This is a genomic window from Marinobacterium halophilum (genome assembly GCF_003014615.1).
GTDB lineage: Bacteria > Pseudomonadota > Gammaproteobacteria > Pseudomonadales > Balneatricaceae > Marinobacterium > Marinobacterium halophilum.
On record NZ_PYGI01000001.1, the window covers coordinates 230,687 to 280,933 of the forward strand.

Genomic DNA, 50,247 nt, shown 5'->3' on the forward strand with positions numbered 1-50,247 from the left:
TGCTGCCGCGTTGCTGGAAAATCTCGCGCAGAGCGTCGCGTGGCAGCACCTGATTGCGATAGGCGCGTGGCCGAATCATGGCCGAGTAGCAATCGGTAATTGCCAGCAGACGTGCGTCGCGGCTGATCGCCTCGCCGACCAGTCCGGCGGGGTAGCCGCTGCCATCAAGACGTTCATGGTGTTGCAATACCGGTGTGAGCCAGCGTGCTTCCGTCACCCCCTGTTGCCGCAGCAGGTCGTGGGAGCGTTGAGTGTGAGTGTCGATGATATGGCGTTGCTTTTCGGTAAGCGGGCTGGACTGTTCAAACAGTGCCTGCTGGATATCGTACATGCCCAGATCGTGCGTCAGCGCGGCAGCGATCAAGGGGAATCGTTCGAGCGGGCCCTGGCCCATACGGCAGCACGCCACTTCACACATCAGGGCGTCATGCAGTGGGTGAACCAGGCCATGAGGCGCTTCCACGATCAGTTGCATGGTGCCAAGCATACCGTCCGGGTTTTCTTCGCAGGTTCCTTGAATATCAAACACCAGCTGCATGATTTTGCGAATGAAGGCGTTGCCGTTGTGCTGCGTCTTTAGCAGCTTGAACGCATCTTCCAATCGCTCCAGCAAGGTATGAATGATGACGAAGCTGCTGACTTTGCTGCTGCCACTTTTGTTCGATGTCTGTGGTGCGTAGGTGCCCAAATGTGGCGTCAGGAAATAATGTGCCTTGATGCCGAGCAGGCTCTCTATCTGCTTTTCAGTGCGAATCAGGGAACCTTGGGTCAGCAGCAGGGTGCCCTGAGGGCTGTACAAGGACCAGGGCAGGCGTGTACCAACCTGGAGTTCCAGTCCGGTCAGGCTGCGTTGCAGGGTGTTCGGTGTGATGGCGTTCATTCAGCGTCCGTGTTGCTGACAGGCGTCATTTCGAGTTGAGACATACATAATGACGTAACCTGAACCTGTTTGCATTGTGCTACATCATACCGGACAGGTGCCAAAAGGCAGTCTATCGTGAAGTAACGAATTAAATGAATGCCGGTTTAATTTACATCCATACATGTATGAATGTAAAATTTGCCTTTGCTTTTCAAACACCAGGATTCTTGTGATGAAGACATCTCTTTCCAAAGGCCGTGTCCTGATTTTAGCCCTCATGACACTGTTGTTGAGTGCCTGCGGTGATGATACTGCGCAACCGGCAGATGGAGCCCGGTCGCTACCGCCGGTTGAAGCCGAAGTTGTGACACTGAGTCGACAGGATATTGCCCTCGACAAAACCTATTCCTCCCTGCTGCGCAGTGACAACGAAGTAACACTGGTTGCGCGTGTCACCGGTACGCTGGAAACGCGCCAATTTGAGCAGGGGGACCAGATCAGCAAGGGGCAGGTACTCTATACCATCGAGCCTGAGCAGTATCAGGCCCACGTGCAGGAGCGGGAGGCCGACCTGCAGAGCGCCAAGGCCGAGCTGGCTCGTGCCGGACGTGATGCCGTGCGCTATGAGTCTTTGCTCAAGCGTAATTCGGTCAGTCGTCAGCAGTACGATCAGGCACTGGCAGAGCAGCAGGTTGCACGGGCACGTGTTGCGCAGGCTGAAGCGGCACTGGCCAGCGCACGTATTGATCTCAATTATACCCAGGTGACCGCGCCGGTCAGCGGACGTGCGGGGTTGAGTCGGGTCAACTTGGGTAACCTGGTACGTGAAGGCACCGAGTTGGTCACGATTACGCCGCTTGACCCGCTGGAAGTCCGTTTCCAGATGCCGTTGAAGGATGCGCTGGAGCTGCGTAACCAGTTGCAGCTGGATGACATCAACCGCATTCATGCCAGTCTGGCGCTGGGTGAAACCGCTGATGACACGGCGACCCGTTTGCAGGGGTCACTGGATTTTCTCGATGTTCGTGTCGATCAGCGCACCAGCACCGTGCAGGCCTCAGCCACGTTTGCCAACCCGAATGCCAAAGTGCTGCCGGGTCAGTTTGTGCGGGTGAGCATTGAAGGGCTCAAGCGCTACAACGTGATAGCCGTGCCGGAAATTGCCGTAACTCAGGGACTTATGGGACCGCAGGTGTTTGTGATCGATGCTGACAGCAAGGCCCGTGCACGCACCGTTAAACTGGGTGAAGTGGCGGGCGAGCTGCAGATCATTCTGGACGGGCTGGAGCCCGGTGAGTCTGTCATTACAGGTGACCCTGCAGGGATCAAACCGGGTACACCGATCAAGCCTCGTGCGGCCGTTGACGCGGTTGAGCAGGAAGGTGACAGCGCATGAATTTCGCCAACTTCTTCATTAAACGGCCAATCTTCGCCACGGTGATTGCGATCATCCTGACGTTGATCGGGGTGGTGAGTCTGCGCGTGTTGCCGATCGAGCAGTACCCCAACGTGGTGCCGCCGACTGTCTCGGTGCGGGCGGTGTTCCCGGGAGCCAACGCGGAAACGGTTGCGCAGACCGTGGCTGCACCATTGGCCGAGGCGATTAACGGGGTCGAGAACATGCTCTACATGACCTCGACCAGTGCCGATAATGGCTCGATGAGCTTGAGTATCGCATTCGACATCGGTACGGATGGCGATACCAACACCATCAACGTCAACAACCGTGTCCAGGGAGCCCTGTCGCAGTTGCCGGAAGAGGTACAGGCACAGGGCGTCACCGTAAAGTTGCGTTCAAGCTCGATTCTGATGTTGCTGGCGCTGGTTGCGCCGGAAGATGACTACGACAACATCTATATGCAGAACTATGCGACGCTGAATATCCTTGATGAACTGCGCCAGATACCCGGTGTGGGGGAGGCGGATGTTCTCGGCGGCGGCAAGTTTGCCATGCGGATCTGGATGGATCCGGAAAAGCTGTCCCAGTACGATCTGACGCCCACCGAAGTCGCGCGGGCGATCCGGGCTCAGAATACCGAAGTGCCTGCCGGCAGTTTGGCCGGTACGCCGCAGAGCGATCCGCGTGCCTACACCTACACGGTAACGGCGGGTGGACGTCTGTCCAGTGCGGATGATTTCCGTAATATCTTCCTGCGCACCAATGCCGACGGTTCGGCGCTGCTGCTCAAGGATGTGGCTCGTATTGAGTTGGGTGCGTCGTTCTACGGTGTTGATGCCCGTTTGGACAGCGCCGGCATGACTCCGATCGTGATCAACCAGCAGCCGGGAGCCAATGCACTGGAAACCTCGCTGGCGGTCAAGGCCAAGGTGGAAGAACTGTCGGGTCGATTCCCGCCGGGGCTGGACTACGTGGTTCCATATGACACCACCCTGTTTATCAGTGCCTCGGTGGATACGGTGGTTACAACCTTCATCGAAGCCTTCCTGATTGTTGGGGTCATTCTGTATGTCTTCCTGCAGAACTGGCGCTTTACCGTTATCGCCATGTCGGTGGTGCCGGTGTCGGTGGTGGCGACCTTTGCCGGTTTCTACCTGTTCGACTTCTCGCTTAACCTGTTGACGCTGTTCGCGCTGGTGCTGGCGATCGGGATCGTGGTGGATGATGCCATTCTGGTGGTGGAAAACGTCGAGCGTGTACTGAGCGAAGATGAAAATATAAGTGTGCGTCAGGCGACCATTCAGGCGATGAAAGAGGTCGGTGGACCGGTGATTGCAACCTCGCTGATCATGGCCGCGGTGTTCGTGCCGGTAGCCTTTCTGGGCGGTTTCACCGGTCAGATCTATCAGCAGTTCGCCCTGACGATCGCGATCTCGGTCGGCTTCTCGGCACTGATGGCACTTACGTTCACACCGGCACTGTCGGCGGTTTTCATCAAGCACAACCTGCATCAACAGCAGGAATCCGGCCTGTTGCGGGCGCTGCATGCGCTGCATGCGCCGTTGCACCTGTTCAACCGAGGGTTTGATGCCGTTACCGCGCTATATGTACGTTGTGTGGATCTGCTGGTGCGCCGTTGGGTGCTGGCGTTGCTGCTTACGTTCGGCATGAGTGCCGGCTCCTGGTGGATGTTCCAGGAAGCACCGACCACATTGGTACCGCAGACGGACCAAGGCATTATTCTGGCCAGTATTTCGCTGCCGGATGCGGCTTCGCTGGACCGTACCAGTCGTTACATGGATAACGTCAGTCAGCAGGTTCAGGAGATTCCTGGGGTTGCTCATGTGGCAGCGGTGGCGGGCTACGATATCCTGTCCAGCGCGGTCAACAGCGCCCGTGGGGTCATGTTCATCAGCATGCTGCCGTGGGAAGAACGTGAGCTGAGCGCCGATCAGTTGATTGGGCAGGTGATGCAGATCGGTACACAGACGCCGGGCGGTAGCGCAGTGGCGTTCAATATGCCACCGATCAGCGGCCTGTCCACGACGGGTGGTTTCACCGGTTACCTGCAGTCCTATTCGGGGGCCTCTTCACAGGAGCTGTATCAGGCGTCGGTAAAGGTGATGCAGGCTGCCAGCCAGCATCCGGCACTGAACCGTGTATTCACTACGTTCAACGTCAATGTTCCATCCTATCGGGCGGATGTCGACCGACAGAAAACCCTGAGTTATGGGGTCGCACTGGAAGACCTGAATGCAACCCTGTCCAATACGTTGGGTAACGGTTTCGTTAACTACTTCAGTTACCAGAACCGCAACTTCCAGGTCTACCTGCAAAACGAAGATGAATACCGTCAGAAGCCAGACGATTTGAACAACATCTTTGTGCGCAGCAGCAGTGGCGAGCGCATCCCGTTGTCGGAGTTTGTCACGCTGGAGCGCCAGACCGGTCCAGCCGCCGTCTCCCGTTTCGGGGTGTATCTGGGGGCTCAGTTCCAGGGTGGTCCGGCTAACGGCTACAGCTCGGGCCAAGCGATTTCGGCGATGGAAGAGATCGTGCAGGAGACCTTGGGTAGTGATTGGGGTATGGGCTGGACCGGTACTGCATACCAGGAAACGACGTTGGGCAATACGGCCTCGCTGGCGATCGGTTTCGGCATTTTGATGATGTTCCTGATTCTGGCGGCACAGTATGAAAGCTGGTCATTGCCATTAGCGGTCATGACGGCGACACCGTTCGCCTTCTTCGGTGCAGTGGGTGGCATTGTACTGCGCGGTTTAGAGGTCAGCGTCTATGTCGAAATCGGCTTGCTGGTGGTCGTCGGGTTGGCCGCCAAGAACGCGATTCTGATCGTCGAGTTTGCCGAGTTGCAGCGCAAGGAATTCGGCAAATCGATCCGCGAAGCGGCCGTTACTGCAGCGGAACTGCGCTTCCGTCCGATCATAATGACATCGTTCGCCTTTATCCTCGGTACTCTACCGTTGGCATTGGCGACCGGTGCCAGTGATACCAGCAGTCACCATATCGGTACAGCTGTATCGGTGGGGATGGGCTCGGTGGCGATCATCGGCAGCTGTTTCGTGCCGACGTTTTACGCCATGATCGCGTCGATTTCGGATTGGCTTGCGCGTAAACGTGGCGTGAGCGAAGCGCACTGAGGCGCGGAGGATATCGTGGGAAAGGGCTGGTCAGACGACCGGCCCTTTTTTGTGGGGGAATCAGAAGCTGAAGTTGATGCCGACGTTCAGCTGATTGGCATCTTCAACACCATACAGGCTGCCGTCCCAGGCCATGAACTCGGCCCACGCTACGACGTGTTGATGCAGGGTGCGCTGGTAGGCGAGAATCGCGGCGGTAAAATCGCCATCGCTGTTCTCTGCCGAGAAGTCGGACAGGCCCAGCGTGTACAGGTTCTTGCCTGCCGGGATGCCGACAATGGCATCGATACCGGCACCGCTGTTTTCCTGGTCGATATAGGCACCGTTGATATAGAAGCCTTCACCGGCGTAGTACGCCGACAGGCCGTAACGGTCATTGCCGCCTTCGGTGCCGGTAAAGGCGGTGCCCAAAGTCAGATTGCCGAGGCTGTAGGTCGCGCCGATCTGCGTCTGTTCCTGGCCGGTATTGTCTTCGTCATCTACCTGATACAGTGCCTTCACTTTCAGACCACCCAGATCAGGGCTGCTGTAGTAGGCGGATTCGCTCACCCGCAGTCCACCATCCAATGTGTAGTAGACCGGTGCAGAGTTCCACCACATGTAGTCAGCGGCAACACCTACGGTTTCATAAAAAGGCGAGTCCACCTTACCCAGAGCCAGGGTGCCGTATGTGGTATCGGTCAGGCCGATATGGCCATAACGCATATCGCCGACGGTATCGCCGTCGTTGCCAAGGTCGAGCCCCACTTCATATTTGGCAAAGGCGCTCAGGCGTTCATCCAGTGCATAAGAGCCCTTGATGCCGACCCGTGATAACGCGTCCTTGTATTCGGTGTCATCATTGTCTTTTTTCTGCTCCAGCATGATGCGCAGGCTGCCATATACCTCGATTCCGGTGTCGGCGATTTCGACGGCGCAGGCAGGCGCGGCTGTGGCGAGCAGAGTGCACAGAGTAAGTAGTTTTTTCATCGGGGTTGATCCGTATTGTTGTTATATTGTGATGAGATTACGGCGGGCACAACCGGACCGGTGCGCCCGCGGGGTGTATCAGGACGCCTGGATAGCGTCGACAATTGCCTGGCCCAGTTCCTGGGTGCTGGCGTTGCCACTCATGTCGCGGGTCAGTGCAGTCTGATCGCGGATCACGGTTTCGATGGCGGTCATGATGGTGTCGTGCATAGCATTGCAGCCCAGGTGCTGCATCATCATGGCAGCCGCCCAAACAGTGCCGATCGGGTTGGCAATGTTCTGGCCGGCGATGTCCGGAGCCGAGCCGTGTACCGGTTCAAACATGGAAGGGAAGGTTTTTTCCGGGTTGATGTTGGCCGACGGTGCAATGGCGATGGTGCCGGTGCAGGCCGGGCCAAGATCCGACAGGATGTCGCCGAACAGGTTGGAACCGACAATCACATCATAGAACTCCGGCATCCGCACCAGGTTGGCGGTGAAAATGTCGATATGGAACTGGTCCACCTTGACCTCGGGGTACTGCTCCGCCATCGCTTCAACACGGCCATCCCAGTAGGGCATGGAGTGGAACAGACCGTTGGACTTGGTGGCCGAGCTAAGGTGTTTCTTGTCGCGGGACTGGGCCAGGTCGAACGCATATTTCAGGATACGGTCGGTACCCTTGCGGGTGAAAATGCTCTGCTGAGAGACGACTTCATCTTCGGTGCCTTCATATTGAATGCCGCCGATGTTGGAGTATTCGCCTTCGACGTTTTCACGCACGACATAGAAATCGATATCGCCCGGTTTCTTGTTGGCCAGCGGTGACTGCAGGCCTTCAAACAGGCGGACCGGTCGCAAATTCACGTACTGGTTGAAGGCGCGACGAATCGGCAACAGCAGCCCCCAGAGTGAAATGTGATCAGGTACGCCGGGGAAGCCAACGGCTCCAAGGAAGATGGCATCGAACCGGCTCAGCTGTTCCAGGCCATCTTCCGGCATCATGCGGCCGGTTTTGTGGTAGGTCTCGCATGACCAGTCGAAGTGGGTGAAGTTCAGCTCGATGCCTTGTTGTGCGGCCGCAGCCTGCAACGCCTTGATGCCTTCGGGGATGACTTCAGTACCGATGCCGTCTCCGGGAATGACGGCGATATTGAACTGTGACATGGGTGACTCCTTTTATTGTCATATTGAGCACGTCTGGTCTCCAGTTTAGGGATTGGTCTGATAAGATGTAGGCCTGAACTGTAATCTGTGAGTTTACATATCGTGGACAAGCTGCCTGCTCTGGACGACATCAGAGTCTTTGTGACTGCAGCTCGCTTGACGAGCTTTGCCCGGGCGGCCGAGCAGCTGATGGTATCGCCAGCCTATATTTCCAAGCGGATAAAACTGCTTGAAGAAAACCTCGGGTTGACGCTCTTCTACCGCTCGGCGCGGGCCATCAGTCTGACGCTGGAAGGCGAAACCGTGCTGCGTACCGGCGTGCAGATGCTGCAGGATCTGGATACGATGAAAAACGAGCTGATGGCGTGTCGCGACGAGACGCGTGGTCTGTTGCGGATCAGCTGCAGCACCGGTTTTGGCACCGAGTATCTGAATCCTTTCATCCTGTCGTTGCGTGAACGTTATCCGCTGCTGGATATCGACCTGACATTGGTGGATCGCGCCATTGATATTGTCACCGAGAACGTGGATCTGGATATCTGTCTCGGCGGCAGCATCCCCGAACAGTATATTGCCCGTCGCATCGCCGCCAACGTGCGGGTGTTCTGTGCCGCACCGGCCTACCTTGAGCGGCGCGGTTGTCCCGTCCATCCGCAGGATCTGGAGCAGGCGCACGATTGCATCTCCATCCGCGAGCGTAACCAGCATCCGGCCTCATGGAAGGTGGAGTGCGAGGGTGAAAGCCTGGCGATTACGCCCAATAGCCAGCTGAGCGTGAATAACGGCAATGTGGCCAAACAATGGTGTTTGGGTGGGCAGGGGATTTTGCTGCGCTCGATCTGGAGCGTGCGTCAGGAGCTGGAGCAGGGGACGCTGGTACGTGTGTTGCCGCAGTGGCAGCAGACCGCTGATGTCTACGCCGTGTATTCCAGAACAACCCAAAGCAGTGCCAAGCTACGTGTGTTTATCGAGAACCTTGAACAGTACCTGCGGGATCAGCTTGCGCTGGATGCGCCGGTGTAAACCGACACTGATAATGATGGAGAACATATGAGTGCAGACGGATTCGGCAAGCGCCTGCTGGCCCTGCTAAAGGAGCGCAAGACCAGTCAGATCAAGGTCGCTCAAGGGCTTGAAGTTTCGCGAACCGCTGTCAACAAGTGGACCAAGGGCGGCATGATCGATGATGGCAACCTGGACAAGCTGGCGGCTTTTCTCGGGGTTGATAAAATCTGGCTCAAATATGGTGATTACGGCAATGGTGCTCAAGACAGTGGCCAGGACGGACGCAATATCAATGAAGTCCACCTGCAGGAAACCGCTGAAATCGTGACCTGGGAATGGGATTTGTTGACCGGTGCGGTGAGCTATTCCGACAATGTGGAAGCCGTGTACGGCGTCCGTCTGACCAGTAATGAAGATTTCTGGAACTTGATGAGCGGACCTTCGAAGGACAAGCTGGTCAAGGGGTATGAAAAAATCATGCGTGAGGGTGGTGCGCATGAGATGGATTTCAAGATCAACAAGGATGGGCAACACCGCTGGATCACGTCACGGGCGACTGGAGTGAAGGGGCCGAATGGCAAGGTCACCAAGCTGATCGGCATCAGTCTGGACAATACCGAGCGCAAGACGGTTGAGCTGCGCTTGAGCCGCATTAACCGGTTTTTCAACACATTGCTGGCGCACATGGACCACTTGGTTGTGTTTACCGATACCGCCGGTGAAATTTTGGCAACCAACCATGAGACGCGCCCGGAAAAGATCAGCTACATGGAGCTGCAGGCGCTGTTGTACCAGTTCATGCTGAAGCAGGCGGATCAGGTGGCCATGCTACGTGAGCAGGGGCCGTGCCGGATAACCTTTCAGCATAAAAAAATGGTTGTGTCCCATCATGCCGATGACGAAACACAACCCTTTTTGATGTTTCATTTCAAGTAATGCGAGTCCGGCTGGATTACAGATCCAGCACCAGTCGGGTGCCCTTGGCGCGCGACACGCAGATCATCATCGTTTCCTGAGCGTTCTGCTCGTCATCATCGAGATAGTTGTCGCGATGGTCTGCTTCCCCTTCCAGAATGGTGGTTTCACAGGTGCCACACACCCCGTTGCGGCACAGGCATTCGATATTGATGCGCTTGTCGGCTTCGATGGCCTGCAGGATCGACATGTCCTCGCCAATTTCCAGGCTGAAGCCCGAGCGCTGGAAATGCACCTCAAAGGCATCGCCATCGCTGGCGACTTCGCCGAAATTCTCGAAGTGGGTCCGCTCTTCGCCGAGAATACGGTTGCCCTGCTCAATCACGGCATCAATCAGCGGCTGAGGGCCGCAGACGTAGACATGACTCTGTGCCGATTGCTGTTCCAGCAGAGTGGCAACATCCAGGCGCTGATCCCTGGCGTTGTCATAAATGAACAGACGCTCACCGACGCGCTCGCGCAATTCTTCGACAAACGCCGCATTGGCCCCGTCACGGAAACAGTAGTGCAGCTCAAACGCCAGCCCTTCGCGCTCCAGTTCGTGAAGATAGGGCAGGAACGGCGTAATGCCGATACCGCCGGCAATCAGTATGTGCTTGCTGTTATGGTCATGAACCAGAGGGAAAAAATTCTCAGCCGGTGACAGGTGTAGAGTGTCACCTTCCGCAACCTGGGTATGCATGTAGGCCGAGCCGCCTTTGGAATTTTCATCCAGCAGCACGGCAATGCGGTAGCGGTCGGGCTGTTGCGGGTCACTGGTCAGCGAGTAGGCGCGGCGGATGCCGGCGGCGTCCATATGCACGGTGACATGGCTACCGGCGCTGAAGGTCGCCAGCGTACCCTGCGGTGCGACAAACTCGAATGCTTTGATGGTCGGGCTCAGTGACTCGACCCGGCTGACGTTGACTGCAATTTTATTCTGATTCATGACACATACTCACTCGTGGGAACTCAGGCGATGTCGACGCAGAGGTATTTCACCTTCAGATAGTCTTCAATCCCGTACTTGGAGCCTTCCTTGCCGAGGCCGGACTGCTTGACGCCACCGAAGGGCGCAACCTCATTGGAGATGATGCCGGTATTGATACCGATCATGCCGCTTTCCAGTGCTTCACCGACCCGGTAGACACGACGGACATCGTTGGTGAAGAAGTAGGCGGCCAGGCCGTAGATGGTGTCATTGGCGTACTGCAGCACTTCGGCTTCGCTGTCGAAGCGGATCAGCGTGGCGATCGGGCCAAAGATTTCGTCATTGGCGATATCCATGGAGTGATCGACGCCGGTGAGGATTTTCGGGTTGATGTACTGACCCTGTTCCTCGATTTCGCTGCCCAGGGTCACCAGTTCAGCACCCTTGGCCAGTGCATCGTCCAGCAATACCTGCATGCCGTCGATGGCACGGGTGGTGATCATCGGGCCGATATCGGTGCCGTTTTCCAATCCGTTACCCACGCGCAGCTTGGCGACTTCGGCGGTGAACTTGGCCAGAAACTCGTCATAGACGGCGCTGTGAATATAGAAGCGGTTGACGCAGACGCAGGTCTGGCCACCGTTGCGGAATTTGGCCACGACGCCACTGGCGACTGCCTTATCGATGTCCGCATCCTCGAACACGATGAACGGCGCGTTGCCGCCCAGTTCCAGCGAGGTCTTCTTGATGGTCGATGCACACTGGCCATACAGGGTGCGTCCCACCGGGGTTGAACCGGTAAAAGAGAACTTGCTGATCAGCGGGTGCTGAGTCAGTGCGCCGCCCAGCGTACGGGACTCACCGGTCACGATATTGAAGATACCAGCCGGAATACCGGCGCGGTCCGCCAGTTCGGCCAGCGCCAACGCGGTAAACGGGGTTTCCGAGGCCGGCTTGATCACGATGCTGCAGCCCGCGGCCAGTGCCGGTGCTGCCTTGCGGGTGATCATGGCGGCAGGAAAATTCCACGGCGTGATCGCACTGCATACACCTACCGGCTGCTTGATGGTGGTGATGCGGTTGCTGCTCACGGTCTGCGGAATGGTTTCGCCGTAGACGCGTTTGCCTTCTTCGGCAAACCACTCAATAAAGGAAGCGGCGTAGCGAATCTCGCCCTTGGCTTCATGCAAAGGTTTGCCTTGCTCAAGGGTCATGATGCGGGCCAGGTCGTCGACGTTGGCTTCGATCAGATCAAACCAGCGGCGCAGGATTTGGGCACGTTCCTTGGCGGTGCGTGCGCTCCAGGCGGGCATGGCTGCGTGAGCGTGAACAATAGCGTCTTCAACCTGTTCCAGTGACAGACTCGGGACGCTGCCCAGAGACTCTTGTGAAGCGGGGTTGTTGACGTTGATGGTGTTGGCAGCGTCGACCCATTGGCCGTTGATGTAGCAGGACTGCCGGAACAGTGTGGGAGATGTCAGTGTTTTCATGGTATACAGCGTCTCTGCGGGGTGCCTGGGCACCCCGTGATGAATGAGGTTCAGCTCAGGTGGGACTTGGCAATTATCTGGTGGAAATGCGCCACGCCGTGCTCACTGATGCCGCTGCGCTGACGGTCAGCCATGATGCGGCCCTGGCCACGGTAGCCGCGTGATTTCAGGCCGCGCTGCACGCTTTCCACGAGACGCAGGTCTTCCGGGCGGAAAACGGTGCGGTACCACTCAACCAGCTCTTTCTGGTACTCGGTCAATTCCTCGTTGAGAAAATAGATGTCGTAGTACTGCAGGGTTTCGCCGGCGCTGACCGGGAATTCATAAATAGCGGTCATGAAATCGCCCCCCGGCGGCATGTTGAACATGGTGCTGGGCCAGATCCAGAAGCCGGAGAATTTGGGGTCGGTCACGGAGCTGTCGAACTGGAACGAATTTTCCGATGATGTTGCTTCACCGATCTGGACCGTCCAGTTGTTGTGCAGCTGGTGCTCGTATACATCGACATTCACGGAGCTGGCGAAGCTGACGTGGTTGGTCGGGCAGTGGTAGCACTCGATGTAGTTATCGACGATGGTTTTCCAGTTGGCCGGGGTATGGCTGATGAAGCGGGCCGCAAGCTTGAGATCCTTGATCACGGCGCAGGCTTCGTTCATTTTCTCGGCCAGACCGGGCAGCTGTTCTTCAATCGGCTGGGGCTCGCCTTCGGTCAGGTTGATGTAGATAAAACCGGCGTGCTCGGTGACGTGGAACGGCACCAAACCCAGTGCGTCGCCTTCAAAATTATTCACGTTTTCGCAATTGGTGGCGTGTGCCAGTTTGCCATCCAGTTTGAATGCCCAGGCGTGATACGGGCAAGTGATCACGTTCTTGGCTTTGCCCGCGGACTCGCTCATCAACTGATGGCCACGGTGCGGACAGACATTATAGAAGCCGCGCAGCACGCTATCCCGTCCGCGCACGATCACCAGGCTCTCGCCGATGATTTCGCGGGTGATGTAAGCGTTTTTCTCTGCCACTTCGCTGCCATGTGCCACGCACACCCATGAATTGGCGAAGATGGTTTCTTTCTCAGTTTCGAAGATCTCGGCTGAGGTGTAGTACTGCGCAGGGATGGTCCACGCGTTATCGATGTCGATATGGTCATCCAGAGAAAGTGTTTGCTTGGCGCTCATGGCAGGCTCCGCTTATTGTTTTTTGTAAACCCATAGTTAACAAGATGTGGATGCTATCGAGCTTTAAATTCCGGGTCAAGCCACTTGTGAGCAGTTTTCTCAAAATTCAGTAAATACCAGCGTTAATGCACCACTTTAGTTGCATATCCAACAGGCATGGATCAATTTAAGGAGGATTTTACTACTTGATTCGGCGGTGAATTTTTTGTTGACACGGCCACGTACGACTCATTAGATTGTAAACCGCAAGTTTATTTACTCCACGGCTGGCAGCGATGTCGAGGGAGGCTGGAGTCAATAGGCGTGCGGGGCCTGGCAAGGGCTGTTCGGGTGCGGGTCCGCCCGGTCGGCGGCCGTCTGTCGGGCGCAGAGGATCGCTAGCGTTGCTGGTCCCCCGCTGGTAGCCGGCGTTCTAATAATAAAATAAACGATAGGTATCTCGAATGAGTACAGAGCAAAACAATAATAAAATGGCGATTGACCCCGCCATTCTATGGCCTGCGGTGTTGGTAATTCTGGCAGCCAGTATCCCGCTGGCGATCAACCCTGTCGCTGGTAAGGTCATCATCGGCCAGCTGCTTGGCTGGTTTACTGGTCAATTCGGGTGGCTGTACCTGTTGTCCGGTGTCGGCAGTTTCTTTTTCATGTGTTGGCTTGCTTTCGGGCCGGTTGGCAGGATCAAGCTGGGTACTCCTGAAGACAAGCCCGAGTTCAAGAAGGCGTCATGGATTGCGATGCTGTTCTGTGCAGGGATTGGCATCTCGATCTGTAACTGGGCGTTTGTTGAGCCGCTCTATTTCATGACCACGCCGCCTTTGGGGGTTGAAGCCAATACCCATGCCGCAGCTGAATGGGCGGCGATGTACCCGATGTTTCATTGGGGTGTTGTGCCCTGGGCGTTGTATCTGATGCCCGCGCTGCCGATTGGTTATGCACTGTATGTACGTAAGGTACACGTACTGCGCTTGAGTGAAGCCTGTCGTGGTGTGTTGGGTGATCTGGTGGATGGCCCGGTCGGCAAATTGATCGATGTAATCGTGATCTTTTCCATTGTTGGCGGTGTGGGTACGTCATTGGGGCTGTCGGTACCGCTGGTGTCGGAACTGTTTCAGACCATGTTTGGCCTGGAAGACTCTTTTGGGTTGCAGATGATGATTCTGGCGGCCTGGATCGCGATGATCGCCTGGAGTGTTTACAACGGTCTTAATAAGGGTATTCAAACCCTGTCCAATATCAACGCGGTGTTGGCCGTCGTGTTGCTGGCGTTCATCCTGCTGGCGGGTTCAACCGTGTTCCTGCTGAACCTCTGGTCCAACAGTTTCGGTCTGTTCATGGATAACTTCTTCCGTATCAATTTCTGGACCGATCCGATCGACAAAGGTGGCTTCCCTGAAGGCTGGACCATGTTCTACTGGGCCTGGTGGATCGCGTATGCACCGATGATGGGGCTGTTTGTGGCGCGTGTATCCCGTGGCCGTACCATCAAGGAGTTGATCGTCAACGGTGTTGTCTGGGGCAGCATTGGTTGCTGGGCCTTCTTTGCCATCTGGGGTGGCTATGCGATCGACCTGAGCGTGAACGGTGGTGTCGACCTGCAGTCGATCCTGAGTGAGCAGGGCATTCCGGCGACAGTGGTTGCGGTGCTGCAAACGCTGCCGGCAGCTGACCTGGTGATCCCGGTCTTTACATTGCTGTGCTTCGTATTTCTGGCAACGACAGTGGATTCATCGGCCTACATGCTGGCTGCCATCTGCACCAAGGAGATTACCGGCTATCAGGAGCCTGCGCGCTGGAACCGTATTCTCTGGACTCTGGTGTTGGCGATGGTCGGTGTGGGTCTGCTGTCGGCAGGTGGCCTCAAGGCGGTGCAGTCTTCAACCGTACTGGTGGCACTGCCAATGATCCCAGTGTTGTTCATTATGGCGGCTTCGCTGCTGCGCTGGGTGTATCAGGACTTTGGTTCAGATTTGGCTCCGCATGCGCTAGCCCGCTGCCAGTATAAAGGTGAAAATGTGAAAGTGTGTACGTACAGCGGTGAGCAAACCAGCCTCAAACGTGCATGACAGGGAGTATTGGGTGGCGTGCTGAAGCGCGCCTCCGATTTGGCTCCAAATGACCCCGGCCTGGTGCCGGGGTTTTTCGTTGGTGCAGGGCGGGTCAGGCGACGCGGATAAGACGGAGCAGGTTTTCGATCATGACCGTGCCCTTGGCTTCAATCGAGTAACGCTCGGTGTGGCGGAGCCAGCCATAAAACAGTCCCGAAAGAGTGGCATGTAGCAAGTCGGTGGCAGCTTCAGCAGGAAGGCTCAACTGGCCGCGATCGTGGGCCAGTTGAAAATACTTCAGCAGCACGGCGTACGTATCATGAGAGATTTCCTCCTGCATGGCCTGCGGGTCAATGTCACTGAAAAATTCGCAGCGGTACATCAGAATGGAATGGACACGCTTGTGGCGTGGTTGTTCCAGGCGCGCCAACCCCTTGATACAGGCCAGACGGATCGCTTCCAGTGGGCATTGGTCGGCCGTTGGAGCGTCCACCTGATCAACCAGGTCCTGAAACGGCATGCGCACCCGATCCAGCATGGCATGGAACAGGTCTGCCTTGTTTTTGAAGTGCCAGTAGACGGCACCGCGTGTCATGCCGGCGTGGCGCGCAATCTGTTCAAGGGAGGAGCGGGAGACGCCGTGTTCCATGAACATCTCTTCAGCCGCGTCGATCAATGCCTCGCGCGTGGCGGCGGCTTCGGCTTTGGTGCGTCGTGCCATAACGGTATGCCTTATTAAAACGGGTACAAAAAACGAGCTTATTTTAGCGTATAGAGGGTAAAAACATCTATACATCTTTGTTTGTATGTATAGCGGTACCTATCCATCTTTACAGATCTTTACGCACAATTAACCCTTGTTTAAGTAACGTTGAAATACAATTCAACCATCGCTAAATCAGAGCCGTGACCGGCTAAGGATGGTTCAATGAGGGCATGTTTACTGACGCTGCATCGCTGGCTGGCGCTGCTGCTGACGCCACTGTTTTTGCTGATTACGCTGACTGGCATGGTATTGGCGTTCAAGCCGGTGCTGAGTGACTTGTCGGCACCGCCCTATGCGGGGGCTGTCGATACTGTGCAGTTGATCAAATTGCTTGAAAAGCAGTCGGGGCAGGGGAATATCAACATGGTGCAGAGGAGCGTCATGTCGGGTCAGTGGATGATCCCGGATATGGGAGAGTTTCAGCTGGATACGGCTGAACAAGTGGGTAACGGTGTAGATCGTACTGCCGATTTTTTTGCATGGGTGAAAGAGCTGCACAAAGATCTGCTGCTTGATGCCGGCGATCTGGTGGAGTGGGTAACCTATGCCATGCTGGCGATCATGGTGGTCGGTGTGTTGTTGGGGTGGCCCAAGTTCAGCCAATCCCTTATCGGTTGGCATCAATGGTTGGGTGTCTGGTTGCTGCCGCTGGCATTGCTGCTGCCGTTAACTGCCATTCTCATGACACTGCATATTGGCCGCCCTGATTACGGACTGCAACAGAATGTCGAGCAGACGTCATTGGTGCAGGGTATTCGTCAGGCAGCCGTTGAACATGATCTGTCGAATATGACAGCTGTACGCCGCTTTAAGGCAGGATCAGTGATGATTCAGCTGCCGGAGCAGCTGTTGGTCGTCAGTGGCGACAAGGTGACGTCAGTAGAGTCGGGTGCCAACCTGCCCAAGCAGCTGCATGAAGGTCTGTGGGCGGGCTGGTTCTCAGGCATTTTCAATGCGCTGGTTGCAGGGCTGGTCGGTGGCTTGACGCTGACCGGCGGGCTTAGTTGGTTACGTCGTCAGCGTGCGGCTGGCGTTAGCCAGGTACAGGATGGGGCGCAGGTGCTCGTGGTGTTTGCCAGTCAGACGGGGACGGCGCAAGGTCTTGCTACGGCGACGGCTGGTATGCTGGAGCAGGCGGGCATCCCGGCTGATCAGGGTTCTATTGCTGCGTTCAAGCCAGCGGACTGGAAGTGCTATCAACAGGTGCTGGTGATCGCCTCTACGACGGGGGATGGTGAGCTGCCCGAGATGGCGCGTAGCTGGGTCAAAGCATTGCCGGCGGGGAGTTTGAAGGGAGTACATTTTAGCTTATTGGCCCTGGGTGATCGTCGTTATGAGCACTTCTGTGCCGGGGGTCATCAGCTACAGCAGGCGCTGTTTGGTGCAGGTGCAACTGAACAGGTGCCGCTGCATGAGGTTGATGCTGACCCGGCCATGGAGTGGGCAAGCTGGTTGAAGCAATTGGGGCAGCAGCATGGTTGGGCCTTACGAACCGGTCATATAGCTACTCAGCGCCAGACCTGTACTGCACGGCTGATCGAACGAGTACGTTTGGATACACCATTGGGTGATGATGCACCGCACAGTTACAGCTTGATCTTTGAAGTGCCTGAAACGCTGGCGTTCGCCCCGGGTGATCTATTCCAGTTTCAGCCGCAGACGGCTGCTGCTCCACGTACCTACTCCATCGGTTCGGCGTCCGCAACCAGTCCGGGGCATGTTCGGCTGACAGTCGGTCTGTTGCGTTACAAGGATGATGCCGGGAAGGAAGTGCTGGGTCTGGGCAGCAGTGAATTGTGTCTTAACTGGCCGGTGGGTGAAACTCGAGAAATTGAATTGGTAGCGCACCCGGGGTTCCATCCGCCTAAAGACCTGGAGCTGCCGCTAATCATGGTGGCAACGGGTTGTGGTATCGCGCCTTTTATCGGCTTTCTTGAGGAGCGTGCGCATGCCGGAAAGCAGGGGCCGGTCTGGTTACTGTTTGGTAACCGCCATCTTGAGGGTGATTACCTCTATCGCGACCAGATCGAAGCGATGGTTGAGCAACAGGTCATCACGGATCTGGATACTGTTTTCTCGCGTGATGGTGGTGGTCAGCGCTACATTAGCGAGCGATTGGAACAGCATGGTGACAAGCTGCTGGACTGGATTGGTCGTGGTGCCGCGTTGTATGTCTGTGGCCGAGCGTCCACGCTGGGGAAAAGCGTAGATGAGGCCTTGATCAAGGTATTGTGCAAGCGTGGCATGTCTGATGCGTCAGCCCATGCCGAGCTTGAACGTTGGCGTGACGAGGGTGTAATGCACTGCGACCTGTTTGACTGAGAGGGCGCTTGATGATCGGGGCTGCAACGGCCCCGACTTTGCACTTGATCAAATATTGATGATAAAACCCGCTTAACAGCAGTATTTCTTGTCCTGCAGTCCTAAAATGGCCGGTAATTGTCCCGCAAACGGATTTGAGAGTCTGTCAGCTGCCATGAATCGAGTCATTCCTGTTTTTTTCGGTGCCCTTGTTCTGTTGTCTACCCTTCAGGCTACAGCCGACGTGCGTAAAATCGTTCACCCTGACGGTCGGGTGGAATACACCAATGTAGCGCCGGCGCAAAAAGCCTCGGTGGTGAGTACCTACTACAAATACCGTACTGCCGACGGCACATTGGCGTTCAGTGATGAAAAACCCAGTGGTGTCGACTACGAGAGCATCCGTTTTGACTGTTACGCCTGCAAGATCGATTCCAGCGTTAATTGGGAAACCACGCCGCTGTTCGTCGACCGTTACGGTCCGATCATTGATCGCATCGCGGCCCTGCATGCTGTGGATGCGGCGCTGGTGAGGGCTGTTATTCATGCCGAGTCCGCGTTCAACCCCAAGGCCCGTTCGCGGGTCGGTGCGCAGGGACTGATGCAGCTGATGCCGCAAACAGCGGCGGAGCTGGGTGTCGGTAACCCCTTTGATGCCGAGCAGAATATCGATGGTGGGGTGCGTTATTTGGCCGGGCTGTTAAAACGTTATGACCGCGATGTGCGCTTGGCTACAGCGGCCTACAATGCCGGTCCGGGGGCCGTGAAAGAGTACGGTGGTGTGCCGCCCTACGCGGAAACCCAAGCCTATGTGAAACGAATTGCGATATTGCAACGGCGTTATCAGTCGGCCGACTGAAGCAACAGGAGGCATTGAAGTGTGCAGTAGGATAAGTAGTGCCGCTTCTTCGTCATAATCTTCTTTGCTTATCTGTAGTTGAGAACACCGGCAGGGCCCTCTATAGTCGTGGCCGCAATATTCTAATCACATCGACCATCGCCGTATCATCACTACTCTGCAGGGAGAATAACCGTGTCCGACCAGCCTTCATTGTTTGATGATGAAACGTCCCCTCTGCGCGTGCTGCACAGCTCTGATTGGCATTTGGGGCGGCTGCTTTACGGCCAGAAGCGTTACGACGAGTTTCAGGCGTTTCTCGACTGGATGCTGACGCAGATACATGAGCAGGCGGTGGATGTACTGCTGATTGCCGGTGACCTGTTTGATACCACAACCCCGAGTAACCGTGCCCAATCGCTGTACTACCGTTTCCTCAACGGCGTGGCGGCATCGACCTGTCGTCATGTGGTGATTATCGGTGGCAACCATGATTCCCCCAGCTTTCTCGATGCCCCGGCGCAGCTGCTCAAGGCGCTGGATGTACACGTAGTAGGCGCTGCCTGTGATGATCCGGCTGATGAGGTGGTTGTGTTGCGTGCGGCCGATGGTCAGCCGGAAGCGATCATCTGCGCCGTACCGTATCTGCGCGACCGTGATATCCGCCGTGCCGAAGCGGGTGAAAGTCTGGACGACAAGGACCGCAAACTGGTCGCCGGTATCCGTGAACACTATGCCCGTGTGTGTGATGCCGCCGAACAACAACGTACGGCACTGGCAGCCGATATCCCGATGATCGGCATGGGCCACCTGTTTGCCGCCGGTGGTCGCACGCAGGAGGGCGATGGCGTGCGCGATCTGTATGTGGGCTCACTGGCACAGGTGGGCGTGGATGCCTTTCCGGATAGTCTAGACTACGTGGCGCTGGGTCATCTGCATGTGCCTCAGGCCGTCGCCGGGTGTGAACAGATTCGTTACAGCGGCTCACCGCTGGCGATGGGGTTTGGTGAATCGAAACAGCAGAAAAGCCTCTGTCTGATCGACTTTGATGGTCGCACCCCGGCACTGACGTTACTCGATATTCCCCGCTTTCAGCGCATGGAGCGGATCAAGGGCGACCAGGCGGCGCTGGAAGCGTCCCTGGCAACACTGGCGGCTGACGACGAATCGATCTGGCTGGAGGTGCTGTATGAAGGTGACCAGATCGCTGCCGACCTGCGCCAGTGGCTGGAGCAGCGCGTTGAAGGTACCCGTCTGAGCTTGCTGCGGGTGCGCAACAACCGGGTGGTGGATCGTATCCTGGCGCGCACGGGCGAGGAAGAAACGCTGGACGACCTGCAGCCCGTTGAAGTGTTCGAGCGCGCACTGAATGCACATCAGGTGCCGGACGCTCAGCAGGCCGAACTGAAGCAGTTGTTCAGCAGCCTGCTGCAATCCATGGCCGAGCAGGATACACGCGCCGAGTGATCAGCGCGTGTCGATACCGGCCGCAGCCAGACGCTGGCGGGTACGGCGCTCACGCTGGAACAGGTACAGGCCTGAGCCCAGAATAATCGCGGTGCCCAACCAGGTGATCGCATCGGGGTAGTCACCGAACAGCAGGTAGCCCAACGCGGTGGCACTGATAATCTCCAAATACTGGAACGGTGCGAGCAGGCTGGCCGGCGCCCGTTTGAACGCCGCGTTGATCAGGCCGAACGCCAATGCCGACAGCACACCCATCAACAGCAGAATGGCCCAATGTTCGCTGACGTTACTGTGCCATTGCAGCTGTTCGATGTTCCAGTGCTCGCCAAACAGCATCGCCAGTGCCAGAAACAGACAGGCGAATACACCGCTCCAGAACTGCGATGCCAGCCCGTCGATGTGGCCGGAAAGGTGCCGCAACGTCGCCATATGGGCGGCATAAAAGAAGGCCGCCAGCAATGGCAGTACCGTTACCCAGCCATAGGCTTCCCAGTTGGGACGGATCACGATCAACGCCCCGATCAAGCCGACGATGACGGCTCCGTACTGGTGGCGGCCGACCTTCTCGCCCAGAAACCAGGCCGACATCAGCATCAGCAATAATGGTTCGACAAAGAAGATGGCGATATTGTTGGCCAGCGGCAGATAACTCAGCCCCCAGAACAGGAACGTAAGGGCGGCGGCGATCCACAGCCCTGACAGCATCAGTTGTCCCAGTACCCTGCATACGCCGGCACTGGTGCCGGAACCACCCCGCGCCATAAAGGCGGCCAGCAGCAACGTTTGCATGGCAAAACGGATACAGCCAATCTGTGCCGGTGACAGCGATGTCGACAGCAATTTGGCGATGGCATCCATGCCGGGAATCAGTAACATGGCCAAGGCCATGATGCCCATACCTTTTTCGGTGGGCGACAGGGCATGGGTATGATGTTGCAACCGTTGTAACATAAGCCCTCACAGGCGATTATCAGACAAACCGAATATAGTACCAGACCAACCGACAGCAACCGAATCCGGGCCCTCATGCGCATACTCCAGATCCGCTTCAACAATCTCAACTCGCTGGCCGGTGAATGGCAGATCGATCTGACCGATCCCGCCTACACTGCCGACGGCATCTTCGCCATTACCGGTCCGACCGGCGCGGGCAAGTCGACCCTGCTCGACGCTGTCTGTCTGGCGTTATATGGCCGTACCCCGCGCCAGAGCCGGGTTAACGCCAGCCAGAATGAAGTGATGTCACGCCAGACCGGCGAGTGTTTTGCCGAAGTGGTGTTCGAGACTCCGCAGGGGCGCTGGTGCTGTCACTGGAGCCAGCACCGCAGCCGCAAGAAAGCGGATGGCGCGCTGCAGCAACCCAAACATGAAGTGTCCGAAGTCGCCAGTGGCAAGGTATTGGTAACGAAGCTCAAGGACGTGGCCGAAACGGTCGAACGCCTCACCGGCATGGACTTCGACCGTTTCACCCGCTCCATGCTGCTGGCACAGGGCGGTTTTGCGGCCTTTTTGCAGGCGGATGCCGATGCCCGCGCACCGATTCTGGAACAGATTACCGGTACCTCCATCTACTCCGATATCTCCAAGGCAGTACACCAGCGTCGGGGTGAAGAGAAGCAGGCGCTGGAACAGTTGAAGGCCGCCCAGTCGGGCCTGCAGTTGTTGGAACCTGAGGCCGAAGCCGAGATCGGCCGTGAACTGGCCGAACTCAACGAGCGGGTGCATGAACACCAGACGCAGGTAGACCAGCAGCAGGCATTGCTCAACTGGCGACAACAGCTGGACGCTGAAACAGCACAGTTGCAACGCTTACAGCAGGACCAACAGCAGCTTGAACAGGCACAGCACGCATTTGCGCCGCAACAGCAGGCACTGCAGCAGGCGCAACACGCTGAAGCGTTACGTTCCGAGTTCGAACTGTTACGCCAGCGGCGCAGGGATTTGAGCGCTGCGGCAGAAGAGCTGACGCAGTTACAGGTCGGTGTACCTGCACTGGCACAGGCACAACAAACAGCCGCTGAAGCGTTACACGCGGCTCGGCAACAGTTGGCACATACCGAAACCGAGCGTGAACGTCAGCAGCCGCTGTTGACCCAGCTGCGTGAACAGGACTGGGCGATTCAGGCGCAGCAGAACCGGTTACAACAATTGCAGGCGCAATTACCGGCTGAACTGTTGCAAGGGCCAGCGCCCGACCCGACCCTATTGCAACAGGCCATGCAGCAGACGCAAACGGCGTTGGCCAATGTGCTGGGTAGCAGCAACCGATCTGAGCTTAAACAGCAGCAAGAGCAGGTGCGTGCCCGTGGCGAGCAGCTGCGTGATCTGCTCGGTCTGGTGCGTCAGGCGGATGAACTGCAGCAGGAAGAGGCCGGTCTGACCGCTACACGGACGGCACTGGACAAACAGCAAGCGGCGGCGCAGCAGCAGGGCGAGCAGTTGCTGGCCCGCTTGGAACCGTTGCAGCGCGAGCAGCAGGACCTGTTGAAACTGCAACGGCTGGCGGAGCGGATTGCTGATCTGGAACAGCAGCGTCATGAACTGGAGCCGGGCAAACCCTGCCCGCTGTGCGGCTCTGAAGAGCACCCCTGGCGTACGGCTCAGCCACCGAGCCTGAGTGAAGAGGCGGTTCGTCTGCAGCGCCTGGAACAAGAGCTGGCCGAGCTGCAGCGGGCGCAGCAACAGCAGGCGATTCAGCAGGCCCAGCTGGAGCGCGATGCCAGTCATCAGTACCAGCAGTTGCAGACCCTGCAGCAGAAGCGGGCGGCACTGGATGCGCCCATACACGCATGCCTGCTGCAGCTGGGCTGGACGGAATGCCCCGCGCAGGACGTGTTGAACGAGGCATATCGCAACGCCGGTGAGCAGTGGAAACAGTTGCAACAGCAGCTGGACCGCATCGACGCGCTTGAAGCGGAGCAGAAGCAGCAAGAGCAGCAACAGGTGCGTCAGCAGCAGCGACTGGAGGTTGATACGGCGGCAGCCGAGTTGGCGCGTTTGCAGCAGCAGCGCACGGCGCTGTCGCCCGAGCCGAATACTGACGCCTGGGATGCTCGCTTGAAGGCGGCGGTAGATCAGGCGCGCAAGGCTCAGGAACAGGCGCAAACAACGGCGAGCGAGAGTGAACAGGCGCTCAAGCGGTGTCAGGACCAAATTGCTGACCGCGAAGCTGCACGTCAGCGTCTGACGCAAGATACCGAACACCTGCAAACCGCCTTCAATGCAGTGCTGGTACAAAGCGTCTTTGCCGATGAAACCGCACTACAGGCCGCACTGTTGCCACGCGAGCAGCTGCAAGCCTTGCAGCGGGAAGCCGACGCACTCAGCGCCCGTGCTACTGAACTGAAAGCCCTGCTCGGCCGCAGTGAGCAATCGTTGGCTACCTTGCAGCAGCAGGCGCTGACCGAACAGAGCGCCACTCAGCTGAATGAAACCCTGCAGCAGTTGAAACGGCAGCAGGGCACGTTGCTGGAACAGCGCGGCAGCCTGCAGCAGACGCTCACCCTCAATGCCGAGCGTAAAGCACAGTTCGGTGCCCAACAGCATGCCATTGATGCTCAGCAGCGTGAATTGAGTCGTTGGGAGCAGTTGCACGAACTGATCGGCTCGGCCGATGGCAAGAAATTCCGCAACTTCGCCCAGGGGCTGACATTCGAGTTGATGGTCGGCCACGCCAACCGTCAGCTGCAAAAAATGTCGGACCGCTACCTGCTGGTACGTGATATCGAGCAACCGCTGGAGTTGAACGTGATCGACAACTATCAGGCCGGAGAAGTGCGCTCGACCAAAAACCTGTCCGGCGGTGAAAGCTTCCTGATCAGTCTGGCCTTGGCGCTGGGGTTGTCCGGCATGGCCAGCCGTAATGTGCGCGTGGACTCGCTGTTCCTTGATGAAGGCTTCGGTACGTTGGATGAAGAAGCACTGGAAACGGCGTTGGACACCCTGTCCGGCTTGCAGCAGGAAGGCAAACTGATCGGCGTGATCTCCCATGTACAGGCGCTCAAGGACCGCATCGCCACCCGCGTCGAAGTGCAACCAGCCAGTGGTGGCCGCAGTCGCATATCCGGACCGGGGTGCCGTGCCCTGAACTGAAACAGGACTTAGGTCGGCTGGACTTGCCCTGCGTCCCCTCTATGCTGAAAGGTATATCCGACAGGGAGAGGGATGATGCAATCGACATGGCGGCAGCTGTTTTCCGATGGGGCGAACACTGCCCAGACCGACACACTGTTGGCACCGCTGCAGCAAGCATTGGGGCCGCTGGATCAGCCTCTGCCTGCGGCCCGTGCCCGCCAGCCTGAACTGGCACGGGCGCTGCTGGCATTGGAATTGCCCCCGTGGCTGGTGTGTGAGTTGATCAGTGACCATAACGACTGGCTCTACCGCCGCGCCATCGAACAGGCGCTGGCCAGCATGCAGGAGCAGGGCTGGGGCGAGCCACCGGTGCGGTTCTGCGTGCTGGTCATGGGGTCGGGCGGGCGTCACGAAAGCCTGCTGCACCCTGACCAGGACAACGCACTGATCCTCGATGATTACCCCCCTGAACGTCATGCCGAAATCGACACCTGGTTTCTGACCCTGGCCGAGCGTTTCACTGCCACGCTGGATGCGGCGGGCATTCCGTTCTGTCGCGGGCATGTGATGGCATCACAGCCGCTTTGGCGCAAGCCAATCAGCGAATGGTGCGAGCAGATGCGCCTGTGGATGAGCATGCGACGGGTCAAACTGGTGCAGCAGTGCAATATCCTGTTCGATTTTGTGCCGGTGTATGGTGACGCTGAGCTGGCGGAACGCTTGCGCAGCCGCGTTCTGCAGCAGGTGCCGGAGGCGGGGCTGTTCTTGCATGAAATGGCTGAACTGTTCGACGAATCCCCCGTGGCACTGGACCGCTTCGACCGTTTGCAGGGTGATGGCCGTGAAGCACCGCACCCCAACGCGATCAACCTCAAACGCCAGGGCTTGCTTCCGTTGACGGCCGCGCTGCGTCTGTTGGCGTTAAAGCGTGACTGCCCGGCAGTGGGCTCGCGTGAGCGCATTACCGCATTACACCAGCACGGACAGCTGGGGGATGACCTTGCCTGGCGGCTAAGCCGTGCGTTTGAAAATCTGATGGCGCTGCTGTTGCGGGCACAGTTGAGTACCGAGGCGGCGGGCGGCAGGCCCGACAACTGGCTGGATATTCGCACCCTGTGTGATGGCGAGTTGCGTCTGTTGCAGTGGGACTTACTGCAGGTGCGGTCGTTCCAGCGTCATGTACGTCATCTGAAATAAAACAGGCAAACGAGCCAAATCAGACTTGTAATGAGAATGTGTTTTATTTATATTTATGTAGTAAATAATATGCATTCTCATATGTAGGAGTGTGTGCGGCGATGATAGTCTGTATCTGTAAACGCGTCAGTGACCGTGAAATCCGGCGTCTGGTAGACGAAGGAGCCAGCTCTCTGGCCGACATTCGCCATGCCACCGAACTGGGCACGCAGTGTGGCAAGTGCGCGTGCGAAGCGCGCCGCATCGTACGCGAACTCAATGACAATCAGGGCGTGTTTGCACGCTTTGCCAACCTTGCCTACGAATTGACCTGAGCGGCCGCTGGCAGCTCCATCGCCAGGCAGGCGCCCTGCAACTGTTCCGGTGCATCGACCCATAGCCGCCCACCCAAGTGGCTCACAATCCCCCGGCTGATCGGCAGTCCCAGCCCGGTTCCGCGCGGCCGGTGACTACTGTCGGTGTTGTCGCTGTCCAGCTCGATCTGATGAAACTTCTCGAACACCTTTTCCCGTTCCGCCTCGGTAATGCCGACGCCGTTGTCTTCCACGGTTACGCGAAAATGCCGAGGCTTGATCTGTAGCGTCAGCAGGACGCGGGGCTGATCGTGGTCGGCAAATTTGCTGGCGTTATCGAGCAGATTGATCAACACCTGCAGCAGCCGGTCAGGGTCAGCCATCACTGGGCAGAGCGTGTCGGGCAGCTGCAGTTCCAGAGTTATGTGACGCTGCTGAAACAGTTGAGTGACGGCATCGCCTGCCTGATGAATCAGCTCGATTAGATCACAACGTTCAGGATGCAGAGTCATGCGGCCGGACTCCAGGCGGGCCAGATCCAGAATCTCTTCGATCAACCGCGACAGGCGCTCGCTTTCGCGCACAATGATCTGCAGAAAATGCTGTTGCTGCTCCGCCGGCATCGCCTCGGTATCGTTGAGAATTTCGGCAAACGCACGGATCGACGTCAACGGGGTGCGCAGTTCATGGCTGACCATCGCCACAAACTCATCCTTGAGCCGGTCCAGCTCGCGCAGCCGGTCGTTGGCGCTGCGCAGTTCGCTGCCGATTTTTTCCAGCTCGGTGGATTTCTGTTCCAGCCGCCGGTTGTATTCCAGCGTTTGCGAAGTGGTATCGAGGATGCTGAGAATCGACGCCATATCCAGGCCTTCACCGCGCACCACTGAATTGATCAGAATACGGGCGGTGGCGCTGCCCAACGCACCGGTCAGGCCCTGTTCGGCGCGCGCAATCAGTGCGGGGGTGGCCGGACTGTCGTCATCCGGTAGCGGGGTAACACCACCGAACTGACGCAGTGTGGCGGCCTTGCCCAAATAACGGTTGAGTAAACGGTAGAGTTCATAGCGGCTGGCCTGGCCCTGCCAGATCGCCGCCAGCTCCGCTTCCGGGCGCAGGGCGTTGGTGAACAGCGCAGCCTGAGTCTGTTCCATATGGCTCTGACGGCTGAACAGGGAAACCCCAACCAGCAGGCCAATATTGACCAGCATGCTCCAGAACAGCGAATGGGTGTAGATATCCCATCCTTCCAGCCCGAGCAGGGCATAGGGCCGCAGCCACATCCAGCCAAACGGCCCTTGCTCAATGAAATCGGTCGCCATCCAGCCAGACAGCGCAAAGCCCGGAATCAGCAGCGTCCATGCCCATACCATTGTACCGGCCAGCAAGCCAGCCGCTGCGCCGTTGCGGCTGGCACCGCGCCAGTACAGGCCCAGCAGCAGCGGGGGCGCAAACTGGGCCGCCGCCGCGAATGAAACCAGCCCGATGGTGACCAGGCTGTAGGCTTCACCGATCAGCGCGTGATACAGGTAGCCCAAAATCAGGATCAGCACGATGGCGATACGGCGAATGCCCAACAGCCAGCCGGACAGGTCGCGGGAGCGTTCCAGATGCAGGTGTCGCCAACGCAGCAGCAGCGGCATTACCAGCTGGTTGCTAACCATGGTGGACAGGGCGATGGTCTCGACGATCATCATGCTGGTCGCCGCCGACAGACCACCGATAAACACCAGCATGGGCAACCATTCCAGTCCGGCCGACAAGGGCAGGGTGAGCACGTAATCATCCGAATCACCGGTAGCACTGCCGCCCATCAACCCGGCCAGCGCAATCGGGATCACAAACAGATTGATCAGTAAAAGGTAAAGCGGAAACATCCAGCAGGCGCGGCGCAGGTGTTGCTCATTGACGTTCTCCACCACCAGCACCTGAAACTGGCGTGGCAGGGTGATGAATGCCAGCGTTGCCAGCACCAGCGTGCCGACCCAGCCCAGCGCCCCGCCGGGAACCTGCTCCAGTCCGAAATACTGTCCCAGCTCGGGCAGGCGAGTACTGGCTTCGGCCAGCAGCGTTGTCGGTCCCGGATACAGAATAAAGCAGACAAACAGACCGACACCGACGAAGGCGAACAGCTTGACCAGCGACTCGAACGCGATGGCCGTCACCATACCTTCGTGACGCTCACTGGCATCCAGATGACGTGTACCAAACAGGATGATGAACACCGCCAGCACCAGCGCCACCCAGAACGCCTTGTCGTTCCAGAAATCACTCAGAGACAGTGCCGTCGGGGTGACATTCGGGTACTCGGTGAGGATGCCGTAACTGACCGTAATTGCTTTAAGCTGCAGCGCGATGTAGGGCATGATCGCGACCACGGCGATCAGCGCCACCAACATGCCGAGGCCGCCACTCTTGCCATAGCGGGCACTAATGAAATCGGCGATGGAGGTGATGCGCTGGGCGCGGGCGATGCGGATCATCTTGCGCAGCACCAGCCAGCCGCACAGCATCGCCAGTGTGGGGCCGAGGTAGATCAGCAGAAAGCTCAGGCCGGTGGTGGCGGCGCGGCCGACGCTGCCGTAAAAGGTCCAGGCGGTGCAGTACACCGCGATCGACAACGAATAAATTGTCGGTGAGTTGACCACTGAACGGCCCTGCTCGGCGCGGCGGTCGCCCCAGGCGGCGATCACGAACAGCAGCGCCAAATAAGTGAAGGCGATGACCAGCGCCAGCAGATTAGTCTGCATCGGGACGCTCCAGAATCAGAGCCGCCAGCAGAATCAGCAACGCCCACAGCAGATAGATCACCAGCGGCAGGGTGGAAAAGCCCCAAGCAGTCGGGCGGTCGAACAGTAGTAACAGTGGCGGCGTAAACAGCACCAGTGCCAGTATGCTAACCGCGACCAGACGGCTGGTCAGAGCCTGTTTCATGGTGTGTGCCCCTGTTCGATCTGTTGTTGCAGCGCCAGGGCATCACCCAGCGTATGCACGCCACGAGCGGCCAGACGGGGCAGCAGGTTCAGCAACAGCTCGGCGGTAACACGGGCATCACCAAGGGCGGTGTGGCGAGTGCCGGGCGGGAAGGTAAGCTCGAAGCGTTCGGCCAGTGCATCCAGCCCGTGGCCCTCCAGCGTCGGGTCGATGGCGCGAGACAGCAGCAAAGTATCCAGCACCGCATTATTGAGTGCCGGTTCAGGGCTGTTATCCGCCAAGCGCAGAGCCAACATATCGAAGGCGGCATTGTGCGCCACCAGCACGCAGCCGCCGATATAGTGCCGGAACTGCGGCAACACCACTTCAATCGGCGGTGACCCGGCTACATCGGCGTCGTGCAGGCCATGAATCGCGCTGCTCTCAGTCGGAATAGGGCGTTGCGGATTGACCAGCTGATCAAAACTGTCATCGGCTAACAGACGGCCATTGACGATGCGACACCCCGCCAAGCTGATGATCTTGTCGCCCCGACGCAGGTCCAGTCCGGTGGTTTCGGTATCAAACACCACCATCTCCAGTTGCTGCAAAGGCAGGCTCGCCTGATCGGCATCGGGCGGCGGCAGGTCGGCAATACTGAAATCGTGAAACTCCGGTCGCGGTGCCGGGCGCGGCAACGGCTGGATGCCTCGACTTGAAGCCGGTAATGGCAGGCGCAGGCGGTGCCAACTATCGCTGTTCTCGGCCGGTAATGACCAGAGGTCACCGCCGTGCTGTTCCAGCACATCGTCAATGCGTGGCGACAGCGGTTCATCGAACAGGGGCAACGCGCGCCACTGTTGCAGTTGCTGCTCGGTCAGGGGCGTGCCCTGCCAGCCGATGTCCAGATACACGCGGCGATTGCCCAGCAGCACTTCAAGGGTGACATCATCAATGGGCTGTTGGCTGTGCAGTTGCTGAATCAACAGCTGCAACAACGCCAGAATTGCAGGGCCATCCACACGTAACCAGGCAGGAATGCCGATTGGGGTGAGTGTCACCTGTTGTTGTGTTAGCTGGGCTTTAAGCGCTGTACACAGATCATTCGACCAGGTTTCTTCCAGTGTGGACTGGCTCAGTTGCTGTGCTTCCACCAGTCGGGTCAGCTGCTCCACCTGCTCGGCCAGTGCCTGGCTATCCTGTTCAATGGCGGCTTCCAGACGTTGTTGTAGATCGGCATTGTCCTGTACCTGCAGTAACGCATCGGTGGCGCTGTTCAGGCTGCCGCAGTGGCCGCGCAGTTTTGGCAGCAGCTGGGCCAGTGTGCGCCGCCAGCGTTGGTCATGCTCCAGCGCAGCGGTGGTGTCTTGCAGAGTGATCAGCGCACCGCCGTGATGGCTGCCCAAACGGCGCAGCTGGCAACGTAGCCAGTGATGCTCGCCGGGCAGCAACAGCTGGTGCAGGGTGCCGTCTTGCGGCAGATGTTGCAAGGCATCATGCAGGCTGGGGTGGGGTAACAGCTGTGACAGCGGACGGCCCAGACCCAGCCCCGGCCGACCTTCAAACATGGCGCTGGCAGCTGGATTGAACAGTAATAAACGTTGATGCCGGTCGCAGATCAGCAGCGGCATATCCAGCACCTGCAGCAGTGCCTCCAATTCCTGTTTGATGCGCTCGGCTTCCTGTGCGCCCTGCGTATGCGCTTCACGTATACGGGCACGGTCGGCCCGCCAGCCGTCACGAATGTGGTCCATATCCGGCTGCAGCGGTTGCAGCCAACCATCCAGCGGATAATCGCTGTGGGCATCGGGGCTGGCTACCAGCCGTGCCAGTAAAATCTGGAACTGACGCAACGGGCGCAGCAAACGGCGTTCCAGCAGCCAGCCAATGCTCAGGCTCAGCAGGGCAGGCGCAAGCCCCAGTGCCCACAGCACCGGGCGTACATCAGCACTGGGTTGCAGCACGCTTTCCAGCCAGAGCAACAACCCCAGCCCCAGCACCAGACAGATGCCGGTCAGCAGCAACCAGAGCCCGAGCAGGGTCTGCCGTGTCGGCATGGCTCATTCTCCGTCCGGGGCGGCAGGCAGCAACGCCTGCACGTGGCTGACCAGATCACGGGTGGAGAACGGCTTGGTGATGTAATCACTGGCCCCAAGAGCCATGCCTTTCTCCTTTTCCACCTCGCGCCCGTGGGCAGTCAGCATGATCACCGGCAATGCCTGCGTTGCTTCTGCCGCGCGCAGCCGCTCCAGCAGATCAAACCCGCTCATGCCCGGCAGGCTGATATCCAGCAACACCAGGTCAGGACACTGCTGCTCAATCTGCACCAGTGCCTGTTCGGCATCGGGAGCCGTAGCCACCGAGAAGCCGGCCTGCTGCATCAGGAATTCAAGTGATAGGAGAATGTTGGGCTCATCGTCCACCACCAGCACATGGGGCATGGGCAGGTCCTCGTTCCGTCGAATATGGTTTGAGTCTAGTGTGCCCGAGTCAAAAGGGAAACGGCAGGGGGGTAGCCAAGTTATTAAAAGCTGCCGACTTTGGGTCGGCAGCATGCAATTTAATACTTAATTCAGTTTGAACCGCTGCACGCTATTCTGCAACATGCTTGAAAGGCGGGCCAGCTCCTGGCTTGCGGTTGTAACCTGAGTTGCTGCAGTTGCTGTTTCTTCAATTGCCTGTGAAATAGTAATGATATTTCGATTTATTTCCTCTGCAACAGATGACTGCTCTTCTGCAGCAGTTGCAATTTGAGCATTCATATCATTAATGGCCGAGACCGATGAACTGATCGTTTGCAGGGCATCGCCTGCCTGTGAGGCATGCTCAACGGTCTTTATACTGCTTGCCTTGCCATGCTCCATTTGTGCAGCAGTAGTTGTTGAGCTGTGCTGCACCTTTCTAATACGCTTCTGAATATCCTCGGTAGATGCCTGAGTACGACTAGCCAGCAAGCGTACTTCATCAGCAACAACAGAAAACCCTCGCCCATGATCACCGGCGCGCGCAGCTTCAATTGCCGCATTCAGAGCTAACAGGTTGGTTTGTTCAGCAATATCCTTGATGACATCCAATACAGTCCCGATTTCCTGACTGTCTTGCACCAGTGACATGACATTACTAGTTGATTTCTCGATGTCAGATGCCAAGTGATGGATAGTTTCAATGACTTCGTTGACAACTCTATGCCCATTTTCGGTTTCGCTATGTGCAACCTGGGCGGCATCTGCGGCAGAAGAGGCGTTTTTTGCGACATCGGTGACGGTGGCCGCCATTTCGTTCATGGCTGTTGCGACTTGAGTAATCTCAGCCTGCTGGAGTGTGACCTGTGTATTGGTTTGTGTGCTTGAGGCGGATAGCTCTTCGGCTGCCGCGGAAACTTGTACGGAAGCCTCAGCGATCTGCTTCATCATCGAACGCATGGTAACGACCATATCGGCAAAGCTTGCCAGCAAGCTGCCTGAATCTCCATCACGTAAATGAATATGGGCAGTGAAATCACCTTGAGCAATTGTATTTACAATTTCTTTAACATAAACCGGTTCGCCGCCAAGCTGACTCAGTACGGTTCTCGTAATGTAAATGCCAGCCCCTAGGGCCAACGCAAAACCTAATATGACTGCAATGATCGTATTTAGTACAGAAGCATCTGCTTCCAAGCTGGCATCTGCTACCACATCACTGGTTAGCTGCTTATTCCGTTCAACTAACGTCAGAAGTTGTGCCGCCATCACTTCAGATGACTCTCGCATATTCTGAAACTGCTTTTTGTACTGAGTGAAAAGCTCATTATAATGATCGACGGTCTGAGCCTGGCTCAGGGCTTTTATCAATTCATCCAGTGGTGTTGTCTGTAGGCGCCACCTGCCGATTGACGCTTTCAGCTCTTGATACATCGCTTCACCTTGTTCCGTTCTCGGTATTGCATTGTACTGTGCTAACAGTTGATCAAGTGTTAGCCAGGATGCTATACGCTCCTGGTAGGTGGCACGGTGTACATTGATCGCTTGATTGGATAAATCAGGGTACAAAGTAACCAGAAGAGACTGGCCGCGAATAACCAGTCTTTCAGTATTGATTTGACTCAAGAGATCAACGGCATCAATTCGTTCATGACCAATTTCCTCTACATCTTCCTTCATGTTGATAACTGCTTTGAGGCTCATAGAGCCAACCAGTAAAAGAATAAAGGCGATGGAAGCAAAGCCGCCTGTTAACATTGCTTTTAAACTGAGATTGTGCACAAGAGATTTCTCCATTCTATTTGGGTGTCACTATTCTGTCGTATACAGACATGCTCACACTCAATACCGCAGGCATGGCTAGAACCTGAGGTACACATCCTGAAATGTGTGCCCTCTTGACCTCTTATTATTATCAGGCGTTAAGTTACACTATTATTTTGTTCTGCAGTAAAAATTCTATGTGGGTATGTTTCATGGCAGGTAAAAGAATATTTCTATTGACTAACATCAAAACTTTCAGTAAGTGGTGACTCGATTATATTAATGCATAATAAAGTTTCAGTTGAAATCATATCTGAAACGTTAATTTTTGTTGATGTTACTTTCAAACGGGACTTCATCGAGGCTGTATGACAAAATGACGTGTTTCAATAAACGTCGGATGAGGCTATTGAATGTTGCTCGGACAAGAGATATACCGTGGGCATGATGAGTTTGGCTGTGTGCGCGTACTGGACGATGGCGACAAACGTTATCTGGCGTTTGGCAGCGATGACGAACAGAGCTGCTGCCTGAAGAACGAGCCGTTGATCCCCGAGCATGAATATGTCCGCGTGATGCTGCTGGGCCTGCTGTTTGTTGAACCCAAACAGGTGATCAGCCTGGGGTTGGGCGCGGGCGCATTGAACACCTGCCTGCATGGCCGCTTCCCGTCACTGAAGCAGCAGATTGCCGAACTGCGCCCGGAAGTGGTTGAAGTGGCGCGCCGCTTCTTCCAGCTGCCACACGGCAAACGCATGCAGGTACACACCATTGATGCCCTGAGCTTCCTGCGCAATGTGGACACGCGCAAGGCTGACATTATCTTCAGTGATATTTACAGCGCCGAAGGGTTGAGCGAACAGCAGCTGGGCGAAGAGTATCTTGAACTCTGCGCCAGTCGTCTGAAGCCGGGTGGCTGGCTGGTGATGAACCTGTGGCGTGAACATCAGGGGCCACAAACCCTGGAGCTGTTACTGCAACAGTTCAGCACTATTTACGGCTGCCACACCCAAAGCGGCAACTGGGTGGTCTTCGCCGCTGAAGACGACCACGACCTGAGCCAGAGCCAACTCGATAAACGTGCCCGCCAACTCGGCCAGCAACTGGGCTTCTCACTGTCACCACACCTGAAACGCCTGCGCAGCTTTCCCTGACAACATCCGCGAACCCCCGCCTCAGGCTAATGTATTGTTGCCAATAGCACACAGCCTGAGGCATTCTTGAACCATCTGCCAGCAGGAAGTCGGCAGCCACACAAACAGGGAAAGGAATACGTCGATGACAGGGATGGTTTGCAGTTCTTCGTGTACGGGTGTTATCAGCCGATCTCTTCTTGTTTGCTTTCTGTTGGTTAGTGGGCTTGGTCATGCCTGCTTAAGTGGGCGTGGGAGCAGGCATGCCTTTTTTGCGATTAGTTCGATTGTTAGGTTCAACCCAATCAGTGGCTTAATGGCTTGATGAGGCCGTTGCCAAGAATTTAAAAGTATACCTGCTAATAATTATTAAGAGGTATTCATACCCTTTTAATTGGGCTGCTCGGTGAATTTCTAACTGAGTACTGTATAAATACTCAACTGATTACTTGTGGTTGAATGAGGTATCATGCATACCAGTATGTTATTTAAGAGTAAGAAAATGTCTGGATTACATCGGAAAGAAAGCGAGCTTTGCATCAAGATTGATTTTGAAAGAAATTCACAAAATCCTCAACGAGTTTTTAATTCGATGAGCCATATTATATCTTCGGTGGAAGAGTTTCATTCTTGCTTACTTAACTCTGTTTCTGCTGAAACAAAGTCAAAATTTATTTTATCAGACATCAATGAAGGCTCGATCAAGTCGTGGCTATGTCCCGAAATCGAAGGGGATGTAACTGAAGAGAAAAAAAGGCGATTAACCAGCTTTCTTACTTACTGCACTGATTTAGTCATATCATTTATCTCAGACAAAGATACTATCGAATCCCTTGAGGTGTTTGCACAGCTTGAGGATGATATTGCTACAGCAGCTGAAGAGTTCGATGTAGAAGAGTTTCCAAATGTTTTTTCACTAGATCGTTATAGATTACTAAAAGGCTATACAGAGCTTTCTCAGTCAACATCTGACTTAAATAGTGTTGATGAAGTCTACCTATATTCTCAAGGTACAACTAAAAAAATCAATAAAAATTTTCATTTAACCAAAGAAGCTGTTGAAGCTATTTTGATTGAAAAGGTAGTAAATAACACCAAAACAGAAACATTAGTCATAAAGAAAGCTGATTTCATAGGTAAATCTATGTGGGATTTTTTACGTAAAAAATCGACTATATCAGCCCGCATAACACATCAGGAGTGGTTGGATAAATTTCATTCTAGGACTGAAATAGTAGCTCCCGGTGATGGGCTGTTATGTGACTTAGTCACTAAAGCGTATTTTGATAGAAGCAATAATTTAATCGATACAAAGTACGAAGTAATACTTGTTCATAAGAAAGTTGACGTACTAAATTTACAGAAAGAATTTAAATATGACAGCTAGTAAATCTAATCAAGATGCGTGGTCTATTTTGCTTTCAGAATACTTGTTTATATTCTTGCCGTTTTTGGTGATCGGAATTATTAAAATATATAAGTCTGATTTTTCAACATTCTTTCAAGCGGCGGATTGGAGCTTTGCTTCATCAATTCTGTTTGGTCAAGTCATAGTAAAACTTGTTTCAGGCTCAGTCATACATAAGAATGCTAAGTGGCAAAGAGTCGTTGTACTACTCTCTTTAATTTTAGTTGTGGGGCTTGTTCCTAGCTTGGTAGTTTTAGCTTTAATATTGATTGATGGTGGTGTGTCAGAATTTTTAGTTGATATGCAGCTTATTTTGTTTGGCTTAGCGTCGATTGCATTCTTCTTTGTTGGTAGTGCAGCTCAGACAATGATAGATGAGGGTCAATAAGTAGTTTACGCGGGTGTGTAACAGTTGGTTCGCCACAGTTTAGCCAACTACCACGCGCCGCTTGACGAGGCGTTATAAGCCCGAGTTACCCACGAACAATAAACGAGCGAACTCAAGCTCAGGGCTACATCACCCTCCTCATTCGCTCTCAACCTTTTTCACCACTTGAATCCCCAGCCGCTTGGCCAGCCTCGCCAGATTCGCCCGGTCCATGTCCAATCGCCGGGCGGCGGCGGCCAGGTTGCCGTCGGTTTGCTGCAGGGTCTGGATGATGCGTTGTTTTTGAAACGCCTCCACCTGCGCTTTCAGGCTTAACGCGGTGTCGTCCTTAACAGTATCAGCGGTTGTCTCGGCCGAGTGTGTCGGGGCGTTGCTGTCGCTGGAAAAACCATACCCCGCGTCTGCGGCAATATCGGCAAGGTGCCTTGGCTTGATGCGGGTAATGCGACCGGTTTGGCTGGTGGTGTGGTCGGTTTGGCGGGACGTTTCCGCGTGAGCGATCAGGGCGGCGCGGCCGATCACATGTTCCAGCTCGCGCACGTTGCCGGGCCAGGGGTAGTTCTGCAGTATCTGGCGGGCCTGTTCACTCAGCAGCAGTTGCTGTATGCCCAGTTTGCGCCGAGACAGTTCCAGAAAATACCCGGCCAGCAGGGTGATATCGCCGGCTCGCTCGCGCAGTGGCGGCACGGTTACGGGGTATACATTCAAGCGGTGATACAGGTCGGCCCGAAACCGTTTGTGTTCAACCTCTTGCTGCAAAATCCGGTTGGTTGCGGCCAGTACGCGCACGTTCACATTGGATACCTGATCTTGCCCGACCGGTTGAATCTCCTGGCTCTGCAGGGCGCGCAGCAGTTTGCTTTGTGCAGCCAGCGGCAGTTCGCCAATCTCGTCCAGAAACAGAGTGCCGCCATCGGCCAGGCTGAATTTGCCTTCCCGATGGCGGTCGGCACCGGTAAACGCGCCTTTTACGTGGCCAAACAGTTCGCTCTCCACCAGATTTTCTGGAATGGCGGCACAGTTGACGTACACCAGTGGCCCCTTGCTCCGTTGCGACAGGCCATGCAGAGTGCGGGCAACCAGTTCTTTGCCGACACCGGTTTCGCCTTCGATCAGAATGGCAAAGTCGGATGGGGCGACCAGTGCCAGTTCTCGCTTCAGGCTCTGCATCACCGGGCTTTCACCGATCAGTTCGCCGCCATCTTTGGTCAGTGCCAGTTGCGTCAGTTCTTGAATCACATTGCGGCTGTGGGCGGTGTCATCTTCAAGGTGTTGCAATAGCATCGCGGTTTTCAGGCTGGCAGCGGCCATAGAACTGATCACGTTCAACGCCGAATCAGGAATGTGGGTGAAGGCGTCCGGTGTCATGCTGTCCAGTGTCAGTATGCCGATCAGCTGCTGGTCCGCCAGCAGCGGCAGCCCCATACAGGCATGTACCGGCAGGTCGCCGGTGTAGCCCTGCAGCATGCCATCGTAAGGGTCTGGCAGGCCGCAATCCTGCTCAAAACGCACCGGCGTGGCGGAGCGGCAGATCAAATCAAAGCGGGGGTGTGAGCCAATTTCAAAGCGCCGCCCCATGGCGTCTGCCCCCAGTCCTTTCTGGGCGAGCGGTTTAAGCTCATGGCCTGACCGCTGCAACAGCACCACGGCATCACAGGGAATGCTGGCACGTACTGCATTCAGCAGGCGGTCGAAGCGGTCGTGGGCACTCAGGCTGTCAGCCAGGTCGATCGCAAACTGCAACAGAGCACTCTGGCTCAACTCAATACCGGGATACCTATCCGCCATCACTACACCTTCACGCGCCAGTGGCCTTGCCGTTGTGGGTGTCATCTTAACCTGAATGAGTCATTTTAACCTGTTTTTAGGTAGTCAAAATGACTACAGAAAGCCCGTAAAATGGCGTGATGATAAGCTAAGTCATTGTTTTTAATGTTAATTGAATAGATGGCACGAACGCTGCTAAAGACAGGGCACAGATTATTTTATTGTCATTAACCCATGCATAAGGCGTTGTTATGTTGACCCCCAATCAGATCGCTATCGTAAAAAGCACCATCCCGTTGCTCGCCAGTGCCGGCAGTCAGATCACCGATCACTTCTACAGCCGCATGTTCAGCCACAATCCTGAGCTGAAAAACATCTTCAATATGAGCCATCAGCACTCCGGTCGTCAGTCTGTTGCGCTGTTCAATGCCGTGGCGGCCTATGCCCAGCACATTGATAACCTGCCGGTGCTGCAGGCGGCGGTTGAGCGTATTGCGCAGAAGCACACCAGTTTTGATATCCGCCCAGAGCAGTACGCCATTGTGGGTCATCATCTGATCCACACGTTGAAAGAGCTGGCACCGGATGCCTTTACCCCAGAGGTTGAAGACGCCTGGACCGCTGCATACCAGCAGCTGGCCGATATCTTTATCCAGCGTGAAGGTGAAATCTATCAGCAGAACGCGCACAGCACTGGCGGTTGGGAAGGCGCGCGTCGCTTCCGTCTGCAGGCAAGCAAGCAGGAATCGGAACTTGTCAAAAGCTTCATCTTTACCCCAGTGGATCAGCAGCCGGTGGTGGGGTATCAGCCGGGCCAGTATCTTGGGATTCGGGTGCAGCCGAGCCGGTCCGATTATCAGGAGATGCGCCAATACTCGCTTTCTGACCAGGCCAACGGCAGCAGCTACCGTATTTCCGTTAAGCGGGAGCAGGGCGATATTGATGGTCTGGTGTCCAACTTCCTGCATGATGAGCTGAACATTGGCGACGAGGTGGAGCTGTTTGCCCCGGCCGGTGATTTCTTCTTTACCGATCGTCAGCAGCCGGTGGTGCTAATCTCGGCCGGTGTCGGCATCACGCCGATGATGGCAACGCTGGAAACGCTGGCGCAGGAGGGTTACCCGCAACCGGTGAGCTTTCTGCATGCCTGCGAGCATGCCGGGCAGCACTCCTTTGATCGACGCCTCCATGAGCTGAGCGAATGCCTGAGCCTGTCGGCCCATGTCTGGTATAACCAGGGTGCGGATACTGACGCAATCGCAGCCGGTCGGCTGCATCAGGGGTTGATGGCGCTGCACACTTTGCGGGAAGAGTTGCCACTGCTTAAGGGTGATTTTTACCTTTGTGGCCCGGTTGGTTTTATGCGCTTTATCAAGCAGCAGTTGGTTGAGTTGGGTGTGGGTACAGAGCGTATTCACTATGAAGTGTTTGGCCCGCACGCCGATCTGTAACCGCTGCCTTTAGACTGGCCGCAATTCTGCTGCCAGTCTATGCTCAAGGCGGGCTGTTAATCACGCAAGGAGGCGATCGTGAAAAACCTGCATAAAGGTTCCTGTCTTTGCAAACGTGTTCAGTATGAATTGTCGGGTGAGTTTCAGTCTTTCTTTCTGTGTCACTGTCGTTGGTGCCAAAAAGACACGGGGTCGGCGTATGCTGCCAACCTGTTTGCCCAGTCCTCGACGCTAACCTGGCTTAGCGGTGAAAGCGTCGTCAAAACCTATCATCATCCCGATAGCCGGCATGCGAAGAGCTTCTGTCAAAATTGTGGTTCTGCCATGCCAACTTTTGCTGAAAATTTGGGTCTTATAGTCGTTCCAGTGGGTAGCCTGGATAGCCCTGTGCCCATTTTGCCTACTGCCAGGATTTTTATGGATAGCTGTGCCGGCTGGTCAAAAAAATTGGATGATGTGCCGAATTTTAAAAGGCTTCCTGAATCAGAGTAAACGCAAGCGTGTAATCAATCACCAAAGCGTGCTGCTTTAAACGTCAGTTGCAGAGAGGTTGTATCAATGAAAACTATTCTGGTTACAGTATCAGGTTTGGCATTGTCTCTGTTGTCATTCAACAGTGTGGCTGCGCTGGATTGTTCAGAGCTGAAAGGCTGTGACAGAAAATTCTGTGAGATAGAACAGCAAATTGAATATGCCAAACAGGCTGATAATCCGCGCAAGGTGGATGGCTTGAACAAGGCGCTGGCGCAGGCCAGGGCCAACTGCAGTGATGCGGATTTAAAGCAGGAGTTAATGGATGATATTCGGGAAACCGAAGATGATATTGCTGAATATGAAGCCGATTTGCTGGAAGCCGAAGCCAGCGGTAATACTAAAAAAGTAAAGAAATATCAGAATAAGCTGCAGGATGAAAAGCATACGTTGGAAATGCTGCAGCAAGAACTATCCGAATTGAGCGGCGAAAATTGAAAATCACTCGAGTGTGGGGCGGGTATTGCATCGATCATGAATCAGGCGAATGTTTTTAACGCATTGCTTTGAATGATAAAATTAGCGGCTGTAACCCGTCATCAATGAAATGGAAAAGTTTTGAGCATAGTCAACACGTCATTTTCCGGTGCCAATAAAGCACTCATCAATGCGATTCGTAAAGAGGTCTTCATTCTGGAGCAGGGGGTGCCGCCTGAGCTGGAGTTTGACGGACTGGATGATACTGCCGCGCATGTGCTGGCGTTTGTAAACGATCAGCCGGTAGGGACCGGGCGCGTCCTGGCGGATGGCCATATTGGCCGTATTGCGGTCCTGCGCGATTGCAGAGGGCAAGGGTTGGGGGCTGAAATTGTCCTGGCACTGGTAGATGAAGCGGCCAAGGCAGGGTGCAACGAAGTGTATCTGGGTGCGCAAAAGCATGCGGTCGGGTTTTATGAAAAACTGGGCTTTGTGGCCTATGGTGAAGACTTCATGGACGCGGGCATCCCGCATATACATATGAAGATGTCTATTGGGGCCGAAACAGGCGCATAGCCCTGAGATACAGGAGGTGCTTTGAACCGGGGGAAGTATGCCAGTCACGTGCTCGAAGACAGTGTTGATCAACTATATGAGCACTCTGGTGCTGTTACTCGGGTTGTTAGCAAGCGGGTGTGCCAGTTTGCCGGATAACACTGGGCGGGTTGAGTCATACGGTTTTACGGATGGTGGCGGCACCTTGTTGCATCAGGTGTCCGCTACACCCCACGGGGTAGATCCTGGCCAGTCCGGCTTTCTTTTGCTGGAGAGCGGGCTGGATGCCTTCGTGGCCCGTGCCGCACTGGCACGCGCGGCCCAGCGCAGTATTGATGCGCAATACTATCTGTTGCATGACGACCTGACCGGGCATCTGTTCATCAATGAGTTGATTCAGGCGGCAGAGCGCGGTGTGCGAGTGCGGTTGCTGGTGGATGATATGGACCTCGACGGACGAGAGCTCGGGGCGGCTGCGCTTGATGCGATGCCGAATATGGAAGTACGTATTTTCAATCCATTCGGGCGCAACGTGAACCGCTGGTCGCAGTTTGTGACCCGTTTTGGCAGCGTGACGCGGCGTATGCACAACAAGACCTTTATTGTGGATGGCCAGGCGGTGATTCTGGGTGGGCGCAATATCGGTAACGAGTATTTCGAGGCTGACCCTGCGCTCGCGTTTGGCGATCTTGATGTGCTGGGTATCGGGCCAATCGCCGGGGCGGCGGTGACCTCCTTTGATGTCTATTGGAACCACGATCTGGCGTACCCGGCGACCACGCTGATCGGGGAAATGCCGGATGCCGACACGATCGCCCATGTGCGCGATCAGATGGCGGTCTATATGGATAGCCAGGCGGTTGCGTATGCGCCGTATTTCACGGCGCTGAGTGAATCCCGACTGGCACGACGGTTGAGCGCGGGTGAGCTGCCGCTGATATGGGGTCATGCCGAGTTGTTGGCAGATGACCCCGATAAGTTGCTGGCCGACCGCCGCGAGACCGATCTGCACCTTAGTCAGGCGTTGGCACCCTATTTCATGGGGCTGAAAGAGAGCCTGGTGATCTTCTCGCCGTATTTCGTCCCTGGTGCCGAGGGCACCGATTTTTTCAAGGCGCTGGTTGAGCGTGGGGTGCAGGTACGCATTTTGACCAACTCCCTGGCATCTACCGATGTGCCGATTGTCCATGTGGGCTATGTGCGCCATCGCCGTGCGTTGCTGCGTGCAGGCGTGGAATTGTATGAAATGAGCCGCAAAGTCAGACCTGAGCAGCATAAGCGGTCGTTTTTTACCGGTTCCTCCAAGGCAAGTCTACATGCAAAGTCCTTTGTGCTTGATGGCCGGCATGTGTTCATAGGCTCGCTGAATCTGGACCCGCGTTCTCTGGTGGAGAATACCGAAGTCGGGGTGATTATTGATGCCCCTGAGTTTGCCGCACGCATGCTGGACTGGTTTGAGCGAGATGCTGACCAGGTTGCTTTCCGCGTGGTGTTGGAAACCGGCGACGATGGTGTGGAGCGGCTGCGTTGGCACGGTTTGGATGAGGGCCAGCCAGTGACGTTTACGGTAGACCCTTACACCAGTATTTGGCAACGGATGGGCGTGGGCATCCTGCGCGTGCTGCCCATTGATTCCCAGCTGTAACAATATGGGTCTGTGTTGACCCATTTTGGCCCAAGTCTTGCTTTAGCTATGCACCAAATCAGTTCCATCGGCCAATCGAGGTGTGCATGCAGCAGTCTATTTTCCCCTGGTTTCAACCCATTGTTGAAGTCGCCACCGGGCGCATTGTGGGGTATGAGGCGTTGGCCAGACAGCATGATGCCGAGGGCCGTGTCGTATCGGCAGGCATGCTGTTCCAGGACCTGACGCGCACCAGTGATGAGCGTCGCATGCTGGACCGTTCGGTGCGTAATCAGGCATTGGAAGCGTTCGTGGGGGCACCTGAGGGTACCTACCTGACGCTTAATCTGTCACCTGAATGGATTGAGGCGTTAGGAGATGATGATCCGCTGCCGACGCTGGAAATGATGGATCGTTTGGGAAGCGACCATTCACGGGTGGTGATCGAGATTACCGAGCAGGGCGGTGACATTCAGCGTATTCAGCAGTTGGCGCAGCGTTACCGTGCTGAAGGTGTGCGCATTGCGCTGGATGACTTTGGTTCGGGCTTTCAGCATCTGGATCGCCTGTTGGCATTTACGCCGGACCTGTTAAAGGTTGATATGCGCATGTTCCAAAAGGGTGCAAACGGGCACCAGGAAAGTGCGTTATTGCATGCGATTGGTGATATGGCGTCTCGCTTGGGCTGCAAACTGATCTTTGAAGGGGTGGAAACCGCCGAGGAGTTCTTTGTAGCACTGCAGTGCAATGCCAGCTATGTGCAAGGCTTTATTTTTGAGCAGGCCGTCGAGGGTTTTCTGGAGGTCGATTGTTTCAGTGAGCGAGTTGGCGGCTTGCTGCAGCAGTATCTGGAATTGATGGTCGAGCAATCAACGCGCCGTCAATGGCATTTGGAGGGGTTGCAGGGGCAGCTGCTGGCGCTGCGCGAGTTGTTACTGGCCTCGGCGGGTGCTGAAGCGTTGCAGGAGTATGTGCCTGATCCTGCGGTGCTGCGCTGTTTTATCTGCGACCGGCAGGGGCTGCAGATTTCACCGAATTACACCTACGCCGAAGATGGCTGGAGTACGGACCATTCCGTGCTGGGCCATAACTGGAGCTGGCGCCCCTGGTTTTACCAGTTGGTGGCCTCCAGTGATTATGACCGCCGTATCCTGAGGTCTGCCCCATATATGGATATCAGCGGTCATCAGCGCTGTTTCACGTTGACGCTGGCACTGGATCAGCAGCGCGTGCTGCTGGTGGATGTGGTGGATCAGTTGGCGACGGAGGATGCGGTGTCGCCGCAAACATCATTCCACAGTGACTTGATGCCGGATTTGTCCTGATCATTCAGCTGATCAATGGCAAAGGCGTTGTCCAGGCTTGCCTGTACGTTGTGCAGGAAGGCCTGGTTGGATTCCGGCAGGTCGGCGGCGACCAGATTCAGGTGGCTGATCAGATAGCTGCAGTAAAACAGCTCATCGGGGTTGTCCAGCGCGGATTGTTCGCGGGCCAGCAGGCGGGATTCGGTCAGGTCGATCAGGCTTGCGCTCATGGGGTCTCCAGATTCTTCAGCAGCAGGGCGTAGGTCTTGCCGTCGGATTCGGTCTGTTCCAGGCGGACAATCAGGTAGTCCAGCTCCGGTGCCAGCCAGATCAGGGTTTCACGGTCGGCCTCTTCACCACGGTCACGCATCACGCGCACGGTGTTATAGCGGCCGTAGGGCGTATCCACCTGTTCTTCACCGGTGACCTTGAAACGGTATTCCTTCAGCTTGCCGCCGTCGGCGACGCTATAGGTCATTTCGGTCTTGCCCGCCAGCAGGTCAAGGCGCATCTGCAGCTGATAGCTGAGCTTGTCCTGGGTGCCAACCGGAACCTGCATTTTCCAGGGCGTGTCCTTGACCACGGTGGTGACTGATTGCTTGCTCCAGTCAAAGTCCACGCTGGCCTTGCGGCTCTTGCCCAGTACCTTGCGGTGGTAGCGGTAGCTCAGGGGAGTGACGGCAGTATCAGGCTGGTAGCCGAAGCGGGTTACTTCGCTGATGCCCGCCATCATGGCCGAGGCCTCTGAGCTGAAACGCCAGTTGCCGTCGGGGCTTTGTTGCAGTTGGCGAACGGCTTCACCGTTAAGCGAAATGCCCATGTCGAAGGCCGTGGTATACACCGCCTTGAAGGCATTCAGCTGAGCAGTATCAGCATGGGCGGGCAGGCTGCTCAACAGGCAGCCCGTTATCACAGTGGCGAGAGTAAGGCGCATACAACCTCCGTTTAGCGGGTGGTGTATTGGTAACCGGATGCGTCCAGACGTTCATTGTCGAGTTGCACACCGGTGTCGTCCAGTCCCAGGCGGTTGGCGCAGAACCATTGCACCGCCAGCGGATAAATCTGGTGTTCCAGTTGATGTACGCGCTGCTGCAGGCTTTGTTCGTCATCGGTGGCCAGGATATCGGTCTTGGCCTGTACAACCAGCGGGCCGCCATCCAGTTCTTCGGTGACGAAATGAACCGTGCAGCCATGTTCGGCATCCCCGGCTTCCAGCGCACGTCGATGCGTGTGCAGCCCTTTGTACTTGGGCAGCAGGGAAGGGTGAATGTTGAACAAACGACCGTGGTAATGGCGAACCAGCTCCGGCGTTAAAATACGCATGAAGCCGGCCAGTATCACCAGGTCGGGCGTGTAGCTGTCGATCAGTTCGATCAGTGCGGCATCAAAGCTTTCACGGTCGGTAAAGGCCTTGTGGTCGAGCAGGCGGGCGTCGATGCCTGCCTGCTCGGCCCGGGTCAAGCCGAACACATCGGGGCGGTTGCTGATCACCGCCTCGATGTTGCCGTTAATGCTGCCGTCGCGGGTTTGGTCCAGAATCGCCTGCAGGTTGGAACCGCTGCCGGATATCAGTACTACAATCCGTTTCGGCTCCATCTCAGGCCTCCAGACCGCGCAGGTCGACCTGCTCCTCGCCTTCAGTAGCGGCATCGATCTGGCCGATCAACCAGGCGTTTTCGCCTTCGTTCTGCAGCAGTTTGATCGCAGCGTCAGCCTGGTCGGCCGGTACAGCGATGATCATGCCTACGCCACAGTTAAAGGTGCGGTACATTTCACGCGAATCGACGTTGCCGCCTTCCTGCAACCACTTGAAGACCGGCGGCAGCTGCCAGGACATCGTGTCGATCACGGCCTTGGCGGATGCCGGCAGCACGCGCGGGATGTTTTCCAGCAGGCCGCCACCGGTGATGTGGGACAGAGCGTTAACCTGAGTTTCGCGGATCAGTTTGAGCAGCGGCTTGACGTAGATGCGGGTCGGTTCCAGCAGGGCGTTGGCCAGCGTGGTGTCACCGATCGGCTGCTGCAGGTCGGCATTGGTGACTTCGAGGATCTTGCGGATCAGCGAGTAACCGTTGGAGTGCGGGCCAGAAGAGGTCAGACCGATCAGGGCATCACCGACCTGAACCTTGCTGCCGTCGATGATCTCTTCCTTTTCAACCACGCCGACGCAGAAGCCGGCCAGGTCGTAGTCGTCGCCTTCGTACATGCCCGGCATTTCGGCCGTTTCACCACCAACCAGTGCAGCACCGGCCAGTTCACAACCCGCACCAATGCCGGTTACTACGTCAGCAGCCATGTCCACGTTCAGGCTGCCGGTTGCATAGTAGTCCAGGAACAGCAGCGGTTCGGCACCGGCAACGATCAGATCGTTGACGCACATGGCCACCAGATCGATACCGATGGTGTCGTGCTTGTTCAGTTCCATCGCCAGGCGCAGTTTGGTGCCTACGCCGTCAGTACCGGTGACCAGTACCGGCTGCTTGTAACCGGCCGGCAGTTCACACAGTGCACCAAAGCCACCCAGTCCACCCATGACCTCAGGACGGGCAGTGCGTTTAGCGACACCTTTAATACGCTCGACCAGGGCATTACCTGCATCGATATCAACGCCGGCATCCTTGTAGCTCAGGGAAGTTTTTTCAGAACCTGTAGACATGGGTGAGTCAACCTTTAGAACGGGAGATAATCATTAAAAAATAATCGCGCTAGTTTATCAGGTTGAGGGTGCTCTGTGTTAGAGTTACGCGCGTCATTTATTGGCTTAACCTAATTCAAGGTTGTGCTAACCATGGTAAGACGCGTGCAGTGACCCAGAAAGAGAAAAGCCGTAGTACAGCTGCTCCCATGCAGCTACCCCTCGGGATCAGTCTAAGAGATGATGCCCGCTTCGAAAACTTCGTGCGTGGCCGCAACGGACTGGTTTGTGCTGCGTTGGAAAAGGCGGCCTCCGGTTTTGGTGAGCAGTACCTTTTCCTGTGGGGGCATGCCGGCACCGGATGTTCTCATCTGCTGCAATCCTGTTGTCACGCCTCCGATCCGGTGCGCCGTAGCGCCGTTTATCTCCCCTTGGCCGAACTGAAATCGTGTGGTCCACAGCTGCTGGAAAATTTTGATCAGCTGGATCTGGTCTGTATCGACAATCTGGAACAGATTGCCGGTGATGCCGAGTGGGAAGAAGCCGTATTTCATTTATATAACCGTATGCGTGCCAATGGTCATGTGCTGATCCTTGCGGCCAGCCTGCCTCCGGCCAAGCTGGGCATCAAGCTGGCGGATCTGGAGTCGCGTTTGAACTGGGGCATGGTGTTCCAGCTGCAGGCGCTGGACGACGATACCAAGGTGGTGGCGCTCAAGGCGCGTGCTCATGCCCGTGGCCTGCAGCTGGGTGATGACGTTATTCGTTACCTGATGCACCACGGCAGCCGTAACATGGCGCACTTGCTGGTGACGCTGGATGAGCTGGACGTTGCCTCCCTGAGCGCACAGCGCAAAATCACGGTGCCCTTCGTCAAGCAGGTGATGAACTGGTGACCTATCCTGAGACCAGCTCGGCGTTCAGCCTGGTCGCGCGTGACGAGCGTTTTGTCGTCATCGACAAGGCACCCGGCATCAGTATGCACAAGGATGATACCGCTGCCGGGCTGGCCATGTTGCTGGCACAGGCGCTGGGTCAGCCGGTCTGGCCGGTTCACCGGTTGGACAAGATGACGTCTGGGCTGGTGTTGTTTGCCCTGTCTGCCGAGGTGGCCGCCGAGCTGTCGGCAGCATTTGCCGCACAGCAGGTGCGCAAATTGTATCTCGCCATCAGCGACCGCAAGCCCACCAAGAAGCAGGGGCGAGTCGAGGGGGGGATGGTGCGCAGCCGTCGCAGCAGCTGGAAGTTGACCCGTACTGATGAAAATCGGGCGCGGACCGAGTTGTACAGTTGTTCGCTGCAGCCGGGTTTGCGCCTGTTTCTGTGTCGCCCTTATACCGGTAAAACCCATCAGATCCGCGTTGCACTGAAAAGTGTGGGCGCGCCGATTGTGGGTGACCCCCTGTATCACGAAACTGTCGACCCGATGCCGGACCGTGGCTACCTGCACGCCTGGCAACTGGAATTCATGCTGGGTGGTGAAACCTATCGGTTTCGCAGCGATCCTACATTAGGTGAGCTGTTTCAACTGCCCACAGTGGCCACCAGGCTGAGTGGCGACTGGCAAGATCCTTTTTCCCTGCACTGGCACGGTGCTCCCAACTGATTGACATGCCGCACTATGACGACTGATCAAGAAATGAACGATAATCGTGTGTTGCGGGACTTTTATGCCCGCGATCCTGAAGAACAGCAGCTGTTCCTGACCGATACCTGGTGTGATCATTGCCAGCAGGTAGGGTTGGGTATGCGTGAACCTGAAGAGTATGAACTGTTCGGTTTGCTGTTTATTGAAGGCAAATGCTGCCAGTGCGGTGAAACCGTGCTGACCGAGTTGACCGAGGACGATTTCGACGATGAGTGATGCTGTTGAGTTGCGCTTTGGCGGCACCGCACGGTTATACGGTCTGGATGGACTGGCCCTGTTTCAGCGTTCCCATGTGGCCGTGATCGGTATTGGTGGTGTCGGTTCCTGGGTGGCGGAAGCGTTGGCCCGTAGTGGCATCGGCGAAATCACATTGGTCGATCTGGACGATGTCTGTGTGACCAACACCAATCGCCAGATCCATGCGCTGAGTTCCACCGTTGGCCAGTCCAAGGTAGCGGTCATGGCTGAGCGGCTGCGTGATATCAATCCGGATTGTCTGGTGCATGAGGTTGAGGCCTTCGCCAGCCGCGAAAATCTGGATGAGCTGCTGCATGAAGATTTGAGTTATGTCGTTGATGCCATCGACAGCGTCAAGGACAAGGCAGCTATCATCGCCTGGTGCAAGCGCCGCAAGGTGTCGGTGGTTACCATCGGCGGGGCCGGAGGGCAGGTTGATCCCACCCTGATTCGGGTGGCTGATCTGACCCGCACTCAGACCGATCCTCTGGCCGCTAAAGTACGCTCGTTTCTGCGTCGTCACTACAAATTCAGCAGCAGCGGCCGTCGTTTCGCCGTCGAGTGTGTGTTCTCTGAAGAGCAACTGCGGTATCCGCAGCCGGACGGCAGTGTCTGTCAGCAGAAAAGCGTGATGGAAAACGGCACACGCCTGGATTGCGCGGGCGGTTTCGGTGCCTCCACCGTAGTGACGGCAACCTTTGGTTTTGTCGCCGTGTCCCGTGTACTGAAAAAATTACAGGAGCGTGCTGCCCGCGAGCAGGCGCTCTGATTCACCGGGGGTGGCGTTGTCGCCCCTTCATTCATGCTCCGGATTTACGCTCCGGACCGCACGTCAGGAAACTATCATGTCCCGCACTGTTGTTTGTGCTCTGTATAAATTCGCCACCTTGGATAACTTCGAACAGCTGCGTCAGCCGTTGTATGACCTGATGCTGGAGCAGGGAGTGCGTGGCACTCTGTTGCTGGCCAGCGAGGGGATCAACGGCACCATCGCAGGCAGTCGCAAAGGGATCGATGTTGTTCTGGCATGGCTCAAATCCGACCCGCGTCTGGCGGAGCTTGGCTATAAAGAGTCATTTGACGAGAGCAACCCGTTCTACCGCACCAAGGTGAAGCTGAAGAAAGAGATCGTCACCATGGGCGTGGAAGGGATCGACCCGAAACAGGTGGTCGGTACTTATGTTAAGCCCGAGGCCTGGAATGCGCTGATTTCCGACCCCGAAGTGCTGCTGGTAGATACCCGTAACGACTATGAAGTGCAGATCGGCACCTTCAAGCATGCGGTCAACCCGGCGACAGAGACATTCCGTGAGTTCCCGCAGTATGTGCAGGAGAACCTGGACCCTGAAAAACACAAAAAGGTCGCGATGTTCTGTACCGGCGGTATTCGCTGCGAGAAGTCGACGGCGTTTTTGAAAGAACAGGGCTTTGATGAGGTGTACCATCTGGAAGGCGGGATTCTGAAGTACCTGGAAACCGTGCCGGAAGCGGATAGCCTGTGGGAAGGCGAGTGTTTTGTCTTCGATAATCGGGTAGCGGTTAATCACCAGTTGGAAAAAGGTCAGTATGACCAGTGCCATGCTTGCCGAATGCCGATCACCGAGGCAGAGAAGGCCAGTGATCAGTACGAGCAGGGCGTGAGCTGCCCGCATTGCCATGACCGTATTACCGAAGAACAGAAGCAGCGTTTTGTGCAGCGCGAAAAACAGACTCAGCTGGCCAAGGCGCGGGGTGAGGCCCATATCGGTGCTGATGCCAATGCCGTCATCGAGGCGCGTCGCCAGCTAAAGGTTGCTCAGCGTGAAGCGCAGAAACAGCGTTCTACCGACTGAAAACAGCCAAAAAAAAGGCTATGTCTGAGTAAACTGTTGAAGATCTGCCATTCTTAAAGTATTAGCCATAAGCTTTAAGGGTGGCCGCTATGAAAAACGCCCCATTTCAGC

At 56.1% G+C, this 50,247-nt stretch carries 43 protein-coding genes (1 of these 43 running past the window's edge); 25 read left to right on the top strand and 18 right to left on the bottom strand.

From position 1 onward, the window contains the following. Positions 1–880, bottom strand: the 5' portion of a protein-coding gene (locus CLV44_RS01125) for an HD-GYP domain-containing protein (RefSeq protein WP_106590261.1). It extends 302 nt beyond the left edge of the window; 880 of the gene's 1,182 nt are visible here — the first part of the coding sequence; the start codon lies at positions 878–880; its stop codon lies off the left edge, out of view. Between the two features lie 214 nt (positions 881–1,094). Between CLV44_RS01125 and CLV44_RS01130 the strand changes: the two genes are divergently transcribed. Together CLV44_RS01130 and CLV44_RS01135 are read left to right on the top strand one after the other, a co-directional pair. Then, positions 1,095–2,258 (top strand): efflux RND transporter periplasmic adaptor subunit, encoded by a 1,164-nt coding sequence (locus CLV44_RS01130; RefSeq protein ID WP_106590262.1) that lies wholly within the window; start codon positions 1,095–1,097, stop codon positions 2,256–2,258. After that, complete coding sequence (locus CLV44_RS01135) at positions 2,255–5,419, top strand: efflux RND transporter permease subunit (protein WP_106590263.1); 3,165 nt, start codon at positions 2,255–2,257, stop codon at positions 5,417–5,419. Before CLV44_RS01130 ends, CLV44_RS01135 begins: the two co-directional genes overlap by 4 nt. A gap of 60 nt (positions 5,420–5,479) precedes the next feature. Here CLV44_RS01135 and CLV44_RS01140 read toward each other — a convergent pair whose 3' ends face one another. Both CLV44_RS01140 and CLV44_RS01145 read right to left on the bottom strand, forming a co-directional pair. After that, complete coding sequence (locus CLV44_RS01140) at positions 5,480–6,388, bottom strand: porin (protein WP_106590264.1); 909 nt, start codon at positions 6,386–6,388, stop codon at positions 5,480–5,482. 78 nt (positions 6,389–6,466) lie between these two features. After that, positions 6,467–7,534 carry a tartrate dehydrogenase gene (locus CLV44_RS01145; protein ID WP_106590265.1) on the bottom strand — a complete coding sequence of 356 codons (1,068 nt, stop codon included), beginning with the start codon at positions 7,532–7,534 and terminating at the stop codon, positions 6,467–6,469. A gap of 87 nt (positions 7,535–7,621) precedes the next feature. On the opposite strand from CLV44_RS01145, the gene CLV44_RS01150 reads away from it, so the two are divergent. Beyond that, a complete protein-coding gene (locus CLV44_RS01150; RefSeq protein WP_211298039.1) occupies positions 7,622–8,557 on the top strand; it encodes a LysR substrate-binding domain-containing protein in 936 nt (311 codons plus the stop codon). A gap of 27 nt (positions 8,558–8,584) precedes the next feature. After that, complete coding sequence (locus CLV44_RS01155; RefSeq protein WP_106590266.1) at positions 8,585–9,475, top strand: helix-turn-helix domain-containing protein; 891 nt, start codon at positions 8,585–8,587, stop codon at positions 9,473–9,475. A 16-nt stretch (positions 9,476–9,491) separates the two neighbouring features. On the opposite strand, the gene CLV44_RS01160 is transcribed toward CLV44_RS01155, so the two are convergent. Genes CLV44_RS01160 through CLV44_RS01170 form a run of 3 tightly spaced genes read right to left on the bottom strand, consistent with a single transcriptional unit; the run spans position 9,492 to position 13,089 of the window. Beyond that, entirely contained in the window at positions 9,492–10,442 is a 951-nt protein-coding gene (locus CLV44_RS01160; RefSeq protein ID WP_106590267.1) for a PDR/VanB family oxidoreductase, read from the bottom strand. A gap of 23 nt (positions 10,443–10,465) precedes the next feature. After that, a complete protein-coding gene (locus CLV44_RS01165; protein ID WP_106590268.1) occupies positions 10,466–11,914 on the bottom strand; it encodes an NAD-dependent succinate-semialdehyde dehydrogenase in 1,449 nt (482 codons plus the stop codon). A 50-nt stretch (positions 11,915–11,964) separates the two neighbouring features. Further along, complete coding sequence (locus tag CLV44_RS01170) at positions 11,965–13,089, bottom strand: aromatic ring-hydroxylating oxygenase subunit alpha (protein WP_106590269.1); 1,125 nt, start codon at positions 13,087–13,089, stop codon at positions 11,965–11,967. Between the two features lie 443 nt (positions 13,090–13,532). Between CLV44_RS01170 and CLV44_RS01175 the strand changes: the two genes are divergently transcribed. Beyond that, a complete protein-coding gene (locus CLV44_RS01175; protein WP_106590270.1) occupies positions 13,533–15,152 on the top strand; it encodes a BCCT family transporter in 1,620 nt (539 codons plus the stop codon). A 94-nt stretch (positions 15,153–15,246) separates the two neighbouring features. Here the strand turns inward: CLV44_RS01175 and CLV44_RS01180 are convergent, their stop codons facing one another. Further along, positions 15,247–15,855 carry a TetR family transcriptional regulator gene (locus tag CLV44_RS01180; protein ID WP_106590271.1) on the bottom strand — a complete coding sequence of 203 codons (609 nt, stop codon included), beginning with the start codon at positions 15,853–15,855 and terminating at the stop codon, positions 15,247–15,249. A 207-nt stretch (positions 15,856–16,062) separates the two neighbouring features. Between CLV44_RS01180 and CLV44_RS01185 the strand changes: the two genes are divergently transcribed. The 3 genes from CLV44_RS01185 (at position 16,063) to CLV44_RS01195 (ending at position 20,506) form a co-directional block, all read left to right on the top strand. Then, the gene (locus CLV44_RS01185; RefSeq protein ID WP_106590272.1) at positions 16,063–18,222 is read left to right on the top strand and encodes a PepSY domain-containing protein; all 2,160 of its coding nucleotides are present in this window, start codon (positions 16,063–16,065) and stop codon (positions 18,220–18,222) included. A 223-nt stretch (positions 18,223–18,445) separates the two neighbouring features. Then, positions 18,446–19,060 carry a lytic transglycosylase domain-containing protein gene (locus CLV44_RS01190; protein ID WP_281257800.1) on the top strand — a complete coding sequence of 205 codons (615 nt, stop codon included), beginning with the start codon at positions 18,446–18,448 and terminating at the stop codon, positions 19,058–19,060. A gap of 174 nt (positions 19,061–19,234) precedes the next feature. Further along, positions 19,235–20,506: an exonuclease SbcCD subunit D C-terminal domain-containing protein gene (locus CLV44_RS01195; protein ID WP_245912555.1), complete on the top strand. Its 1,272-nt coding sequence runs from the start codon at positions 19,235–19,237 to the stop codon at positions 20,504–20,506. Here the strand turns inward: CLV44_RS01195 and CLV44_RS01200 are convergent, their stop codons facing one another. After that, a complete protein-coding gene (locus CLV44_RS01200; protein WP_106590274.1) occupies positions 20,507–21,457 on the bottom strand; it encodes a DMT family transporter in 951 nt (316 codons plus the stop codon). Positions 21,458–21,532: 75 nt separating this feature from the next. On the opposite strand from CLV44_RS01200, the gene CLV44_RS01205 reads away from it, so the two are divergent. The 3 genes from CLV44_RS01205 to CLV44_RS01215 all read left to right on the top strand — a co-directional run bounded on the left by CLV44_RS01205 (position 21,533) and on the right by CLV44_RS01215 (position 26,091). Further along, on the top strand, positions 21,533–24,598 hold the full coding sequence (locus CLV44_RS01205; RefSeq protein ID WP_106590275.1) for an AAA family ATPase: 3,066 nt from the start codon (positions 21,533–21,535) through the stop codon (positions 24,596–24,598). A gap of 72 nt (positions 24,599–24,670) precedes the next feature. Further along, positions 24,671–25,777 (top strand): DUF294 nucleotidyltransferase-like domain-containing protein, encoded by a 1,107-nt coding sequence (locus CLV44_RS01210; protein WP_106590276.1) that lies wholly within the window; start codon positions 24,671–24,673, stop codon positions 25,775–25,777. Between the two features lie 101 nt (positions 25,778–25,878). Further along, positions 25,879–26,091: a (2Fe-2S)-binding protein gene (locus CLV44_RS01215; protein WP_106590277.1), complete on the top strand. Its 213-nt coding sequence runs from the start codon at positions 25,879–25,881 to the stop codon at positions 26,089–26,091. Here the strand turns inward: CLV44_RS01215 and CLV44_RS01220 are convergent. From CLV44_RS01220 to CLV44_RS01240, 5 genes are all read right to left on the bottom strand, one after another. Then, a complete protein-coding gene (locus CLV44_RS01220) occupies positions 26,076–28,817 on the bottom strand; it encodes a sensor histidine kinase (protein ID WP_106590278.1) in 2,742 nt (913 codons plus the stop codon). The two genes, CLV44_RS01215 and CLV44_RS01220, sit on opposite strands and share 16 nt — an antisense overlap. Then, positions 28,807–29,001, bottom strand: coding sequence for a hypothetical protein (locus CLV44_RS01225; protein WP_106590279.1), 195 nt, complete (start codon positions 28,999–29,001; stop codon positions 28,807–28,809). The genes CLV44_RS01220 and CLV44_RS01225 overlap by 11 nt, the downstream gene beginning before the upstream one ends. Beyond that, entirely contained in the window at positions 28,998–31,037 is a 2,040-nt protein-coding gene (locus CLV44_RS01230; RefSeq protein WP_106590280.1) for a 3'-5' exonuclease, read from the bottom strand. The genes CLV44_RS01225 and CLV44_RS01230 overlap by 4 nt, the downstream gene beginning before the upstream one ends. Positions 31,038–31,040: 3 nt before the next feature. Continuing rightward, on the bottom strand, positions 31,041–31,421 hold the full coding sequence (locus CLV44_RS01235) for a response regulator transcription factor (RefSeq protein WP_106590281.1): 381 nt from the start codon (positions 31,419–31,421) through the stop codon (positions 31,041–31,043). Positions 31,422–31,547: 126 nt separating this feature from the next. Continuing rightward, positions 31,548–33,224: a methyl-accepting chemotaxis protein gene (locus tag CLV44_RS01240; RefSeq protein ID WP_170069224.1), complete on the bottom strand. Its 1,677-nt coding sequence runs from the start codon at positions 33,222–33,224 to the stop codon at positions 31,548–31,550. Between the two features lie 395 nt (positions 33,225–33,619). Here CLV44_RS01240 and CLV44_RS01245 point away from each other — a divergent pair, with 395 nt between their 5' ends. From CLV44_RS01245 to CLV44_RS01255, 3 genes are all read left to right on the top strand, one after another. Continuing rightward, entirely contained in the window at positions 33,620–34,360 is a 741-nt protein-coding gene (locus tag CLV44_RS01245; RefSeq protein ID WP_106590283.1) for a spermidine synthase, read from the top strand. A 448-nt stretch (positions 34,361–34,808) separates the two neighbouring features. Beyond that, positions 34,809–35,726: a hypothetical protein gene (locus CLV44_RS01250; protein ID WP_106590284.1), complete on the top strand. Its 918-nt coding sequence runs from the start codon at positions 34,809–34,811 to the stop codon at positions 35,724–35,726. Next, entirely contained in the window at positions 35,716–36,135 is a 420-nt protein-coding gene (locus CLV44_RS01255; RefSeq protein WP_106590285.1) for a hypothetical protein, read from the top strand. Before CLV44_RS01250 ends, CLV44_RS01255 begins: the two co-directional genes overlap by 11 nt. A 138-nt stretch (positions 36,136–36,273) precedes the next feature. Here the strand turns inward: CLV44_RS01255 and norR are convergent, their stop codons facing one another. Further along, the gene (gene norR, locus CLV44_RS01260) at positions 36,274–37,968 is read right to left on the bottom strand and encodes a nitric oxide reductase transcriptional regulator NorR (RefSeq protein ID WP_245912556.1); all 1,695 of its coding nucleotides are present in this window, start codon (positions 37,966–37,968) and stop codon (positions 36,274–36,276) included. 185 nt (positions 37,969–38,153) lie between these two features. Between norR and hmpA the strand changes: the two genes are divergently transcribed. The 6 genes from hmpA to CLV44_RS01290 all read left to right on the top strand — a co-directional run bounded on the left by hmpA (position 38,154) and on the right by CLV44_RS01290 (position 43,805). Further along, positions 38,154–39,353 carry an NO-inducible flavohemoprotein gene (gene hmpA, locus CLV44_RS01265; protein ID WP_106590287.1) on the top strand — a complete coding sequence of 400 codons (1,200 nt, stop codon included), beginning with the start codon at positions 38,154–38,156 and terminating at the stop codon, positions 39,351–39,353. 78 nt (positions 39,354–39,431) lie between these two features. Further along, positions 39,432–39,845 (top strand): GFA family protein, encoded by a 414-nt coding sequence (locus CLV44_RS01270; protein ID WP_106590288.1) that lies wholly within the window; start codon positions 39,432–39,434, stop codon positions 39,843–39,845. A gap of 66 nt (positions 39,846–39,911) precedes the next feature. Then, positions 39,912–40,322 carry a DUF1090 domain-containing protein gene (locus CLV44_RS01275; protein WP_211298040.1) on the top strand — a complete coding sequence of 137 codons (411 nt, stop codon included), beginning with the start codon at positions 39,912–39,914 and terminating at the stop codon, positions 40,320–40,322. A 120-nt stretch (positions 40,323–40,442) separates the two neighbouring features. Beyond that, complete coding sequence (locus CLV44_RS01280) at positions 40,443–40,877, top strand: GNAT family N-acetyltransferase (RefSeq protein WP_106590289.1); 435 nt, start codon at positions 40,443–40,445, stop codon at positions 40,875–40,877. Positions 40,878–40,953: 76 nt separating this feature from the next. After that, entirely contained in the window at positions 40,954–42,501 is a 1,548-nt protein-coding gene (locus CLV44_RS01285; protein WP_170069225.1) for a phospholipase D family protein, read from the top strand. 86 nt (positions 42,502–42,587) lie between these two features. Further along, positions 42,588–43,805 (top strand): EAL domain-containing protein, encoded by a 1,218-nt coding sequence (locus CLV44_RS01290; protein ID WP_106590291.1) that lies wholly within the window; start codon positions 42,588–42,590, stop codon positions 43,803–43,805. Here CLV44_RS01290 and CLV44_RS01295 read toward each other — a convergent pair. Genes CLV44_RS01295 through purM form a run of 4 tightly spaced genes read right to left on the bottom strand, consistent with a single transcriptional unit; the run spans position 43,733 to position 46,440 of the window. Continuing rightward, on the bottom strand, positions 43,733–44,014 hold the full coding sequence (locus CLV44_RS01295) for a YfcL family protein (protein ID WP_106590292.1): 282 nt from the start codon (positions 44,012–44,014) through the stop codon (positions 43,733–43,735). The genes CLV44_RS01290 and CLV44_RS01295 overlap by 73 nt on opposite strands. Continuing rightward, positions 44,011–44,718 (bottom strand): DUF3108 domain-containing protein, encoded by a 708-nt coding sequence (locus CLV44_RS01300; protein WP_106590293.1) that lies wholly within the window; start codon positions 44,716–44,718, stop codon positions 44,011–44,013. The genes CLV44_RS01295 and CLV44_RS01300 overlap by 4 nt, the downstream gene beginning before the upstream one ends. A gap of 11 nt (positions 44,719–44,729) precedes the next feature. Beyond that, positions 44,730–45,380: a phosphoribosylglycinamide formyltransferase gene (gene purN / locus CLV44_RS01305; protein WP_106590294.1), complete on the bottom strand. Its 651-nt coding sequence runs from the start codon at positions 45,378–45,380 to the stop codon at positions 44,730–44,732. 1 nt (position 45,381) lies between these two features. Next, positions 45,382–46,440 carry a phosphoribosylformylglycinamidine cyclo-ligase gene (purM, locus tag CLV44_RS01310; protein ID WP_106590295.1) on the bottom strand — a complete coding sequence of 353 codons (1,059 nt, stop codon included), beginning with the start codon at positions 46,438–46,440 and terminating at the stop codon, positions 45,382–45,384. A 188-nt stretch (positions 46,441–46,628) separates the two neighbouring features. On the opposite strand from purM, the gene hda reads away from it, so the two are divergent. The 5 genes from hda (at position 46,629) to trhO (ending at position 50,136) form a co-directional block, all read left to right on the top strand. Continuing rightward, positions 46,629–47,315 carry a DnaA regulatory inactivator Hda gene (gene hda / locus CLV44_RS01315; protein WP_106590296.1) on the top strand — a complete coding sequence of 229 codons (687 nt, stop codon included), beginning with the start codon at positions 46,629–46,631 and terminating at the stop codon, positions 47,313–47,315. Then, a complete protein-coding gene (locus tag CLV44_RS01320) occupies positions 47,312–48,025 on the top strand; it encodes a TIGR01621 family pseudouridine synthase (protein WP_211298041.1) in 714 nt (237 codons plus the stop codon). Before hda ends, CLV44_RS01320 begins: the two co-directional genes overlap by 4 nt. Before the next feature lie 33 nt (positions 48,026–48,058). Further along, positions 48,059–48,283, top strand: a complete 225-nt coding sequence (locus CLV44_RS01325) for a hypothetical protein (RefSeq protein ID WP_245912557.1) — start codon at positions 48,059–48,061, stop codon at positions 48,281–48,283. After that, positions 48,276–49,073, top strand: a complete 798-nt coding sequence (gene tcdA, locus CLV44_RS01330; RefSeq protein WP_106590298.1) for a tRNA cyclic N6-threonylcarbamoyladenosine(37) synthase TcdA — start codon at positions 48,276–48,278, stop codon at positions 49,071–49,073. The genes CLV44_RS01325 and tcdA overlap by 8 nt, the downstream gene beginning before the upstream one ends. Positions 49,074–49,149: 76 nt before the next feature. Next, positions 49,150–50,136: an oxygen-dependent tRNA uridine(34) hydroxylase TrhO gene (gene trhO / locus CLV44_RS01335; protein WP_106590299.1), complete on the top strand. Its 987-nt coding sequence runs from the start codon at positions 49,150–49,152 to the stop codon at positions 50,134–50,136. Positions 50,137–50,247: the final 111 nt, after the last annotated feature.

Bases quoted from the DNA above. Each gene is read 5' to 3' on its own strand.
- CLV44_RS01250 (WP_106590284.1), top strand. From the start codon at position 34,809: ATGCATACCAGTATGTTATTTAAGAGTAAGAAAATGTCTGGATTACAT.
- CLV44_RS01145 (WP_106590265.1), bottom strand. From the start codon at position 7,534: ATGTCACAGTTCAATATCGCCGTCATTCCCGGAGACGGCATCGGTACT.
- CLV44_RS01140 (WP_106590264.1), bottom strand. From the start codon at position 6,388: ATGAAAAAACTACTTACTCTGTGCACTCTGCTCGCCACAGCCGCGCCT.
- hmpA (WP_106590287.1), top strand. From the start codon at position 38,154: ATGTTGACCCCCAATCAGATCGCTATCGTAAAAAGCACCATCCCGTTG.
- CLV44_RS01285 (WP_170069225.1), top strand. From the start codon at position 40,954: ATGAGCACTCTGGTGCTGTTACTCGGGTTGTTAGCAAGCGGGTGTGCC.
- CLV44_RS01245 (WP_106590283.1), top strand. From the start codon at position 33,620: ATGTTGCTCGGACAAGAGATATACCGTGGGCATGATGAGTTTGGCTGT.
- CLV44_RS01185 (WP_106590272.1), top strand. From the start codon at position 16,063: ATGAGGGCATGTTTACTGACGCTGCATCGCTGGCTGGCGCTGCTGCTG.
- CLV44_RS01175 (WP_106590270.1), top strand. From the start codon at position 13,533: ATGAGTACAGAGCAAAACAATAATAAAATGGCGATTGACCCCGCCATT.
- trhO (WP_106590299.1), top strand. From the start codon at position 49,150: ATGTCCCGCACTGTTGTTTGTGCTCTGTATAAATTCGCCACCTTGGAT.
- tcdA (WP_106590298.1), top strand. From the start codon at position 48,276: ATGAGTGATGCTGTTGAGTTGCGCTTTGGCGGCACCGCACGGTTATAC.
- CLV44_RS01200 (WP_106590274.1), bottom strand. From the start codon at position 21,457: ATGTTACAACGGTTGCAACATCATACCCATGCCCTGTCGCCCACCGAA.
- hda (WP_106590296.1), top strand. From the start codon at position 46,629: ATGCAGCTACCCCTCGGGATCAGTCTAAGAGATGATGCCCGCTTCGAA.
- CLV44_RS01170 (WP_106590269.1), bottom strand. From the start codon at position 13,089: ATGAGCGCCAAGCAAACACTTTCTCTGGATGACCATATCGACATCGAT.
- CLV44_RS01220 (WP_106590278.1), bottom strand. From the start codon at position 28,817: ATGCAGACTAATCTGCTGGCGCTGGTCATCGCCTTCACTTATTTGGCG.
- CLV44_RS01275 (WP_211298040.1), top strand. From the start codon at position 39,912: ATGAAAACTATTCTGGTTACAGTATCAGGTTTGGCATTGTCTCTGTTG.
- CLV44_RS01165 (WP_106590268.1), bottom strand. From the start codon at position 11,914: ATGAAAACACTGACATCTCCCACACTGTTCCGGCAGTCCTGCTACATC.
- CLV44_RS01230 (WP_106590280.1), bottom strand. From the start codon at position 31,037: ATGCCGACACGGCAGACCCTGCTCGGGCTCTGGTTGCTGCTGACCGGC.
- CLV44_RS01325 (WP_245912557.1), top strand. From the start codon at position 48,059: ATGAACGATAATCGTGTGTTGCGGGACTTTTATGCCCGCGATCCTGAA.
- CLV44_RS01300 (WP_106590293.1), bottom strand. From the start codon at position 44,718: ATGCGCCTTACTCTCGCCACTGTGATAACGGGCTGCCTGTTGAGCAGC.
- purN (WP_106590294.1), bottom strand. From the start codon at position 45,380: ATGGAGCCGAAACGGATTGTAGTACTGATATCCGGCAGCGGTTCCAAC.
- CLV44_RS01210 (WP_106590276.1), top strand. From the start codon at position 24,671: ATGATGCAATCGACATGGCGGCAGCTGTTTTCCGATGGGGCGAACACT.
- CLV44_RS01160 (WP_106590267.1), bottom strand. From the start codon at position 10,442: ATGAATCAGAATAAAATTGCAGTCAACGTCAGCCGGGTCGAGTCACTG.
- CLV44_RS01135 (WP_106590263.1), top strand. From the start codon at position 2,255: ATGAATTTCGCCAACTTCTTCATTAAACGGCCAATCTTCGCCACGGTG.
- purM (WP_106590295.1), bottom strand. From the start codon at position 46,440: ATGTCTACAGGTTCTGAAAAAACTTCCCTGAGCTACAAGGATGCCGGC.
- CLV44_RS01215 (WP_106590277.1), top strand. From the start codon at position 25,879: ATGATAGTCTGTATCTGTAAACGCGTCAGTGACCGTGAAATCCGGCGT.
- CLV44_RS01155 (WP_106590266.1), top strand. From the start codon at position 8,585: ATGAGTGCAGACGGATTCGGCAAGCGCCTGCTGGCCCTGCTAAAGGAG.
- CLV44_RS01130 (WP_106590262.1), top strand. From the start codon at position 1,095: ATGAAGACATCTCTTTCCAAAGGCCGTGTCCTGATTTTAGCCCTCATG.
- CLV44_RS01225 (WP_106590279.1), bottom strand. From the start codon at position 29,001: ATGAAACAGGCTCTGACCAGCCGTCTGGTCGCGGTTAGCATACTGGCA.
- CLV44_RS01255 (WP_106590285.1), top strand. From the start codon at position 35,716: ATGACAGCTAGTAAATCTAATCAAGATGCGTGGTCTATTTTGCTTTCA.
- CLV44_RS01290 (WP_106590291.1), top strand. From the start codon at position 42,588: ATGCAGCAGTCTATTTTCCCCTGGTTTCAACCCATTGTTGAAGTCGCC.
- CLV44_RS01295 (WP_106590292.1), bottom strand. From the start codon at position 44,014: ATGAGCGCAAGCCTGATCGACCTGACCGAATCCCGCCTGCTGGCCCGC.
- CLV44_RS01180 (WP_106590271.1), bottom strand. From the start codon at position 15,855: ATGGCACGACGCACCAAAGCCGAAGCCGCCGCCACGCGCGAGGCATTG.
- CLV44_RS01205 (WP_106590275.1), top strand. From the start codon at position 21,533: ATGCGCATACTCCAGATCCGCTTCAACAATCTCAACTCGCTGGCCGGT.
- norR (WP_245912556.1), bottom strand. From the start codon at position 37,968: ATGACACCCACAACGGCAAGGCCACTGGCGCGTGAAGGTGTAGTGATG.
- CLV44_RS01235 (WP_106590281.1), bottom strand. From the start codon at position 31,421: ATGCCCCATGTGCTGGTGGTGGACGATGAGCCCAACATTCTCCTATCA.